46 protein-coding genes (2 of these 46 only partly in view) are annotated in these 57,671 nt (G+C 58.6%); 20 read left to right on the plus strand and 26 right to left on the minus strand.

Going from position 1 to position 57,671, the window contains the following annotated elements; genetic code table 11:
- Window positions 1-919, minus strand: partial view of an amidase gene (locus GSQ91_RS24200; RefSeq protein WP_158824301.1) — the 5' portion only. 896 nt of this gene lie to the left of the window's left edge; the window shows 919 of its 1,815 coding nt (coding positions 1-919); it begins with the start codon at window positions 917-919; its stop codon lies off the left edge, out of view.
- Between the two features lie 118 nt (window positions 920-1,037).
- Here GSQ91_RS24200 and guaB point away from each other — a divergent pair, with 118 nt between their 5' ends.
- On the plus strand, window positions 1,038-2,561 hold the full coding sequence (gene guaB, locus GSQ91_RS24205) for an IMP dehydrogenase (protein WP_158824302.1): 1,524 nt from the start codon (window positions 1,038-1,040) through the stop codon (window positions 2,559-2,561).
- Between the two features lie 50 nt (window positions 2,562-2,611).
- Here guaB and GSQ91_RS24210 read toward each other — a convergent pair whose 3' ends face one another.
- The 5 genes from GSQ91_RS24210 to GSQ91_RS24230 all read right to left on the minus strand — a co-directional run bounded on the left by GSQ91_RS24210 (window position 2,612) and on the right by GSQ91_RS24230 (window position 7,600).
- Window positions 2,612-3,619, minus strand: a complete 1,008-nt coding sequence (locus tag GSQ91_RS24210; RefSeq protein WP_158824303.1) for an N-acetyltransferase — start codon at window positions 3,617-3,619, stop codon at window positions 2,612-2,614.
- Between the two features lie 53 nt (window positions 3,620-3,672).
- Window positions 3,673-5,529: a glycosyltransferase family 39 protein gene (locus GSQ91_RS24215; protein WP_174240727.1), complete on the minus strand. Its 1,857-nt coding sequence runs from the start codon at window positions 5,527-5,529 to the stop codon at window positions 3,673-3,675.
- Between the two features lie 102 nt (window positions 5,530-5,631).
- Window positions 5,632-6,642 (minus strand): bifunctional oligoribonuclease/PAP phosphatase NrnA, encoded by a 1,011-nt coding sequence (locus GSQ91_RS24220; protein ID WP_158824304.1) that lies wholly within the window; start codon window positions 6,640-6,642, stop codon window positions 5,632-5,634.
- Between the two features lie 72 nt (window positions 6,643-6,714).
- Window positions 6,715-7,122 carry a 30S ribosome-binding factor RbfA gene (gene rbfA / locus GSQ91_RS24225; protein WP_158824305.1) on the minus strand — a complete coding sequence of 136 codons (408 nt, stop codon included), beginning with the start codon at window positions 7,120-7,122 and terminating at the stop codon, window positions 6,715-6,717.
- Between the two features lie 154 nt (window positions 7,123-7,276).
- Window positions 7,277-7,600 (minus strand): DUF503 domain-containing protein, encoded by a 324-nt coding sequence (locus GSQ91_RS24230; RefSeq protein ID WP_158824306.1) that lies wholly within the window; start codon window positions 7,598-7,600, stop codon window positions 7,277-7,279.
- A gap of 337 nt (window positions 7,601-7,937) precedes the next feature.
- Between GSQ91_RS24230 and rimP the strand changes: the two genes are divergently transcribed.
- The 4 genes from rimP (at window position 7,938) to GSQ91_RS24250 (ending at window position 15,386) form a co-directional block, all read left to right on the plus strand.
- Window positions 7,938-8,519 (plus strand): ribosome maturation factor RimP, encoded by a 582-nt coding sequence (gene rimP / locus GSQ91_RS24235; protein ID WP_158824307.1) that lies wholly within the window; start codon window positions 7,938-7,940, stop codon window positions 8,517-8,519.
- Window positions 8,520-8,629: 110 nt separating this feature from the next.
- The gene (gene nusA, locus GSQ91_RS24240) at window positions 8,630-10,264 is read left to right on the plus strand and encodes a transcription termination factor NusA (protein ID WP_158824308.1); all 1,635 of its coding nucleotides are present in this window, start codon (window positions 8,630-8,632) and stop codon (window positions 10,262-10,264) included.
- Between the two features lie 171 nt (window positions 10,265-10,435).
- On the plus strand, window positions 10,436-13,585 hold the full coding sequence (infB, locus tag GSQ91_RS24245) for a translation initiation factor IF-2 (RefSeq protein WP_158824309.1): 3,150 nt from the start codon (window positions 10,436-10,438) through the stop codon (window positions 13,583-13,585).
- Window positions 13,586-13,829: 244 nt separating this feature from the next.
- Window positions 13,830-15,386 (plus strand): MBL fold metallo-hydrolase, encoded by a 1,557-nt coding sequence (locus GSQ91_RS24250; RefSeq protein WP_158824310.1) that lies wholly within the window; start codon window positions 13,830-13,832, stop codon window positions 15,384-15,386.
- A 317-nt stretch (window positions 15,387-15,703) separates the two neighbouring features.
- Here the strand turns inward: GSQ91_RS24250 and GSQ91_RS24255 are convergent, their stop codons facing one another.
- Entirely contained in the window at window positions 15,704-16,072 is a 369-nt protein-coding gene (locus tag GSQ91_RS24255; RefSeq protein ID WP_158824311.1) for a hypothetical protein, read from the minus strand.
- A gap of 880 nt (window positions 16,073-16,952) precedes the next feature.
- Here GSQ91_RS24255 and GSQ91_RS24260 point away from each other — a divergent pair.
- A complete protein-coding gene (locus GSQ91_RS24260; protein ID WP_254064859.1) occupies window positions 16,953-19,433 on the plus strand; it encodes a cohesin domain-containing protein in 2,481 nt (826 codons plus the stop codon).
- 220 nt (window positions 19,434-19,653) lie between these two features.
- Here the strand turns inward: GSQ91_RS24260 and GSQ91_RS24265 are convergent, their stop codons facing one another.
- Window positions 19,654-21,291 (minus strand): protease pro-enzyme activation domain-containing protein, encoded by a 1,638-nt coding sequence (locus GSQ91_RS24265; RefSeq protein WP_158824313.1) that lies wholly within the window; start codon window positions 21,289-21,291, stop codon window positions 19,654-19,656.
- Window positions 21,292-21,887: 596 nt separating this feature from the next.
- Between GSQ91_RS24265 and GSQ91_RS24270 the strand changes: the two genes are divergently transcribed.
- Window positions 21,888-22,970, plus strand: coding sequence for a hypothetical protein (locus GSQ91_RS24270; protein ID WP_158824314.1), 1,083 nt, complete (start codon window positions 21,888-21,890; stop codon window positions 22,968-22,970).
- Window positions 22,971-23,180: 210 nt separating this feature from the next.
- A complete protein-coding gene (locus tag GSQ91_RS24275) occupies window positions 23,181-24,356 on the plus strand; it encodes a Xaa-Pro peptidase family protein (RefSeq protein ID WP_158824315.1) in 1,176 nt (391 codons plus the stop codon).
- A gap of 146 nt (window positions 24,357-24,502) precedes the next feature.
- Here GSQ91_RS24275 and GSQ91_RS24280 read toward each other — a convergent pair whose 3' ends face one another.
- Window positions 24,503-25,156 (minus strand): flavin reductase family protein, encoded by a 654-nt coding sequence (locus GSQ91_RS24280; RefSeq protein ID WP_158824316.1) that lies wholly within the window; start codon window positions 25,154-25,156, stop codon window positions 24,503-24,505.
- Between the two features lie 131 nt (window positions 25,157-25,287).
- Between GSQ91_RS24280 and GSQ91_RS24285 the strand changes: the two genes are divergently transcribed.
- Both GSQ91_RS24285 and GSQ91_RS25615 read left to right on the plus strand, forming a co-directional pair.
- A complete protein-coding gene (locus GSQ91_RS24285) occupies window positions 25,288-25,704 on the plus strand; it encodes a DUF6677 family protein (RefSeq protein WP_158824317.1) in 417 nt (138 codons plus the stop codon).
- Between the two features lie 5 nt (window positions 25,705-25,709).
- Window positions 25,710-25,883 (plus strand): hypothetical protein, encoded by a 174-nt coding sequence (locus GSQ91_RS25615; protein ID WP_174240728.1) that lies wholly within the window; start codon window positions 25,710-25,712, stop codon window positions 25,881-25,883.
- A gap of 89 nt (window positions 25,884-25,972) precedes the next feature.
- Here the strand turns inward: GSQ91_RS25615 and GSQ91_RS24290 are convergent, their stop codons facing one another.
- The 9 genes from GSQ91_RS24290 to GSQ91_RS24330 all read right to left on the minus strand — a co-directional run bounded on the left by GSQ91_RS24290 (window position 25,973) and on the right by GSQ91_RS24330 (window position 35,904).
- Complete coding sequence (locus GSQ91_RS24290) at window positions 25,973-26,950, minus strand: type II secretion system protein (RefSeq protein WP_158824318.1); 978 nt, start codon at window positions 26,948-26,950, stop codon at window positions 25,973-25,975.
- A gap of 196 nt (window positions 26,951-27,146) precedes the next feature.
- On the minus strand, window positions 27,147-27,830 hold the full coding sequence (locus GSQ91_RS24295) for a hypothetical protein (RefSeq protein WP_158824319.1): 684 nt from the start codon (window positions 27,828-27,830) through the stop codon (window positions 27,147-27,149).
- Window positions 27,827-28,546 (minus strand): hypothetical protein, encoded by a 720-nt coding sequence (locus tag GSQ91_RS24300; protein ID WP_216845405.1) that lies wholly within the window; start codon window positions 28,544-28,546, stop codon window positions 27,827-27,829. Before GSQ91_RS24300 ends, GSQ91_RS24295 begins: the two co-directional genes overlap by 4 nt.
- Window positions 28,543-29,343 (minus strand): fimbrial assembly protein, encoded by an 801-nt coding sequence (locus tag GSQ91_RS24305; RefSeq protein ID WP_216845407.1) that lies wholly within the window; start codon window positions 29,341-29,343, stop codon window positions 28,543-28,545. The genes GSQ91_RS24300 and GSQ91_RS24305 overlap by 4 nt, the downstream gene beginning before the upstream one ends.
- 3 nt (window positions 29,344-29,346) lie before the next feature.
- Window positions 29,347-30,471 carry a type IV pilus biogenesis protein PilM gene (gene pilM, locus GSQ91_RS24310; protein WP_158824320.1) on the minus strand — a complete coding sequence of 375 codons (1,125 nt, stop codon included), beginning with the start codon at window positions 30,469-30,471 and terminating at the stop codon, window positions 29,347-29,349.
- A 242-nt stretch (window positions 30,472-30,713) separates the two neighbouring features.
- Window positions 30,714-32,348, minus strand: a complete 1,635-nt coding sequence (locus tag GSQ91_RS24315; RefSeq protein WP_158824321.1) for a GspE/PulE family protein — start codon at window positions 32,346-32,348, stop codon at window positions 30,714-30,716.
- 50 nt (window positions 32,349-32,398) lie between these two features.
- Complete coding sequence (locus GSQ91_RS24320) at window positions 32,399-33,595, minus strand: type II secretion system F family protein (RefSeq protein WP_158824322.1); 1,197 nt, start codon at window positions 33,593-33,595, stop codon at window positions 32,399-32,401.
- A gap of 94 nt (window positions 33,596-33,689) precedes the next feature.
- Window positions 33,690-35,387, minus strand: coding sequence for a hypothetical protein (locus tag GSQ91_RS24325; RefSeq protein WP_158824323.1), 1,698 nt, complete (start codon window positions 35,385-35,387; stop codon window positions 33,690-33,692).
- Window positions 35,388-35,526: 139 nt separating this feature from the next.
- Window positions 35,527-35,904 (minus strand): iron-sulfur cluster assembly accessory protein, encoded by a 378-nt coding sequence (locus GSQ91_RS24330; RefSeq protein ID WP_158824324.1) that lies wholly within the window; start codon window positions 35,902-35,904, stop codon window positions 35,527-35,529.
- 198 nt (window positions 35,905-36,102) lie between these two features.
- On the opposite strand from GSQ91_RS24330, the gene GSQ91_RS24335 reads away from it, so the two are divergent.
- Window positions 36,103-36,273, plus strand: coding sequence for a hypothetical protein (locus GSQ91_RS24335; RefSeq protein ID WP_158824325.1), 171 nt, complete (start codon window positions 36,103-36,105; stop codon window positions 36,271-36,273).
- Between the two features lie 149 nt (window positions 36,274-36,422).
- A complete protein-coding gene (locus tag GSQ91_RS24340) occupies window positions 36,423-36,704 on the plus strand; it encodes a hypothetical protein (protein WP_158824326.1) in 282 nt (93 codons plus the stop codon).
- A gap of 66 nt (window positions 36,705-36,770) precedes the next feature.
- On the opposite strand, the gene gnd is transcribed toward GSQ91_RS24340, so the two are convergent.
- Window positions 36,771-38,231 (minus strand): decarboxylating NADP(+)-dependent phosphogluconate dehydrogenase, encoded by a 1,461-nt coding sequence (gene gnd, locus GSQ91_RS24345; protein WP_158824327.1) that lies wholly within the window; start codon window positions 38,229-38,231, stop codon window positions 36,771-36,773.
- A 500-nt stretch (window positions 38,232-38,731) separates the two neighbouring features.
- Between gnd and GSQ91_RS24350 the strand changes: the two genes are divergently transcribed.
- The 3 genes from GSQ91_RS24350 (at window position 38,732) to GSQ91_RS24360 (ending at window position 41,023) form a co-directional block, all read left to right on the plus strand.
- Entirely contained in the window at window positions 38,732-39,259 is a 528-nt protein-coding gene (locus GSQ91_RS24350; protein WP_254064860.1) for a GNAT family N-acetyltransferase, read from the plus strand.
- Between the two features lie 46 nt (window positions 39,260-39,305).
- The gene (locus GSQ91_RS24355) at window positions 39,306-40,451 is read left to right on the plus strand and encodes a hypothetical protein (protein WP_158824329.1); all 1,146 of its coding nucleotides are present in this window, start codon (window positions 39,306-39,308) and stop codon (window positions 40,449-40,451) included.
- Window positions 40,452-40,627: 176 nt separating this feature from the next.
- The gene (locus GSQ91_RS24360; RefSeq protein ID WP_158824330.1) at window positions 40,628-41,023 is read left to right on the plus strand and encodes a hypothetical protein; all 396 of its coding nucleotides are present in this window, start codon (window positions 40,628-40,630) and stop codon (window positions 41,021-41,023) included.
- Here GSQ91_RS24360 and GSQ91_RS24365 read toward each other — a convergent pair.
- Window positions 41,008-41,850 (minus strand): prephenate dehydratase domain-containing protein, encoded by an 843-nt coding sequence (locus GSQ91_RS24365; RefSeq protein ID WP_158824331.1) that lies wholly within the window; start codon window positions 41,848-41,850, stop codon window positions 41,008-41,010. The two genes, GSQ91_RS24360 and GSQ91_RS24365, sit on opposite strands and share 16 nt — an antisense overlap.
- Before the next feature lie 156 nt (window positions 41,851-42,006).
- Here GSQ91_RS24365 and GSQ91_RS24370 point away from each other — a divergent pair, with 156 nt between their 5' ends.
- Both GSQ91_RS24370 and GSQ91_RS24375 read left to right on the plus strand, forming a co-directional pair.
- Window positions 42,007-42,153: a lmo0937 family membrane protein gene (locus tag GSQ91_RS24370; protein WP_158824332.1), complete on the plus strand. Its 147-nt coding sequence runs from the start codon at window positions 42,007-42,009 to the stop codon at window positions 42,151-42,153.
- Between the two features lie 77 nt (window positions 42,154-42,230).
- Window positions 42,231-42,539 (plus strand): CsbD family protein, encoded by a 309-nt coding sequence (locus tag GSQ91_RS24375; RefSeq protein WP_158824333.1) that lies wholly within the window; start codon window positions 42,231-42,233, stop codon window positions 42,537-42,539.
- Between the two features lie 105 nt (window positions 42,540-42,644).
- Here GSQ91_RS24375 and GSQ91_RS24380 read toward each other — a convergent pair whose 3' ends face one another.
- The 5 genes from GSQ91_RS24380 to GSQ91_RS24400 form a co-directional block, all read right to left on the minus strand.
- Window positions 42,645-43,511, minus strand: a complete 867-nt coding sequence (locus GSQ91_RS24380) for a UbiA-like polyprenyltransferase (protein WP_158824334.1) — start codon at window positions 43,509-43,511, stop codon at window positions 42,645-42,647.
- Window positions 43,512-43,649: 138 nt separating this feature from the next.
- Window positions 43,650-44,420, minus strand: a complete 771-nt coding sequence (locus GSQ91_RS24385) for a BON domain-containing protein (RefSeq protein ID WP_158824335.1) — start codon at window positions 44,418-44,420, stop codon at window positions 43,650-43,652.
- A gap of 200 nt (window positions 44,421-44,620) precedes the next feature.
- Window positions 44,621-48,862, minus strand: a complete 4,242-nt coding sequence (locus GSQ91_RS24390) for a translocation/assembly module TamB domain-containing protein (protein WP_158824336.1) — start codon at window positions 48,860-48,862, stop codon at window positions 44,621-44,623.
- The gene (locus tag GSQ91_RS24395; protein WP_158824337.1) at window positions 48,859-49,650 is read right to left on the minus strand and encodes a peptidylprolyl isomerase; all 792 of its coding nucleotides are present in this window, start codon (window positions 49,648-49,650) and stop codon (window positions 48,859-48,861) included. Before GSQ91_RS24395 ends, GSQ91_RS24390 begins: the two co-directional genes overlap by 4 nt.
- Before the next feature lie 6 nt (window positions 49,651-49,656).
- Complete coding sequence (locus tag GSQ91_RS24400) at window positions 49,657-52,866, minus strand: outer membrane protein assembly factor (protein WP_254064861.1); 3,210 nt, start codon at window positions 52,864-52,866, stop codon at window positions 49,657-49,659.
- A 340-nt stretch (window positions 52,867-53,206) separates the two neighbouring features.
- Between GSQ91_RS24400 and GSQ91_RS24405 the strand changes: the two genes are divergently transcribed.
- The 3 genes from GSQ91_RS24405 (at window position 53,207) to GSQ91_RS24415 (ending at window position 55,403) form a co-directional block, all read left to right on the plus strand.
- Window positions 53,207-54,262, plus strand: a complete 1,056-nt coding sequence (locus GSQ91_RS24405) for a ThiF family adenylyltransferase (protein ID WP_158824338.1) — start codon at window positions 53,207-53,209, stop codon at window positions 54,260-54,262.
- 188 nt (window positions 54,263-54,450) lie between these two features.
- Window positions 54,451-55,089 (plus strand): RNA polymerase sigma factor, encoded by a 639-nt coding sequence (locus GSQ91_RS24410; protein ID WP_254064862.1) that lies wholly within the window; start codon window positions 54,451-54,453, stop codon window positions 55,087-55,089.
- A complete protein-coding gene (locus GSQ91_RS24415; protein ID WP_158824340.1) occupies window positions 55,086-55,403 on the plus strand; it encodes a hypothetical protein in 318 nt (105 codons plus the stop codon). Before GSQ91_RS24410 ends, GSQ91_RS24415 begins: the two co-directional genes overlap by 4 nt.
- A gap of 64 nt (window positions 55,404-55,467) precedes the next feature.
- Here the strand turns inward: GSQ91_RS24415 and GSQ91_RS24420 are convergent, their stop codons facing one another.
- Window positions 55,468-57,671, minus strand: partial view of a glycoside hydrolase family 76 protein gene (locus GSQ91_RS24420; RefSeq protein ID WP_158824341.1) — the 3' portion only. It continues 712 nt past the right edge of the window; the window shows 2,204 of its 2,916 coding nt (coding positions 713-2,916); the start codon falls outside the window, past its right edge — the gene reads right to left on this strand; it ends in the stop codon at window positions 55,468-55,470.

The following is a 57,671-nucleotide window of genomic DNA, read 5'->3' on the forward strand; positions in this document are numbered from 1 at the left end:
GCCCCGCCGCCACAGCCGCACCCGGCCCGGCACTCGAGCCGGAGGCCCCCTCTTCGAGCAGCCAGGGGTTCATCGTCTGCCCGCCAAACCAGATATCGTTCAGCGCCAGGGCTCCAAGGCTCAACTTGGCCACCAGCACCGCTCCGGCCTCATTTAACCGTTTGGTTACGGTCGCATCCTCGACCGGAATGCGGTCGCGATACGGCTCCGCGCCCCACGTCGTCCGAATCCCCGCCGTATCCAGAAGGTCTTTGGCTCCCCACGGAATCCCATGCAGCGGCCCGCGATAGTGGCCTGCCGCAATCTCCGCATCGGCCTTGCGGGCCTGATCCAGCGCATGATCCGCCGTCAGCGTGATCACGCAATTGAGCTGTTTGTTGTACTTCTCCAACCGTTCCAGATAGATCCTGGTCAGCCGTTCCGACGTAATCTCGCGCCCAGCGATCCAATACGACAATTGAATCGCTAATGCAAATGCAATATCTTCATCTCCTGCTGGGAGCGGTACACCTACTGCTTCTCCAAAATCAATCCTGTCATCCCCCGGGTTCAACGATTTCGCAGCTGATTGCTGAGGTTTCCAACAAGTAGCAGGGGCAATCCCCTCCTCAATCGCCACCCTGCGCGGGCCAACCCGCCGTTCGTACACCGCCGCCATCGACTGCTGCCAGTTCCCTGCCGCCTGAGCCTGATCGGCGGACGTCATCTCCACCTGCACCAGCTTTTCGGCCTCCGCGAAGGTCGCCGTCGACACCGCTGGACCGACCGGCGGGGCAGTGCCAAACGCCGGAGGCGCTCCCGGAGTCTGGGACACCGGAGTCTGCGGAACTTGATTGGCTTCTGCTGTTTGCGGGACGATAGCAGCGCCCAGCAGGCCCAGCGAGCTCTGCGTGAGGAACTCTCTACGGGATCGTGGCATGGTTCTCCTTAGACCGGCTTTCAGGGGTACTACTGCCAGATATATACCATCGATTCCGCACCTGCGGAACGATGGGCGTTAGCGCTATTTCACTGCAGCAATGCAACAATAGAGAATCATGATTCAGAACTCGATTCCCGAAGCGCTCACGTTCGATGACGTGCTGCTCGTCCCCGCTTACTCGGACGTCGTACCTGCCCAGGTGAGCACGCAGACTCGCCTCACAAAAAATATCACCCTGAACACACCCCTGATGTCCGCTGCCATGGACACCGTCACCGAGTCGCGGCTGGCCATCGCTATGGCCCAGCAGGGCGGCCTGGGCGTCGTCCACCGCAACCTCACCATTGAGCAGCAAGCTGGCGAGATCGACAAGGTCAAACGCTCTGAGAGCGGCATGATCGTCGACCCCGTCACCATTGAGCCGGAACGTCCCATCTCCGACGCACTCGAAGTCATGCGCCGCTTCAAGATCTCCGGCGTGCCGGTCACCAAGCGCGGCAAGCTGGTCGGTATCCTCACCAATCGCGACCTGCGCTTCGTCTCACGGACAGATATTCCTATCGCAGACGTGATGACCAAGACCAACCTCATCACAGTCCCCGTCGGAACCACCCTCGAAGAGGCCGAACACATCCTGCACCAGCATCGCGTAGAAAAACTGCTGGTCGTCAACGATGCCTACGAGCTCAAGGGCCTGATTACCGTCAAAGACATCCAGAAGAAGCTGAAGTACCCCCATGCCAGCAAGGACAGCCAGGGCCGGCTTCGCGTAGCTGGTGCTATCGGCGCCACGGGCGATTTCCTGGAGCGAGCCGCGGCACTGGTCGAGATGCGGGTCGACGCGCTCGCAGTCGACTCCGCACACGGACACTCCTCGCGCGTCCTGGAAGCCGTTGCCGAGGTCAAGAAACGCTTCCCGGACGTCGACCTTCTGGCCGGCAACATCGCAACCTACGACGGCACGATGGCCCTGATCGATGCTGGTGCCGATGCCGTAAAGGTTGGTATCGGTCCGGGTTCGATCTGCACTACGCGCATGGTCACAGGCGCGGGCATGCCCCAGATTACGGCCATCTCCGAGGCCTACCGCGCTGCCAGCCAGCGCGGCATCTCGGTGATCGCCGACGGCGGTATCAAGTACTCGGGTGACGTAACGAAGGCCATCGCGGCAGGCGCAAGCGTCTGCATGATGGGCTCGCTGTTTGCGGGCGTCGACGAGTCTCCCGGCGAGACCATTCTCTATCAGGGCCGCAGCTTCAAGGCGTATCGCGGTATGGGATCCCTCAGCGCGATGGCCCAGGGCTCGGGCGAGCGCTACTTCCAGGGCAAAGATGACATTCGGGACGGCAGCGAACGCGTCTCACTAACCGCCCGCGAGGCACCGAATGGAGGCAATCGCCTGGCCAAGTTCGTACCCGAAGGCATCGAAGGCCGCGTGCCACATCGCGGGCCGCTCGAAGCCATGGTCTACCAACTCGTCGGCGGTCTACGCTCCGGCATGGGCTATCTGGGCTGCGGAACGATCGAAGAGCTCCAGACCAAAGCGCAGTTCATCCGCATCTCCGGCGCTGGCCTGCGTGAAAGCCACGTGCACGATGTCGTGATTACACGCGAGGCGCCGAACTATCACGTTGAGTAGTAGTGAAGAGTGACAAGTGGTAAGCATTCACTTGTCACTCTTCACTCGCCCTACTCACTTCCTCCATCCCACACCATCGCCTCAAAGCGATGCAGGGTGTGGAAGCCGAGTTCGTCGTAGAGCCGCCGTGCCACCAGATTTTCCTCGGTGACGGTGAGAGAGAGCGACGTTCCGCCGCTGCGGGCCAGTTCACTTGCGCACTGCTGCATCAGGATTCGACCCAGACCAAAACCGCGCAGTTCCGGTGTGACGCAGAGCTGTGTCACGTGGCCCGTATCGGCTCGCACACGCGAGCTGAGCAGCATCGCCTGCAGACGGCCGGTGTGTTCATCGCGCAACACCCAGGAGTTCGTTGCATCGAAGACGCCGCAGCCCGGAAAGCGGACGATGTTATGCAGAAATCGCAGCGAGCCGTGGACGCTGCGATATTGATCGTTGATCTTGCTATCCATATGTCCTGCATAGGAACGATGGATCAGTTCGGCAGCGGTCTCGTAGAAGTCCGGCCGCCACGGCTGCAATCTCAACGACGCGGGTAACGCCGGCGGCGGGGGGACAATCGGCTCCGACTCTGAGAAGTCTCGCGCCATAAACAGCCGCGGAAAGTTGCGAAATCCTCTCGACAGATAGGGGCTGGACAACGCGCCCGCAGGAAACATCAGCAACTGCGCCTCGATGCGATCGACGCCGGGCGTCGCCTGCAGCATCTCGAGAAGGTGATGCAGCAACGTATCGCATACAGGATTGTTGAGGGTCCCGCTCTCGCCGAGGGCGTAGGTGTCGCCGATCACAGCCTTGGCCGCCTCGAAGACACAGAAGGTATAGCCGATAACGCGGCCACCATGCAGCGCAACGAAGCCCGGCAGCACACGGCCATCGAGGTACTGCAGCAGCAGTTCCGTGGAGTTCGAGTAGTCCCAGCGCAGCCTGCGCTCCCAGCGATCAGCCTCGTCCAGCAACAGCGGCCGCAGTTGCGCTGCTGAAAAATGGCGCAGGTCCAGGACCTCGATCTGAGAACCGAAGGTGGGAGCGCCGAAGATCTGAGCGCTAGAGGTCATGGCAGGGCAATCGTCTCATACTGTCTGCCTGTGTGTCCGCACAAACCAACGAGTCAACTGCGCGGATAGACCTTATAGACCGAGAGACCCTGCGTTTCATACAGAAAAAGTTGCTGATACACACGACCTTGCAGCAGTGTGGGAACCCGGTCAGCATCGCGCGTGGGGATCACCAGCACGTGCTCCTCGTCCGGGACACCTACATCGTCCAAACCGACAGAGGCTTCGCGATCGGCCACATAATGAACAATATTCTGATTGCGATAGAACGCGAGCCCATAGTCGAGGTCGCGACGCACATGGTACACAGCCACTATCTGAACGTCCGGGGCGGCCTTCTGTATCTCTCGCGCCAGCGGCCGGGCCGAATAGTTCAGATCGAGCAATGGGCCATTCAGCTTCATCAGGAAGAAGAGCAGACCGGCCAACGGAATGAGCGTCGCCGTGCGAACGTGGCGGACGCCATAACGCCGGACCACAAAGACAATCAACAGCGCCGCCAGAACTCCCAGCACGGCGGTCCAGGCAAAGGTCTTTGCCGCAGGAACAATGCGCTGATACACCATGTACTGCGGGCACAGCAGCAACACAAACGTGACAAGGCCGGTCAGTCCCGCGTGCAGGTACAGCAGCCACGAAGGCATACCTGCCCGGCGGATGCGGAAGAGATAATCGCCGGTAAGAATCGCCAGCGGTGGAATCGAAGGCAGGATGTAGCCGGGCAGCTTCGACCCCGAGAATGAAAAGAATACAACGGGAAAGAGCGCCCAGAGGACGAGGAACTCCGGAAACGCATCGCCAGCGCGGGTGTGTCCGAGATAGCGCCGCGGGTTATGCCGAACCTTCCACTCCGCAATAGAAATCTGGATCGCGTCGACCAGCGCGCGAAAGGCAATCGCCGTCCACGGCATAAGCCCAAGTATCAACACGACCAGGTAGAAGTAGATCGGCTGATGGTGCTGGTAGCGGTTGGTGGCGAAGCGCTCGAGATTATGTTCCAGGAAGAACTGCCGGAAGAAGCTCGGATTGCGCCGCTGGACCGCGATGTACCAAGGCAATACCATTGCCAAATACAACAGGATGCCAGGGAACCAGATGGTGCGTCGCAGCGCCGACCACTCGCGACGCAGACCGCAGAACAGCAGCAGGATCCCAAGCATCATGAACGGCGCGATCGGACCTTTGGCAAGCGTCGCCGCAGCGCCAAAGAAGTACAGATCGAAGAGCCAGAACTTTTTGCCCGTCTCGTACCATCCATACCAGCCGAGCATCCCAATACAGAACGGCGCTGCAAGCTGCATGTCCGTGGAAGCCCCTCGGGCAAACGCCACGATCGCCACGCACGAGACCATGATGAGCGCCGCATCGAGATGGCCTCCCGGCCTAAATCGTCGCAGATGCAGAAATGCCAGGATAATCAGCGCACCGGCGCCACTAGCCGAAGGCAACCGCGCAGACCAGTCGGAGACGCCGAACTCCTTAAAGAAACTCATCGCGCGCCAGTAGTAGAGAGCGGGTTTCTCCAACCAGGGCTTGCCGTAGAGAATGGGCGTCACCGTTCCGCCCATCAGGCAGACGTAGGAGGCATGAATGTCGGTGGGCCGCAGGCTGTGGGGTGTAATCCGGGCATGAACCTCGTGGCAATCCGCGGAATGAGCGGCGAGCATCTCACGCGCGATCTGTGCATAGCGTGGCTCATCGGCGCCGACGAGCCCCAACTGGTCACCGCCGATGTACGGTACCAGCCCAAAGAATAGAAAGTAGGCGGACACGCCCAGCAGGACGGCAAGCTCCCAAAGGGAACATCCCCAGTGCGTATGGGCGAGCTCGCGCAGCCATCGCGGTCCAAAACGAGAGGTGAATCCCTTGCTGCGAGGGGTCGATGTTCCGAGTTGGGGAGTGTCCGTCAAAATTCCGTCAAAGTACCATTGAATCTCTTGGAAGATTCACCAACGTGTGCCGCCCTGAGCCAAGTTCCGGGAACGAGATTTAGGCTACCAGACTTCCCTGTCTTACTGGGCAAGTCGTTGCACAGACCGCACACGGTCCGGTTGAAGTTCCGCGACGATACGGGTGACAGCCTCGTCCAAAGAGCCATCAAGCGTACATCCACTGGCACTGCGATGCCCACCACCACCAAACCGCTCAGCCACCTTCGCAACATCGACTTCGCCCTTGCTCCGCAGACTTAAACGGAACTCCGTTCGCGATGGAAGCTCGCGCAAAAATACAGCCGCCTCCACGCCTGCCATACCGATCAGATAGTTCACGATGCCCTCGCAGTCCTCGACCGCGGCATCGGCGCGGCTCATCTCCTCCTGCGTAATCCAGCTCCAGGCGACAGTACCCTGTATCTCCATATTGCCGAGAGCCGCCCCCAGCAGCCGTATCTTACTGGGAGGATTGGAGAAATACACCGCTTGCGCAATTTTGTTGGCATCCGCGCCACTCTCTACCAGGTGCTCGGCTAGAGCAAATGTGGCGGCGACGGTGCTGGGATAGGTAAACGATCCCGTGTCGGTCAGTACCGCCGTATAGAGACACGTTGCCATGTCCGCCGTGATCTTGGCACCGGAGGCGACGGCGAGGTCATAGATCATCGCGCCTACGGCACACGCCTCAGGGTCGATCCAGTTGAAGCTGGCGAACGTCTTCCCGCTGAGGTGGTGGTCGATATTGATCGTCAGCCCGGCACCCATATGATCGAACGCAATGCGCCCAAAGCCGGTTCGCTCGAAACCGTCGCACTCGAGCAGAACTGCGACATCCGGCGCGAGCATGGACGACGCCGCTGTGGGCAGGGCGGCCTGAATGCGTTCAACGCCTGGCAGACTGCGGTAGATGACCGGAATAGGGTCGGCGAAGGCGACAGTGACGCGTTTGCCCATGCCGTCCAGCAGGTGCATTAGCCCCAACGCCGACCCGATAGCGTCACCGTCAGGCCGTGCGTGCGAGGTCACGACAAAGCTCTCCTGTTCGCGAAGCAGGGACAGAAGATCGTCGATGTAGGTTGCGTTCTGCATGATGGCGGTTGTCAGCTGCCCAGTATCCCTCTCCCAGTGTTTTCGCTGAAATGGAGAACGGACAACAGAGAACTATTTTTGCTTGGTCTCCGCGAGAGTAGTCTTTTTAGCCTGTTTGGCCCGGCGTTTCTCCATGCGTCCCAGCAGTTCATCCATACGGGCGTTGATCTTTTCGGAGCGGTCGATAGCAAACGTTATCTCCGGAACGTGGCGTACTCCCATGCGGTCGCGAATCTCGGTACGAATGAAGCCTCGCGCGGTCATAAGACCGGCAAGGGTGTCGGCCTCTTCTTTCTCATTGCCTGTAACGGCGATGAAGACCCGGCAGCTTTTGCCGCCCGGCGCGAGGACAACCTCCGTGACGTGACAGGGGGCGATTCGCGGATCGCTCAACTCGCCTTCCAGCATGGCCGTAATCTCTTCGGCGAAGGTATTGACGACACGACCGCGGTGATAATCTCTTGCTCTTTGTTCAGGCATGACTAGCCAAGCAGAATAGCACTTTTCGAAGGGATTTCCGCATTGTGCCGCGAGAGGTACTCGTCATTTCCACCCCTAACGCTGTCCTCTCGACCAGAAACGCGTTTTTGCCCCGTAGCGGAAAGATCGGCGATCTGGTTGATTCCAGAGAGAATCATTCCATTTCACCCTCTAAGGTATCCAGCACAACATCGCTCTCGATAAAGCTATCCACGATCTCGCAACCCAACCCTACGGCAAGCCGCCGGGTTGCCGCCTCAACCTCCCGAAGCTGCCCAGCCAGATAGGCCGACGAACCCGAGATTGCGACAATACCGAGCGTTGCGCGGTTCCAGACAACCGCCTCGTCCAGCTCGGCAACCGAGATATTGAAGCCGTGGCGGAGCTTATCTTTCAGCGAACGCACCACCTGCCGGCGATCTTTCAGGGAGTGCGCGTGTTCAATGGCGAGTTCTAGCGTGAGAGTGGCGATAGGCATGGCTATTGGGACACAGGGCTATAAGTTGGCGCCTGCTTTGGTGAGTGGGCTTCAACCCGCCGCTGAAAGTCGCTCACAGGCAGTGACTTTAGCCTCGGAGAGGACGATGCCAGTGTAAGCCCACAATTCTCTGCATGGCACTGCCCTTGAATTTTCCATGATTCCGGCCTATGCTCTTTAAAGCAGACGAATTTGTTCTGCCGCAGATAGTAGCCGTGAGCAAACCGGCAAGTGGCGGAAGAGAGGAGTGGGCGAGAGCCCACTTTTTGTTTGCTCTAAAGACGGTTTCGCGGAGAGGTGACAGCATCCGCAAAATCCAAGCACCACAAGACGACTTATGGCCTTGCAGCTAGAGACAATTCGCGCCACTGCCGACCGCGTTGCGGCCTCCCACAGCCTCGAGGTCGTGGACCTTGAGTTCACCGGCGGAGCCAAGCATCGCTCGCTCCGGGTATTTCTCGAAAAAGATGCAGAGGCGCGTGCCCGATTCGCCGAGGAAGCCGCCTCCAACGAGGAAGCCGGGCTGCCCAAGGGAGTTCCGGTAGAGACGCTCTCAGGCGTAACCCACGAAGACTGCGCACACTTTGCCCGTGACTTTGGCACGGTACTCGACGTGGAGGATCTCATCCCCGGCGCGGAGTACACGCTCGAAGTCAGTTCACCGGGCCTGGAACGCAAGTTGCTGAAGGCCGCCGATTACGAGCGGTTCAAGGGCAGCCTGGTGAAGGTGCAGACGTTTTCGCCGGTCGACAACAACCGGCACTTCACAGGACGGCTGACGGCCTTCGAGGGCACCGACCTGACACTCGATCTGGCCGCCGTAAAACAGAAGGGCAAAGCAAAAAAAGCCCTGACGACGCAGATCGTCGAGATTTCGCTGGCAAACGTAGAAAAAGCAAACCTGGTAGCAGAGATTTAGCAAGAGCGTTCTCAGTGGTCCATTGGCAGTTCTCAGGAGATCCGGATTCGGCTTTCCCCTGAGAACTGAGAACTGGGAACGAAACATGGAAGAGAAACGAGAAGACCAAAATGGCAAGTCCCCTGTATCAGTCAATTGAGTTGTTGAGCCACGAGAAGGGTATCGACCCGGAGATCGTGGTAGGCGCCGTGGAAGACGCGATTGCTCTGGCGACGCGCAAGTACTACAAGACCGTCGAAAACATGCGCGGCGAGATGGACCGCGAAACCGGCGAGATTCGCGCCTACGTCTTCAAGACCGTTGTGGAGTCGCCCGAGCTCGTCGAGGATGCCGACAACCAGCTTGCCCTGGAGCAGGCCCGCGAACTCGCACCCGAAGTCGAAGTCGGCGGCGAACTGCGCTTCTACAAGGACACCACCCCGCTGGGCCGCATCGCCGCCCAGATGGCCAAGCAGGTCATCTTTCAGAAGGTTCGCGAGGCCGAACGCGATACCGTGTTCAACGAGTACGCCCACCGCGCCGGCGAGATCCTGACCGCAACCGTCAAGCGGCTGGAGCCGATGGACGTGATCTTCGATCTCGGCAAGGCCGAGGCCCGTATGCCCAAGCGCGAGCAGTCGCGGCTGGAGCAGTTTTCTGTCGGTGAGCGTGTTCGCGTCGTCCTGCTGCGCGTGGATCGCGCCGCCAAGGGCCCACAGGTCATCGTCTCCCGCGCTGCACCGGCGCTGGTGCAGTCGCTCTTTCAGAGCGAAGTACCTGAGATCTACGACGGCACGGTCAGCATCCGCGCCATCGCCCGCGAGGCCGGCGAGCGCACCAAGATCGCCGTCGTCTCCCGCGACAAGGACGTCGACCCAGTCGGCGCCTGCGTCGGCATGAAGGGTATGCGCGTGCAATCGATCATCCGCGAGTTGCGCGGCGAAAAGATCGACATCATCGAGTACTCCGAGGAGATCACGACCTTCGCTGAAAAGGCATTGCAGCCCGCCAAGGTCTCCCGTGTCTCGATCACCGACCTGGCGGAGAAACAGCTCGAAGTTATCGTCGACGACACGCAGCTCTCGCTGGCCATCGGCAAGAAGGGCCAGAATGTCCGGCTTGCGGCCAAGTTACTGCAATGGAAGATCGATATCAAGAGCGAAGAGGAGAAGCGCCAGGAGGTCGAGCAGCAGATGCAGGCCATGACCGGCGGCCCCTCGACGCCGATCGAACAGGTTACCGAGCTCGGCGAGTCGGTGATGGAGAAGTTGATCGCGGCAGGCATTACGACGGTCGAATCTTTGGCCGACATGACCGCCGAAGAGCTGGGCGAGGTCCCGGGCATCGGCGACAAGACTGTCGAGAAGATCGCAGTCGCCGTTCGCCACTACTTCGGCCAGTACGAAGAGGGCGAGGAGCGTCCGGTTCCGACTCCAACCGAGCCAACTTTGGCCAAGGGCGAGGAAGCTATTGCCGCGGCTGCTGCATCCGATGAAGCAGGCGACGAGGTACATTCCATGACCGAAACACCGGAAGAGATTCTTGCAGCACAAGCCTCCGATAGCGGCGAGGCCGAAGAAGTCAACGATTTTTCAACCGAGGACATTGCAGCCGTTGAGGATGCAATCTCCGACAGCGACGCAAACGATGCTAACGACGCTCGCGAAGAAGGCATCGAACTGGACAACGACACCGTAGACGAACTGGTGGATCAGGCCCAGGAGTTTTCCGACGAAGGCATCGACGAGGGACGCGATCGTGGCTAAGAGCTGCGGTTCGTACCTACAAAGCCCAACCCGCGACGGTTTTCACAGAGAAACGTTTCGGGTTGGGACTACAAATTTGAAATTTCAAGGGATAATAGCCTTGAACCAACAACTACTCCGACATGAGGCTGATATGAACAGCTAAGCGCGCAGTGGAACGAAAAGGGACGGATGAGCAAAGTTCGAATCAACGATCTTGCACGGGAACTGGAAGTAAAAAGCAAACCTATTCTCGATGCCCTGATAGCGGTGGGCGTCACCGAAAAAAAGACGCATTCAAGCTCCATCGAAGAAGATGAAGCCGAGAAAGTTCGTGCGTACTTCAACCGCGGCGCACGCTCCGCAGCAACGGCAAAGCCTATGGCTGAGACCAAGCCTGCCTTCAATCTCGCGAACGTTTCCAAGCCCGGCGATGCGCTGAAGGCTATCCTCGAGCGCAAGCAGGCTGAGGCCGCCGCTAAGGCTGCACCACCCCGGCCTACGGTCGCAGTAACTGCGCCGCCAGTCGTGGCACGCCCTGCAGTAGCTGCCGCTCCACCAGCCGCTCCAAGCCCTGCGCCCACTCCTGCAGCAGCGGTTCCGACCGCCCCGGCTCCCCGGCGAATCGTTCCCTTGCCACGCCCCGCAGCTCCGGTCATTGTGGCTCCGCCAGCGATTGCAAACCGTCCGCCAACAGCCGGCGCCGTTGTCGCCAGGCCGCCCATCGTGGCGGCCCCTGCTGCCGTGGCCACTACGCCCCCAGCAGCTCCGGTTGTCGTGAAACCCGCCGCAGTTCCTGCGCCGCCACCAACACCAGTAGCTGCCCCTGCGCCCCCCGCTGCACCGACACCAACCCCTGCGCCTGAACCGGCACCGGTTGTCGAGACCGTCGAAGCAGCAGCTCCTGTGCCAGAAGCAGCCCCGGCAGCGCCTGCGGCTCCCGCAGTGCCGGTACGCCGTGTGGTGATGCCGCAAACCGGCCCTCGCCCCAGCTATACGGCTCCTGCTGTAGTTCCTGGCGCCGTTCGCCGTCCTATCTTCGAGCGTCCTCGCCCCGGTAGCGGTCCTGCTGGATCCGGCGGTCCGGGTGGTCCCGGCTCACGTCCGATGGCACCTGGCGCACGTCGTCCGATGCACCCCACCCGCACCTTCCCAGGCGGTCCCGGAGGAGGTCCTGGTGGCCCCGGTGGGCGCCCCGGCTTTGCCGGTGGTCCTGGCGGTCCCGGAGCTCGTCCTGGTTTTGGGGCGCGTCCTGGCTTCGGAGCACGTCCCGGCGGCCCGGGCAGCATGCTGCCGCCGGCCGAAGGAGCTCCAGCTCCAGGCCGTCCAGCTCGTCCCGGTCAGCGCGGACGCGGTGGTCCACGCTACGAGAAGAACAAGGAAGTTGCGCTCAAGGGTTATAACCCGCGCTTTGGTGCTCCTCAAATCCCGATGGGCGAGGTGCCGATTACCAAGAGCATCACGGTCACCGAGGGTATCTCCGTAAAGGATCTCGCTGAGAAGCTGGACATTCGTGGCAAGGACCTCATCGCTACCCTGCTGATGAAGGGTGTCATGGTTACCGTCAACCAGTCGCTCGACGGCGAGCTGGTCAAGGAGGTCTCGCGTCAGTTCGGCGCGGACGCCACGATCATCACGGTCGAAGAGCAGCTGGAGAACGAGGCCATCGAGGGCTTCCTGGAAGACACCTCGAACATGGTCGAAGTCGTTCGCGCCCCGGTGGTTACCATCATGGGCCACGTCGATCACGGTAAGACTTCGCTGCTCGACGCTATCCGCTCCACCGACGTTGCAGCCGGTGAAGCCGGCGGCATCACCCAGCACATCGGTGCGTACAAGGTGCACGTCACCAAGCCCGATTCTCCGGCCTTCGGCCGCGAGATCGTCTTCCTCGATACCCCTGGTCACGAGGCCTTTACCCGCATGCGTGCTCGCGGCGCCAAGATCACCGACATTGTCGTGGTCGTGGTCGCGGCCGACGACGGCGTGATGCCCCAGACCCTGGAGGCGATCGATCACGCCAACGCGGCGAAGGTGCCGATCATCGTTGCGGTGAACAAGATCGACAAGCCTGAAGCGGACCCGAGCAAGGTGATGCAGCAGCTTGCGGCTCGCGGCATCCAGGCCAAGTCCATGGGTGGCGACACCGAGTTCGTCGAAGTCTCCGCGAAGAAGCGCCTCCACCTCGACGATCTCGAGGAGATGATCTGCTTCGTCGCGGACAGCAACGAACAGAAGGCTCAGCCGGAGCGTCCAGCGGTCGGCACGGTCATCGAAGCCAAGCTCGATCGCGGCCGTGGTGCGGTCGCCTCCATCCTGGTGCAGAACGGCACCCTGAAGATTGGCGACAGCTACATCGTCGGCAACACCTTCGGTAAGGTCCGCGCCATGTTCAACGATCGTGGTCAGGCCATCACCGAAGCCGGTCCCTCGACTCCGGTCGAGATCCTCGGTCTCGAGTCGATTCCCGATGCGGGCGATACATTCCTCGTCATGGCGGACCGCGACAAGGCCAAGGGCATTGCGCAGTACCGCAAGATGAAGGAGCGCGAGGCGCAGCTTGCCAAGAGCTCGCGCGTGTCTCTCGAAGGCCTTGCCGAACAGATCAAGCAGGCAGGCGTCAAGGACCTCAACCTCATCCTCAAGGGCGATGTGCAGGGTTCGGTCGAAGTGCTGGCCGACTCGATGCAGCGCATGTCGACCGAGAAGGTGCGGGTCAAGGTGCTGCACTCGGGCGTCGGTGCTATCACCGAGTCGGATGTGCTGCTGGCCTCCGCGTCGAACGCCGTCATCATCGGCTTCAACGTACGGCCCGACCGCAAGTCGTCCGAGGTCGCCGAGCGCGAGAACGTCGAGATTCGTCTGCACTCGATCATCTACGAGTTGCAGGACGAGATCACCAAGGCGATGTTTGGCCTGCTCGAACCGGTCTACAAGGAGAACTACGCTGGCCGCGCCGAGGTGCTGCAGGTCTTCAAGATCACCAAGGTCGGCCAGATCGCCGGCTGCGTGGTCCGCGACGGCATCATCAAACGCGATGCTCAGGTCCGCGTGCTGCGCAACGGAGAAGAGGTCTGGAAGGGCAAGATCTCCTCGCTCAAGCGCGTCAAGGACGATGTCAGCGAAGTCCGTCAGGGTGTCGAGTGCGGTATCGATCTCGCCGGCTACAAGGACATCAAGGCAGGCGACATCATCGAGGCCTTCACCACGGAGAAGCTGGCTGCAGAACTCGGCCAGAACTCCGCGGAAGCCAAGAAGGAACGCGATATCGCTGCGCTGAAGGAAGCCAAGGATCGCGAGAACGAAGTTGCTCGCGCCGAGGCTGAGACCACCAACGCCTAATCCGCTACAAGCAAATAAAAGGCCGGGAGAAATCCCGGCCTTTTGTTTTTGCCGGCCGTTCGATGGGGTGCGATTTACATATTTCTGCAGTCAGCGTGGCCTCAAAACACTTGCGCGAATATCGCACAAGTGTTATTCCTCATGGCGTCGTTTGGGTTTGCTACCTTTTCATGGATCTTTAACGTCGAACTACAGTTCTCAACAAACATCTCTAGTCTTTTGCGGTTGGTTTCCTGGAGGAAAGATGAACAAGATCAAGCTCTGTCTGCTTGCGACTGCTTCTCTGTGCCTGACTGCGGGCGCTCAGGCGAAGAAGAGTTCTGCCGGAAGCGCGGGAGCACCTGGCTGCGCTACTCAAACTGCCCAACAGTGCGTGGAGCTGGCACTCGACGCGATGGGGGGACGGGAGCGCTTGCTCGCGGTTAAGAATGTTCGTCTCACCGTCACCGGGCACACCTTGCTGACGGAGCAGTCCTATCGGCAGGCACCGTTTATTACCTCCTATGAGCGTGACCTGACGACGCTGGATCTCACCGATCAACGGTTACGCACGGAGGCCAAGATGACCTGGCCGGAGTCCGATCCGAATCAGTCGGAGGCGGAGGCGACGTTGATCGTGGGTCCCGGCGGAGGGGTGAACTACTCCAAAGACGGCGGCAAGGACAACTACTCGCTCTGCGGACTCGGCGATCTAGATGCCTCGCGCCAGATGCTGGCTCTCGGCCCGCTACGCGTGCTGCTTACCGCCTCGGCGGCGGGAGACCTGCACTTCGAAGCGCCGGAAACACTGCGGTCGACCTCCCATGCGGTGGTCGCGTTTACCTGGCATAAGGTTCCGGTGCGAGTGGCGCTCAATGGCTTCAACCATCTGCCGGATGCGGTGGAAACGACTCAGCAGTTCAGAGACTTCTGGTACTACTGGGGCGATGTGCAGCAGAGGATTTACTTCGACAACTTCCTGCGGATCCATGGCATTAGCTATCCCACCAATCTGGTTGAAGAGCGCAACGGAATCATCTGGAGTTCGGCTCAGGCTATCAATGTCGAGTTCAATGTTCCTGTCGAGCCCCATACGTTTGATATGGACGACAAGGTGGCCCAATCGAGTGAGGCCTCCGTGGGATGGAATCGTCCCTTCGTGGTGAAGACGGATAAGCAGTTGGCACCGGGCATCGATCTGTTTCCAGGGTCGTGGAATACGACGGTGATCCGGCAATCCGATGGGATCGTCATCCTCGAGTCACCGATCTCGGGCACCTACGTAAAAGGGGTCTTCGACGAGGCCAAGAAGCGCTATCCAGGCGTGCCGATTAAGGCTGTCCTCTCCACTTCGGACTCCTGGCCGCATGTTGGTGGCGTGCGTGAGGCTGTAGCTGAGAAGCTTCCGGTTTATATTCTCGACCTGAACCGTCCACTGCTCGATCGAATGGTTGAGTCTCCGCATTCGCTATCTCCTGACGCGCTGGCTAAAGCAGAACATCCCAAGAGGCCGGACTGGAAGATCGTCTCAGAAAAGACCGTGGTTGGCAGTGGCGACAATCGTATGGAGCTTTACCCTCTGCGTGGCGCTTCCACGGAACGGCAGTACATGGTGTACTTCCCTGCCCACCATCTGCTGTATGCCAGCGACACGCTGGTGCTGGGCGGCGATGACCATCTGTACGCTCCTGAACTCACGTACGAGGTGGTGCAGGCAGTGAATCGGGAGCACCTTGCGGTCGATACCGTTTATGCCATGCATCAACAACCGGTGCCGTGGAGTCAGGTTATTTCTTTAATAGAGAAATTAGAGCGTTCTTGAGGGGTTCGACTTTTGAACGCTGTCTAACAACTGCGCATTCGCAGTTGCTATTGTTTCTGAGATAGGCCCGGGCTTTAGGTAGTGCCTGAAGAATGGGACGACGATTATTTATGTCAGTGCATTTCGGAGTAGCCGCGGCATAAAGGCCGCGGCTGCTCCGGAAAGACAAGAGCAAAAGCAGATTTCCTGGCGGGAATGACAGAAAGAAAAACAAAAGCAGATTCGCGCCACCCCGAAAAGAGTTTAGGAGTGGCGCTTTCCTGGGGGGAGCGCCACTCCTAATGATTGCCTCTGGTATCCCTAATAGGGATTCTGCGCTAGGGTCTTCCGGCAAGACCATGCATGAGGTGCTCAACTCCAACCTGATAGCCGCGCTGGAAGGCTGCGCGGTAGGCATCCCGGTCGTGGCGCGGAACAGAGGGATGCCGATACTCGTCACGGTTTTCTACGCTGGGCGGACGATGGTTTTCATAATCCTTACGCGCACCTTCGATGCCTTCATGGAAGCCTTTCCGCTCCACTCCTTGTAGCTCCGGCGGCGGTTCGGACCAGGGTTCCGAACCATATCCCTGATAAGGAGGCGGTGGTGGGGGAGGTCCCTGCTGAGCGTGCATGGAGGTTGACGGAATCGCGAAGAGTACCGCAGCAAATACCAGCGAAGTCAGAATATTCTTGCTTGCTCTCATAAGATTGATCCTTTTACAGCTTTCTTGGCACTGTTAAAAAACGAGTGGAAGAGCTCTGTCCTTGAGATGGTGGAATTTAAGCGAGTGTTGCTTCCAAGCGGTCGCAGCATTACGCCCTCTGCAGGGCAATCGCATTTGAAATCTACCGGTGGTGGTACCAATAAGTAGCCTCTTCAGGGCTCTGTACTCTAATTGGGCTCGTGACCCAGGCTGGCCACCCCTTTGGGGCTAAGCAACAACAGATTGCAGCCCAGGACATCGTCGCGACTCCACTCATGACGATGAAACCTGTTCAGTCTCCAGACATCCTTTACACTTTTGGCCCTCTGAGAGACGGAGGGAAGAAGGTATTCCAGCAGATAGATTTTCTGACACGATAGGCATCATTCCCTCAGCGGCTGAAGCCGCTTTTATGGCGATGTCTTAACGGCGGGGCTGAAGCTCCGCAGCTTCAAAGCAAAAGCCTGGGACGAAGTTTAGTGACACGTCCAGAAATCTTCTCGGGCGCGACTGAGAGGAAGTTCTATTCCTTAATACAAATACACGTAACTATTATTTATTCCCACGGCACCCAGCATTTAATTTCCGCCTAAAGCATAAAAATACCTGCAATCCGATAGCGTCGTAAACCGTTTCTATTTTCCCGCGTCAAACGGGAAGCAGAAGTTACCTAGTTCCTGACCCTGCAACGGGTTCGGAGTCGCTGGTGTCGCTGCACACAACTTCGAAATAACTACGACTTCGACTTTGTCGAGACAACGATGTTTTCTGTCTTGCGCGCACCCGTGCGCGCAAGCGGGGACGACTACGCATGGGCCACTGTGAGATAGCGATCAGCCATCCACGGATGACACGTGAGCACCACCATTCAGGAGAACCAGTGAACACAATATCCGCACCAGCTATCCGCGCCACGCAGTGGCTCGACCCAACAGGGCAGCCTTCTAAACGACCAGGCAGAGCTAAGCTATGTTTCTGTTTCGTTCTAGTGCTGGTGTGTGGATGCACGCTTGTTACTGCGCATGCACAATCGGCTAAGAAGTGGGAGAAGCGCGGTGAGGCGGCGGAGGCTCGACAGGATTTCGACGAAGCCTTCGAAGCCTATCGGCAAGCGCACCTGAAAAAGCCCGCCGACGTTGCCTACCAGGCACACTTTGAGCGAATGCGCTTTGAGGCTGCCAATGCGCATGTTGATCGAGGCAGGGTTCTTCGGCAATCGGGTGACAGCGATGGAGCGATGTCTGAGTTCACTCGCGCGCTGCACATCGACAATTCCAATCAAGCTGCAGCACAAGAGTTGTTGCGTACGGAGATGAAAGCCACTTCCGCCTCCAAGTCAGCCGCGCAGGCGCTGGGCGGCACCGGAATCCTGCAAGGCATTGAAACACAACTGAAGAAGCAAGGGGCCGGCATGCATACTATCGACTTGCTGGATGCCCCTGTCGAACTGCAGCCAGGTTCCAATGTTCCACTCACTCTTCATATGGAGCAAGACAGCAAGGTCATCTACCAGGCGATCGGCAAGGCTGCTGGGTTGAATGTCATTTTCGATGCTGACTACGTCTCGAAACGCATTCCGGTTGATCTGACGAGCGTCACCCTCTCCGATGCCCTTCGCATTGTAGGAAGGGTATCGGGAACATTTTCGTCGCCCGTAACAAGCAACACAATCTTCGTGGCCCAGAACAACAGAGCGAAGCATAACGATATTGACGACCTTGCCGTAGAGACGTTCTATCTGACGAATGTATCGCAGCAGAACGATGCCAATGAAGTGCTGGTTGCGCTGCGCAATGTTCTGGTAGACCCAGATCTAAAGATTTACCTCGTAGCCAGCCAGAATGCGATTATTTTACGAGCGACGCCTGATGAACTGGCTTTGGCGGATAAGCTCATCCACGATTTAGACCGTACCCGCCCGGAGGTAGTGGTCGATATTGCGGTACTCGAAGTTAGTCGAACATTAGAGCGCAACTTAGGAATTACGTTACCTACCAGCTTCGGATTAACGCCACAAGCCAGCAACCAGAATATTAATAATTCGAGCAGTAGCAGTTCTTCCAGCAGCAGCAGTAGTAGCAGTAATCCGGTTTCCAGCCTCACTCTAAATACACTAGGCAATCTAAATGCGACTAACTTTGCGGTCTCTGTCTCCGGCGGCCAGCTCAATGCGCTGTTGTCGGATGATGGCACTCGCATTCTGCAGAACCCGCGTGTCCGTGCAACGGATGGACAGCCGGCGACTCTGAAGATTGGTGAAAAAGTTCCTATTGCTACGGGATCTTATAACGCCGGAGCAGCCACCGGCCTTGGCAGCATAGGCGTGCAGACACAGTTCACGTACCAGGATGTAGGCGTGAACATCGATATGACTCCTACTGTCCATAACGATGACGAGGTTTCTCTAAAACTAAAGATCGACGTCTCAACAGAGGAAGCCCCGCAATCAGTTGGAGGCATCTCCCAGCCCGTATTTGGGCAAAGGATTGTTCAGCAAGTGATTCAGTTGAAGGACGGAGAACCCTCCCTCCTCGCGGGTCTGGTGCAGCAGCAAGACACGAATAACATCACAGGAACACCAGGACTTGGAGAGCTGCCTTTTTTTAAATATTTCTTTAGTAGTCATGACAAGACTCAGACGACCGATGAGATTGTCTTCTTGTTGATTCCCCATATTGTGCGCGAATCCATTGTGACCGATGACAATACCCGCATCATCGACACAGGCACATCGCAGCAGATCGAACTGAGACATGGAAGCCGGGACAAAGCCCCCCTAGTTGAGAAAAGTACCGTGGGGGGTGATGGTCTTAACAACGGTCCCGTAAACTCGTCATCCACTTCGGCGGCTAACGCTGCTTCAGCCATAATCACGCAGATGGCCGCGCAATCTCGTCCCGTTGCGCCGGATAATATTGCCGCGGCAGCAGGTTCTCTGCAAAGTTCTTCATCAATCGACTTCGAGATGGTTCCACAAGTTCTGAGGCAAAGTGTAGGCTCAACGTTCCAGGTTGCGGTCAGTGCCAGCAATGCTCACGACCTCTTCACGGTTCCTTTGCAGCTCAAATTCGATCCCAGGATTCTGTCGTTGGTCGATGTGGATTCAGGAGAGCTGCTTAACCGGGATGGCCAGGCGGTTGCCGTGGTTCATCGTGATGAGGGCAGTGGCTTAGTGGCGATCTCCGCATCCCGGCCTCCGAAGACGGCTGGCGTCAACGGACAGGGTACAGTCTTCACCATCACGTTCAAAGCGCTCGCCCCGGGAGATTCTCCTCTGTCTCTCGTCAAGGTAGGCGCTCAGGATAGCAAGCAGGTCAGCTTGCCTGCGTTCTCCATCCCAGGCTTGGTGCATGTGAAGTGATGGAGCGTGGTGGTCCGCATCTACGCTGAGCCACTTGGTGCCGTTTGCGGTGCGCTCTGAATCAAGAGACCCCTGTATTTTGCCTAGAGCAGCAATGCAACTTCGAGCAAAATACAGGGGGTCTCTCCGCTACGGCAGCAAAATACGCCGCCTTCGGTCGAGATGACAGGATAGAAGTGGTTCTGAATGTCCGCGCTAAAACACGGAACAGGCAGCCGAATCACTTCGTCTTCTTGCCACTCTTGGGTTTCTTGCCGCTGGTGCTCGTCGGCTTCTTACCGCTGGTGCTGGTAGTTGTGGGGGCAACGGCTTGAATTATGAGATTGCCTATCGGGCTGCCGAGACCTGTGCAGGCGTCCCAGCCAGGCCCTGCGGAGAAGGCGCCGTTGTTGCCCTGGGTGATGTCGTGGAAGGCCTTCTTCGCACTGGCGGCGTAGAGTGCTGGATTCACGAATCCGGCCGACACTTTGTTCTGGGCATTCGCCAGTGCGATCAGCCCGGCCCATAGCGGGGCTACGGCGCTGGTTCCACCGATCACTGTCGTCTCGCTATCTACGCGAATGACATAGCCCGTCGAGGGGTCAGCATCGCCGGAGACATCGGGGACGCCGCGACCGCCGGTGCTGGTTGAGGACGCAGGGACGTTGGCGTTCTTCTGCCATGTGGGCAGTGCGAAGACTGTGCTGACACCGCCGCCGGTTGCGCCTTCGTCGCTGGAGGTCTCGTTCCAGACCACTTCGCTCGTAATCGTAGAGCCCGATCCAACCAACTTCGTTCCGCCACAGGCGAGCACATGCGGAGACGACGCTGGAAAGTCGACGTTGTTCCCGGTTGCGCCGTCCGATGAGCCGTTATCCCCAGCCGCCACGGTGATCGTGACGCCGACCGCCGCGGCAGCCTGGCAGGCTGCATCGAGTGCGGTCATCGACTGCGCTGCCCAGCTCGATTCAGGGCTGCCCCAACTGATCGAGATCACACTCGGCTTGTTCACCGAATCGTTTACGGCCGTCGTGATGGCGTCTATAAACCCCTGGTCGGTGTTGGTGGTGAAGTACACCACGACCTTCGCGCCCGGCGCTACGGATGCCGAGACTTCGATGTCCAACATCACTTCGCCGTCCGCGCCGTTGGCGTTGCCCGGCGTGTTCTTCCCCTTGTCGACCGATACCGCTGTTACTTTCGGCGCAGGCTGACCGAGCGTCTTGAAGTAGGCGGTGAGATCGGCTGTGCGGAAGCCGCCGCCGAGTTCGATGATGCCGATCGTCTGGCCTGTGGCTGTCGCTCCGGCAGGAAAGCCGTACATCTGCGCTACCTGCACGGGTGTGTACGAGACGTTGGTCGCACGCGGCTTGGCGATGCGAAAGTGAGGCTTCGCCTGCGGACGGTTGTCCAGGCCGAGCACGGCAAGGACGTGGCCCTGTAACTCTTCCGGCAAGTAGATTCCGCCCTCACGTACACGGAACTTGCCTTCCTCCGTTGTGTGCTGTGCGAGTGAGACGCCAAACGCCTTCTGCAGAGCAGCGGAGGTTCCGACGAGGTGCAGCGTGCAGCGTCCGGGGTGCGTGACGGGTTCAACGGTGAGACCGAACTCTTTCGCAAATGCCTTCACCAGCTTGACCGACGCCGGGTCTGCACCATGCCGCGCCGCAAACTGTGCACGAGTGAGACGGGCGTCTGGTTTACCAAGACGCTTCGTATCCAGCGGCTGTTTGGGAGGAACGATGACCGAGACCTGGATGCGCCCACCAACAGGAGCGGCCTGTTTTGCCTTTGGGTCTATAGCTGGGGCGAATGGCTTTTTTTCGCTTCCTGGGAGAAGTACTCGACGTTGCGATGCAAAGCGTAGTGCAGTTGCCATAGATGTGCCTCCGAACAGCTGTTAGGGGATTGGATGCGCTCGTCAGCAAATTGTAAGCGCGGCTTTTTGCAAACTCTCTATGCATACGATGCACAAAGACTAAGTGGTCGTTTGGGTTGAGACGGCTTTGTCAGGATGCGGGGCTACGCTCGGTGAATCTGCGGCTGTGAAGTTTAAGTGGATATTTATAAGGCAGAGGGACATAGGGGTAAAGCCCCTGAAACAGTTGTGCTGTTTCTGTGGCGTAAAGGTCATGCCCTAAACAAAAATATGGTTTTTAGCATCGCTGGAGGCCACATTCATCGGTGGCCCACCTAATAGGTCGCACTTTCAGCGCTCTGCATCCTATTGGTTGGCTTTCGTAAACCTAAGCAAGAACAACAGCAAAAGCAAGAACAACGACAAAAGCAACAGCAGATTCCCTACGGGAATGACAGAAAGAAAAACAAGGACAGAACGAGAACGAGGACGAGAACAGTCACACGTTTTTAAACAGGTTTTCAGAACGAAGCGAAATAGAATGGACGCGTTACAGGTCTGGCAGTGCGGGGAATCTTCCGATTCCCTCCTACATTCTTTCCTCCGGAGAATTGAAGATGACCCAATACAAGCCGGCACGACTGTTTACCTCAGCCAGTCAGAAGAGTTTCTCCCCTACGATCAAGAACACGCCCCCGCTGCCGATCATCGATTGGAGCCTGGTCGGTCAGACTGCGCCTAAGCTGATCAGCAGCTCTGGAAGCAGTTTGCCGGTGGCCGATGCAGTCGTCATCACCTGGGCTGAGGCCGAGTGGGCTGCGATGGAGCATGTCTTCTGCACGAGCGCTAGCACGATGTCCTATGCGTCTCGGAACACCAGCTCGTGGAGTGGATGGACGAAGTACTCCGAGGGTTTGCCTTCGGGCGCTCCCTCAGACTGGACATACTGGGGCGAGTGGAGGCTGGTTCAGATCGGCGGCAGCACTGTATTGCTGTTCAAGTCCAATACCCACCTCGACTGGCCAGGACAGCCTTATCTCTCCGACCTGATTAAGCTGCTGATCAAAGACGTGAAGCCTGGGCTCATTCTCTCTATCGGCACGGCAGGCGGCGCTGAGACCGCAGACCATGTAGGCACGGTGCGCGCGGTCAGCGCCGGGACGCTCTATGAACAGAACGTTACTCCGAGCAGCTGGCCCGACTACAAAAACAGCTGGAAGGCAACCGATACGGTGCTGGATAACGCGAACTTCAGCAAGCTGCTGTTTCCCATTCCGACCACGGCAAGCGATCTGGAGTCGCTGTGCACCCAGTTCAACGCGTACTACAAGACGGATTATTCGCTCTCCGATCTCGATCCGGATGACCTCAACAGTGGTGATCCTTTGCCGAAGGTCAGCGACCAGACGGGTGGAGGAACATCTCTCCTGACGACACCGACCTTCGTCGTAGGCACAACCTCAGGGCAGTACCAGAGCTACGTGTGTATCGAGATGGATGATGCCATCATCGGCGAGGTATGCGAGGCAGCAGGCGTAGCCTTCGGCTTTGTGCGCAACATCTCGGACCCCGTGCAGAACGCTTCCCTGCCTTCCACGGTGCAGGGCAACTGGGGAAGCACGATTTATGACACCTACGGCATATACACCAGCTACAACGGTGCTTTGGCGGCATGGGCCATGCTGGCCGCGAAGGTCTGAGATCGCTTCCGTATAGCGCCGTGTGGATGCGAGCATCGCGGAATACACGGGTCTCTTGATGCAGAGCGCGCCGCAAACGTTTGTATCGCGCTTTGCGTCAAGGGGTCTCGCCACTACGCCTGACATAAAACCGTCATGCTTCGGTCGAGATAACAGCTTTCGAAGGAGCAGACGAGAAAAGCACACCGCTCTGCGAATAAGATTGCATCCATGAACCTCGATGCCATCCAATCTGCTTTGCGTGACCAGCACCTCGACGGCTGGCTCTTCTACGACCATCATCACCGCGACCCCATCGCGTATCGCATTCTCGGGCTCGACACGCAAATGTTCGTGTCGCGGCGCTGGTATTACTTCGTCCCGGCGAACGGTGAGCCACAGAAGCTGGTGCATCGTATCGAGGCGGGCAAGCTCGATGCTGTGCCCGGCGCGAAGCATGAGTATTCGTCATGGCAGGAGTTGGAGCGCGAACTAGCAGCGATGCTTGGTAATGCGAAGAAGATTGCCATGCAGTACTCGCCGCGCAACGCCATCATGTATGTGTCGATGGTCGATGCGGGGACAGTGGAACTGCTGCGCGCGATGGGCAGGGAGATCGTCAGCTCCGCCGATATGGTCAGCCAGTTTGAGGCCGTGCTCACCGAGGAACAGATTGACACACACTATGCTGCAAAACAAAAACTCGATGATGTGCTTCGCGCCGGATGGGAGCATATCGGCGAAGCCGTTCGCGCTGGCCGTGGCACGGACGAGTTTTCCGTTGTCGCCTTCCTCAACGAAGCGATGGAGCGTGAAGGGCTGTGGACCGACCACGGCCCTAACTGCAGCGTTGGGCCCAACTCCGCCGATTCGCACTACGAGCCTACGCGGGAGAGCTCGCGAGCGATTCGCAGCGGCGACTTCGTGCTGATCGATATCTGGGCCAAGCTGGCCGGCAGGCCTGACGCTATCTGGTACGACATTACCTGGACCGGCGTGGTGGACCGCGAGCCTACGGGCCGGGAGCAACTCATCTTTGCCACGGTTCGCGAGGCCCGCGATGCCGCCGTTCACGCCATCCAGCAGGCTTACCACGACCGCCGCGCCATCGCCGGGTGGGAGGCCGACGATGCGGCCCGCAACCTCATCCGCAATGCCGGCTTTGGCGAATGGTTCACGCACCGCACCGGACACAATATCGCCATCGAACTGCATGGCAATGGGGCGCATCTCGACAATTTAGAGACGCATGACGAACGCTTGATTCTGCCCAATACGTGTTTTTCCGTTGAGCCAGGAATTTACTTCCCTGGCGAGTTTGGTGTGCGCAGTGAGGTGAATATGATTACGCGGCCAGGCAGCGCGATGGTTACCGGACCGATGCAACGCGAGCTGGTCAGGATTTGAGGTTTAGATCAGCTTCGGGAGTTCAGGTTCAAAAATAATGTTTTTTTAGGGAAAGTCCACCCACAAATCTGTCATGGTGAGTCAAAAAAGCAAAACAGAAGTCAGTCGAGAGAACAGCGTACCCTCCATCTATTTATGAGACCGCCCTACCGCTCCATGTGCGCGACTGGGCGGTAGCTCTCCTCGGGGATCTCGGCAAGCGTTGAGTGCTGTAGTTTTCCGCCGAGGCCGTAGAACTGGCAGAAGCTCATGATGAGCGGACGCCAGAGGTCCGGATCGATGTGGTTTGGTGCGGTGGTATCCAGCAGCGTCTCGTCCACGTGTGCTCGGACGATCCGCATCTCGAACGCCAGCGCCGTGCTTGCCTTGTCCGGCCGATGTCCAAAGGGATGCACGGTTTCGAGCACCGCCTCCAGTTGAATCGGGCATTGGTCGATGCGAGGAGCTCTTACGCGCTCGGAAGGGCTCACCGTCATGCCCGCGACGCCCAGCTTGTCCTTCTCGTGCCGATAGCCCTTCGCCAGCTTGTGGGGTGGCACAGGATCAGAACCCGTGAGCAGGGCCAGTTGATTGACGGCCTCCACATTGGAGGCGGCGGGCAGGTTCAGAACGCACTCGCGCTCACGCAGAAGGTTCTGCGCCGTATGTCCCGTGGCGCCCAGGCCCAGCATGCAGTTCCAGCCCAGCCACCAGACCGACGACATGGGAGCGACATTGACGGTTCCGTCCTCATTCATACTGCTGAGGAGGGCAACGGGGGTACCGAAGTACAGGATCGAGGGTTCAACATTGATATGCATAGGTCTATCCTGCGCAAGGCCACGCCTCGCAACACTCCGTTGCTTGCAGTCAAAGTAATATTCCTTTCGCCGAAGACGGCGAGCGTGCGATCCGCCCCCCAGAACAGCTCCTGTTGATACAATCAACACCGATGGCAACTGACACACAGCGGATCACGCAGCGAATTCCCGGCGAGCGCTCCAGCGCTCCCGCACTGGCATTAGTCCTCGGCTGGCTCATTCCCGGCGCAGGACATGTGCTGCAAGGCAAGTGGGTGCGCGGGCTTCTGATCTTCGTGTCAGTCCTCGGCATGTTTCTCGTCGGACTCGGCTTGCAGGGCAAGATCTACACGCCCAATACTGGCGACGTCCTCGACATCCTCGGCTTTATCGGGCAGCTTGGACTGGGCCTGCTGTATGCGCTGACGCGGGTGTTTGGATGGGGCGCGAGCTCGGTCACGATTACCCTGGGCGACTATGGAACGAAGTTCCTCGTTGTGGGTGGCCTGCTGAATATCATCGCCGCAGTCGATGCGCACTCGCTGGCTAACGGAAGAAAGGCGTCGTAGAAAAGATGCTCACACACTTTAGCGCTGTTCTCCTGTTCGCTCTCTTCGCCTCGGTCGTCTTCGGCATCACGCAGCGCTCGGAACCCAAGATGATGGTGCGCTTTGGCGCCTACTGCTTTGTGCTCTTCGTCGGTTCGGTCATCGTCGCCAGCTGGTTGATGTGGGCTGTCAAGCACTAAGAATCTTGCAGGCTTAGACGAAGAACAACCAACGGCAAAAGCCTTGACGCAGAGGAAAGACGCGAAGGCTTCTGTGGTGAAACTGGGATCTATGGGAATGTGCTGCTGCTTGAACCTGGACCACTGGTTGAGCCTGTACCGCTCGTCGGGGTCGTACCTGAGCCTGAGTTCGGCTGACCGCTGGTAGCGCTCTGACCGAAGCTGCTGGCGGATTGCGAGCCCATGCCGCCGCCTCCCATCGGTTGAGCCATCGCATAGAGCTTTTCGATGCGCGGGTCATACCAAAACTCCCAGGTCTCGTAGGTCGTCTGCTGGTTGGGATTCAGGATGGACGTGCCGGAGCGCGACGTGCCAACGCCATAGATCACGCCACCGCTGCTATCGCCAAACATACCCGTGTCGCTGGAAGAGCCGCTACTGCTGCCGGGGGTGCCCGAGCTGCTGCCCGCACCTGTCCCACTACTGCTCGAGCTGCTGCCAAAACTTGAGCTGCCAAAGCTTGAGCTGCCAGGGCCTGAGCTTGAACCAAAACTTGATCCGCCAGGGCTTGAGCCTGAACCTGATCCACTACTGGACGAGTCGCCGAAGCCGGCACCAAGCGCCGGAGTCGCCCCCCCCGACGAGCTGCCGCCGCCACCCGGTGTGCCAACACCAGACGACATGCCTGCCGCCGAACCCAAGCCTCCCCCGGCGATGCCGGAGAGCTCCTGCCCGAACGGGATCTTGATGGTCGTCTTGGGCTGATGAATGAGCCGCCAGTCGGATTTCCCAGTCAACGGGTCAACGTACTTCTGGCGCAGGAAACGCATGGTCGTGCCCTTTTCGAGAGCATCCATCGAGGGAGGATAGGACGTACATTTGCATCCATCCTTCTGGTAGAGACGAATAGCCCGAACATACTGCTCGGCGCGATGGACGCTTTCGACTTCTTTGTCGCGACGCAGATCACGCGCCACAACCGGCGCAGCGACCGCCAGCGCGAGCAGCACCAGCGCCACCATTACGATGACGGCCAGAAGCATGAAGCCGGCTTCACCGTTGTGTGTGCGTTGTTCTGGAGTCCTCATACGTTGGCCCATGGTTTTAGCCCTTGAGTGCATCTTCGTTTCGGGGAGAGACGGTCGATCCTGAACATTCCCTCAGCGGCTAAAGCCGCCCTGATCTCTGCTGTCTTTACGTGCGGCCTGAAGGCCGTACCCTTCAAAGAGTCAGAAACAAAACCTCAAAACGGCAATATCTCAATCTCAGCTCAAAAGCTATATCTCAGTTCGCCTGTAACGTCAGCGTCTGCGTATTGCTGTTCTGCAAGTCGGTAACCTGGATGTTGGTCGCCGCGATGCTGACAATTTTATACTTGCGCGCGACGATATCGCCCTGCGATGCGAGATAGACATCCTCACCCTGCAGCAGGAAGGCCTGCATCTGGCCGTTGACGCGCTTCGCCGTGCCGAAGAACTTCAGGTTAATCGGCGGGCAGGTTGGAGGGCAGGTCGGCGGAGGGGGTGGAGGAGGCGGGGGCAGCACCGGCCCCTTAGGCCGAGCAGAGGGCATATTGGTCGGAATCGGCGGTGGAGGCGGCACATAGATCGCCGAGAAGATGTTGCGGCCCGTGCCGGAGTACTCCAGGCTCTCAGTGCGCAGCATAGCTGTCTCATCCAGCGTGGGGTCGAGGCTCGAGGATGTGGTCGCCATCTTCGTCGCGGCGACTCCTGGAGCGTTGCCACCCGATATAGTAGCCTTCACGCTGGTGTTTCGAGTGGTGCTGGAGTTCTCCGCCGGAGTCGCGGCTGCAGGCTCTGCTGTCGTGCTGGCGGGAGCGGTGACCGGAGCGGGAGAACTCGGCCCGCCAAAGAGCGTGTTGTAGCCGTAGATGACGCAGATGAGCGCGACCACGCCCAGTGCTGCCGCGGTGAGGGTCTTTTTACGATTGTCCGCGACGGGCTTCATCGTTTGCCTCCTCTGGGCGCGGCGCTCTTTGCGCTCCCAGTATCGGCTACAGGCTTGTTGGCATCGGACCCCGGCAGCTCCGCAGTCATCTCCTCGACAGTCGGCTGGCGCAGATAGGTGGTCAGGCGGATGCGCAGGTTCACCTGCCCGGTCTGCTGGCCGCTTAGCTGGATGCCGTTAATGACGAAGAACATCTTGTCGCGTTCGATCGAGTTAATGAACTGCATGATCGGGCGATAGTCGCCGGAGACGCTGGCGTCGATGTGCACTTCGGTGAGCGCGTCTGCACCTGCAAGTACAGGGACCTCCGGGTATTGCGCACGGGACCAGCGAACTCCCTCGCGCTTGTACAACACACCAAGTTCGGTCAACACCTGTGAGAACGCATAAGGAAGCCGTTTCGCGTAGAACGCATCCGCATCTTTGGTCGAATCGACCAGCTTTGTGTCCAGACCCCGCAGCGGCTTGGCGGCGACTTCGGCAGACTTGAGCACAACGCCCTGCTGATCGAGCGCGTCCGCGTTACGCGCCTTCAGCGCCTGTCCGACGAAGATAAGGTGGGCGATCAGGTAGAGATCCAGCACTACCAGCACGGCGACTCCGGCGTAGTGCAGGTTCATCGCTGTGAGCAACGCTCGAGCACGCGCCGTGAGCTGGGGAACATGGCGTAGCAACGACGAATCCTTCGAAGAAGGAACGATAGCGGTAGAACTCATCGCGCACCTCCCTGCTGGGTAGGTGGAGGCAGGGGGCGCATCGCCGAGGGTTTCGCAGCCGAAGGCCGAGGAGCAACATAAGGCTTCAGGACGATGCCGTCGTGTGGGCCGGGCTTCACGCCGTGCGGCCTGGGCTGCGCAGTGATTCCACCGGCGCTCTCCTTCACAGCTTTGGGCTTGGCATAGGACTCACCCTCGGGCAGAGGATTGTAGTTGGCTAGAATCTCAAACTCGACACCCGCCGGCGCGCCCGAAGCAAAAGAAGCGTTATTGGTATTGCCCTCTTTGTTGTTCTGCGAGTTTTCGCTGTTGAGACGCGGCGCAAGAAAGCGTTTTGAGCGCTCCAGATTACGCACCAGTAGCACCGCCTTGTCGCGGTCTCCCGAGACGCGCATGCGGATGATGACATCGCCCTCTGCCGTGGGTTGCGGCTCAATAGACGTGACCTCCACGCCGATCGGAAGCACGGTTTCGAGATCCATCATGACTGCCGTCCAGGAGAAGCTCTTCCGTAAAAAGACCGCGTTGAGGAAATGCGAGCGATCGAGCACCGCGGCGTTCGCCGGCTGATGCATACGCTGCTCGTTATGCAGCTTTTCCTGCTGGAAGGCGGTAGTTTTATGAACCAATTGGTCCATCTGCGCCTGGGCGCGATTCAACTGGATTTGCTCGGAGTGCGTCCAGACGATGATCGCTACCGCGAGGACCGCGAGGCCCCCCATGAGGAGGCGCAGGCGTAGAAAGAAGGGTCGAAGTTCGACGAAGGGCCGTGAAGCAAGATTGAGGGAGATGCGCATGATTTAGCCTCGCAGCGCCCCCGTGACACCCGCCAGCCAGCCACGCGGGACCGAAGCCGTGACCGCTTCGGACAATAAAGCGGCGGGCTCGACCAACTCGCGCACGCGCAGACCTTCCGATTGTGCCAGGCCATGATCCTCGAGGATACGGGTGAGTGCGTCTCCCCCCAGGGGCCCGGCGCTCAAGATGCTCGAGGGCATCGAGGCCAGCGTGTCTTCAAAGTAGGCAACCGCTACACTGACTGCCTGGGCGACCTCTTCGCCGAGCACGATAGGCGCATGATGGCCATTCACAGCAGGCGGCTCCGGCAAGGGAAGTTCGGTGGCGTACGGATTGCGGCCATGCTCCGGCAAAGCCTCCTGCGCCGCCCATTCGCCGGCGGTTTCATGGAGGTCCACTAACGGAAGTGTGGGCGAGGCTGACTCAAAGAGTTCCGGAGAGAAGTTTGCGGGCGTGCCCGCTGCCGGCTCCTGCAGGTCGACGCTGCGATGCAGCATCAGGATTCCGCCGCGCACGATCGCTGCCGTTACACCGAACTTGTTGGCGTTAACCAGGAGAACAGGACTGTCGTCTTCGATGGCTGCCAGCGCTGCCAGCGTGCTCGGAAGCACGGCGCCCGGCTCGAAACCGGCTTCGCGAACGGCGGTCTCGTACTCACTGAGCACATCGCGTGGAATCGCTACGGCCAGCACGCGCACGATGGTCTTGCTGGTGCTCATGATCTGATAGGCCACCATAGCGTCGTCGGAGTCAAAGGGCAACAACTTCTTCAGGCGAAAGCGCACGATGGGCAGCGCATCGGACTCACGCGCGGGCAGGGTGTCGAACTCCAGCAGCAGCACGCGAACGGCGGCATCGGGGATGACCAGCGTGATATTGCCATCGCGGGAGTTGGCGCGTTCGCCAATGCCTTCGAGCGCGCGGCGAACAGCCTCTGCTACTGCAACGCGGTCGGCGATGTTGCCGGGCTTGAGACTCGGAGTGATCGCGCCGCCGGCAAGCTCCACGCGAGCCACCGCCGAGAGCGGGCCGACAGCCTCGACCGAGATGGCAGCAACGACGCCTTGTGCGGCGATCTCACAGGCCACACGCGGACGGGCTCCAGAAGCTTTGGGAAAGAGATTCATTGATGCTCTAACTAGAGTACCTTGTGGCGCGGATTTCGTAATAACGCTATGGGTGTTGGACGTACGGGAAGAGGCAGCGTTTCGTGAAAATCCCGCTTCCGGCAATCAAATTGAAGCATTGGAACAAAGAACAAGCAACCGCAAAATTTGACGCACCTTTCGCAAAGGAAAGAGCCAAGTCCCGCCACGATGCCCGTGGCCAAACCTGGCTCCCCTGGCGAACTTTGTGTCAAGGTGCTGCTTTACCGTCCGGCCTCGATAAACGTGACCTTGTTGATCTCTTTCAGCGTGGTAATGCCGTCACGCACACGCTCCAGAGCTGAATCGCGCAGGAACGCCATGCCTTTTGCTTTTGCTTTTTTGCGAATCTCCGAGCCGGGACGCTTTTCGAGCAGCATCTCGCGAATCTCGTCGTCGAGTTCCAGAAGTTCGTGGATAGCCGAGCGTCCACGATAGCCCGTTCCGCCGCACTCGATGCAGCCAGGCCCCTCTTTGAAGACAACGTCGCGCCATTCCTCGGGCCTGAGCCCGTTCTCTTCGAGCTGGGCATCCGTGTAATGAACGTCCTGGACGCAGAACTCGCAGACCTGGCGCACCAGCCGCTGCGCTAGAATGCAGTTCAGCGCGGAGACGAAGTTGTAGGGCTCGACGCCCATGTTCAGGAAGCGGCCCAGAACGTCGACCACGTTGTTGGCGTGAACCGTCGTAAACACCAGGTGGCCCGTGAGCGCAGAGTTGATGGCGATCTGTGCCGTCTCGGCGTCGCGGATCTCACCGACCAGAATCTTGTCCGGGTCGTGGCGCAGAATCGAACGCAGACCGCGCGCAAAGGTGAGGCCCTTCTTTTCGTTAACCGGGATCTGCGTGATGCCGCGGATCTGGTACTCGACCGGGTCCTCAATGGTGATGATCTTGTCTTCTTCCGACTTGATCTCGTTGAGCGCGGCGTAGAGCGTGGTCGTCTTGCCGGAGCCGGTCGGCCCGGTGACAAGCACCATGCCGTAGGGCTCTTTGATATAGCGGCGGAAGCGTGTGAGGTCTTTCTCCGCAAAGCCGACGACATCGAGCGAGAGCTTGGTGAACTTCTCCGACATCGACTCTTTATCGAGAACGCGGAGCACGGCGTTCTCACCGTGCACGGTGGGCATGATGCTGACGCGGAAGTCGATCAGCCGGCCTTTATAGCGCACGCGGAAACGGCCGTCCTGCGGTACGCGGCGCTCGGCGATGTCGAGCTCGCTCATGATCTTGATGCGCGACAGGATGGTCTGGTGATGTTCGCGCGCGATCGGAGCCATGGCCTGCTGCAGTACGCCATCGATGCGGTACTTGACCAGCAGCGAGTCGTCGAAGGTCTCAAGATGGATATCCGAGGCTCGCCGTTCGAGCGCGGTGAAGATCGTGGTATCCACCAGACGGATGATCGGTGAGATGTCGTCATCGGCCGTCAGCTTTTCGATCGAGATGTTCTCGTCGGAGTTTTCTTCGCTGGAGACGACGTCGAAGGCCAGGCCTTCGGTCGCCTCATCGAGCACGCGCTGCGACTGCTCTGTCTTCTTGAGCAGGTCGGTGATCTGGCTGAGCGTCGCAACCCGGGTGACGATCCTCGTCCCGAGCAGGCCGGATATCTCATCGATCACCATCAGCTTGGAGGGGTCGGAGACGGCGATGGCCAGACGGCCTTCACTCTGCTCCAGCGGCACAAAGCTGTAGCGGAACATCAGGTCCACGGGCACGGACTTGAAGAGTTCATGCTGAATCTTGAAGTTCTTCAGGTCGACGAACTCAGCATGGTAGCGGCGCGCAAGCATCTGCGCGCGCTCCGCCTCGGAGAGCGCATCGTTGCTGTAAGGAACCGCGACAGGGATGGTGGCCATAAGGGTTGGACTCGTTGAATCGAATTTCGTGCGGGTGTTTCGTTTATAGACTACCCGCCGGTGCCGTTCAGGCTGAAGATCGGCTCGTACAGCGCAATCATGATGATGACGACGACCACACCCATCACGATGAGGATGACCGGCTCGATCATGCTCATAATAGCGGCTAGGCTGGTCTGGACGTCTTCCTCGAAGAATTCGGCGACGGAGTTCAGCATCTGGGGCAGCGCGCCGGTGCTCTCGCCGACCTCGATCATTTCGATCGCAAGCTCGGGGAAGACGCCTGTTTTCTGCAAGCTGGAGGAAAGTCCCTTGCCCTCGCGGACAGTCTCAACCGAGGTGTAGACAGCCTTGGCGATCTGCCGGGAGTCGATGGACCGGGCCGCCGTTTCGAGGCTTGGCACCAGGGGCAGGCCGCCGGTCAGCAGCGTTGAGAGCGTGCGCGCAAACAGGCCGACCTGGTACTTCAGCCAGACTTTGCCGAAGATGGGCGAGGCGACACGGATCTTGTCGATGGTCGTGGCGCCGGATTCCGTCTTCGCCCAGCGAACCACCAGATAGATGATAAGCGCCACTGTCGGAGCGATATAGAGGCCGTAGTGTTGCGCATCCTGCCCCAGCGAAAGCATGAAAAGCGTGAGTCCAGGGAGCTTTGTACCCAGCTGGTCGTAAAGCTGCGCAAACCGCGGAACAACGAATGTAATCAGGAAGATAAAGAGCGCGATCACCATGACGACGAGAAACGCCGGGTAGATCAGCGACGCCTTCAGCTTCTTGCGGAAGCTCAGCGACACGCGCTGGAAGTCGAGAAAGCGCTGCAGCACCTCTTCGAGGTTGCCGGAGCGCTCGCCGGCCAGCAGCGTCGTGGTGTAGACCAGCGGAAAGCTGCCCTGCGCCTCAAAGGCCGATGAGATGGACTCGCCGGTCTTGATGCGGGCGGCCACGTCTTCGAGCTGGCCGCGGAAGTTATCGTCTTTCTGCCGCTTCGCCAGCAGATCAAGCGAGCTCAGGATGGGCAGACCCGCACGAATCAGCGTGAGGAACTGCTGGTTGAAGACCAGAAAGATATCGAGCTTGATCTTCTTTTTCTTGCTCCCGCCAGTAAGCGCCGAACGCGCTTTGACGGAATACACCAGAAAACCGGCCTGCGTGAACCGCGCACGCAACTCTTCGGCGGTGGCAGCGGCGTGTGTCTGCTCCTGGATGCGGCCACGGTCGTCGGCGAGTCTTACAGTGAATTCGGTCATTGCAGGTCGATACCCGGAGACAAGCACCATGAATTCCAGATGCTGCCATAACTGGGGTTCTCTTCATCTTAGACGGAACAACACAATAAATGCCTCATCGGACCTCGCTTGTGAACTGTCGTTTCCATTCATGACCTCGTAATCGAAATTCGTCCTTCGGCAGAGTTGAGGCTCCTAATGGGCTCACTTCGTCCACATCCAATCGCATCGCGACGCCGCCAGCGCTCGATCTCCCGATAATACGACGCGGCACCTCAACACCTTGAAACACCTGGGGTGCAGCATAGCTAAAGGCAAGCTTACTAACATACGCCTGGAGCATATGTCCGCCCGAATCAAACCAGTATGCGTTAACCTCCTTCGGATCGAGATTGCCATTCGGGCCTTCATCTCCGCGCAGCACGCGAAGGGTTGGATTGCCGTCTACCGTGTCGCGTTTGAGCCGCCAGTCCGATTCCGTAAAAGTATCGATTGCAGGAATCGGCTCGACAACCTGCAAAACTATTCTGGCAACACGAGCTTGCGGCCCTTCGATTAGCAGATACTGCTGGTCGCCATCGAGGCTACGGACAGCGCGACTGTCGCCAAGTGTTGCTTCGCGGCGCCAGTGATTAGCGTCAACCCATGTATCCACATACGTTCCCTGAGCGATTCCCGAGCTTAGTCCAACAGAAAATCTCGCCCTCAGCACATACGGCGTAGAGGCAGCAGCAGAAATAGTGCTGGCGAGCCTGCCGTGCTCGAATGCCTGGCGCGCAGTTCCCAGATCTTCAACACCCGCTGGCCGGTGCAGCTCAAACGTAAGCACGACGCGACGCACAACCTGTACAGGAACTCCATCACGCAGGGTTGGTCTGAACTGCAAATTCGAGAAGTATGCTCGCGCAGCCTCTACTACGGCCGGGTTGTCGGCGGTAACGAAGAGCGGCTCGCGAATTCGACCCTTACGATCCAATACAAGATCCGTCGAGACGACACCCGTAAGTGGCGTGTTCGTCACCTCGGGCCAAACGGGTAGGCTAAAGGGGCCAGAGATATCTGCCGCGAGGTCTGTGCTGTCTATTGCCACAGTCTTTATCTCCGGATCGCTACCTTGCACTGTAGAATCGAACCATCCCGAAGCTACGTCCGGCAAGTCTTCTAGCAACAATACTTTAGCCGTTACCTCCGGAATGCCTGTGGTCAGAGTCCGCGCTACATTGCGTCCGTGAAAACTGGCGTAATCTTTGAACAACGCTCCCCACCCGAGTCCTCCGTCATAGAACAACAGCCCGGTGCTATCTGTTAGTGCAACGTCCTCCTTTGCGGGCTGCGAGTTGAGTGGCAGCGGCAGTTCCCAATTCAGATAGGTGTTCCCAGGGAGCGTCTTTACCTCATCCGGGATGAGCCCCTTCCGCGCCGCTGATACAGGTGGCAATGGCTGGATCAGCGCTTCTGCCATCTCACGCAGCCAATCGGGAAAATAATCGCCGTCATTCTTCTGCCAAACACGCCCGCCACTCACGATTTCTATCTGATGAAAACCAGAGGAACGAACCTCACGGCGATATTGGCCTGGGGCCTGCCACCAGATCTCTACTTCCCCGATACGACCTGAGTCCTTGTCGCGTCCGGGGGACGGAACAAGCGACGCACGCAGATGAAATGGATGCGTTCCAGGCTGGTCCAAGGTACTGCGCTCAACCGCTTTGCGAACGCGCGCGAGCATATCCTCCGCTTGCGCGGAATGAAAGACCAGCAAAAACGAAATTGCCACGAAACAACGGCGGCCAAACGAAGAAGTAGGTGCCATGGCGGCACTCTACATCATCGAAAGGCACAGTTGAAAACTCTGTCCCATCAGAAACCGCTCCTGACGAGCGAGATTTGCACCTCAAAACGCGAAAGCCTCGCTATAGCGAGGCTTTCTTAGCTTTCGGTGTAGACAGCACTTACACGCTGAAGCTCGAACCGCAGCCGCATGTGCTCTTTACCTGGGGGTTCTCGAACTTGAAGCCGGCAGCCTCGAGGGTCTCTACGTAGTCCACCGTGCAGCCGTTCAGGTACATCGCGCTGGTCGCGTCGACGAAGACCTTGAGATCGTCGAAACGAACGACCTTGTCCATCATGCCGGAGGCATTCTCAAAGGACATGGAGTACTGGAAACCGGAACATCCGCCACCCACCACACCGATGCGCAGACCGGCAGGGATCGGATCCTGTGTGGCCATGATCTCTTTCACCTTTACGATGGCGGAAGGGGTCAGGACGACGGGGGTCGAAGGGGCGGGAGCGTTGACGACCTCGGGGGTTACGGTAGCAGTAGCCATGGCTTTTTAGTCTCCTTACAGGGCATGCGCGGGTAAGAACCCTGCTTCCACATGCGAAGTCCAATTTCTAGTGTATCGGTCATCCCGCGCTCGGGCAAGCATCCACACCACTATCGGATTAGATGCTGGATGGGCCGGGAGGATTCCCCCCTTCCATCTGCTCCCAGGGAATTGAGCCTCCCGGCGTAGAATCGGGCCATGCGGCTGCTGGAAGCACTGGCTTCGGCCTTCATTAACACCTTTGGAATCACTCAACCAAGCGAGCAGACCCGGCAGCGTGCCTCGTGGTTCATTCTGGGACTGCTGGTGGTCGCCCTTCTGATTGTGGCCGGCATCGCTGTGGTGCTGTACCGCACTATGCACACATAAGCGGCCAACTGCTTTAAATTTTCAGCTACTGCTATTTTTTAGGCGTATAGTTTTTGGTCAAGCCCTGCCTACCCTCCGGCTGCGCGCCCTAAGCGGAGCCGCCCGGTATCCCGGACCAGATGTCTGATGCACACTCTGGGGGAAATGCCATGAACGCGCTTCAAATCATGATCGCAGTCTGGACCTTTCTAGTCGTCGGCTTCATTGCCTTAATGATCTACCGCGGCCACCTTACACAGCACGAAACCGATCAACTCTTCCTCAACGAGGAGAGCGGTCCCTCCTCCGTTCATCAGGAGCATGACGAGATCGTTCGCCGCGTCAACTTTATTCAGCCGATTTGCAAAGGCGTTGGTGGAGTCGCCGTGCTGATGACTTTGCTGATCGTCGGCGTTTACATCGTGCAAGAGCTGCCGAACATGCACTTCTAGAACGGCACTGCTGGCTGGCACGAATAGGAAGGGCACGGTTGACCGTGCCCTTCCGCACATGCGCTTTTACGCGTTATAGGTAGACGACGAGACGCGGCCGCCGCGGCCTGTCCAATTGGTGTGGAAGAACTCGCCGCGCGGCTTGTCGATGCGCTCGTAGGTATGCGCACCGAAGAAGTCGCGTTGCGCCTGGAGCAGGTTCGCCGGCAACCGGGCTGTGCGGTAGCCGTCGTAGAACGCCAGCGCAGTTGAGAACGCGGGCGTCGGCACGCCGAGTTCGATGGCCGCCACCAGCGCCTTGCGCCAGCTCTCCTGGTACTTGTTCAATACGCCGGAGAAGAAGTCATCCATCAGCAGGTTTTCGAGCTTTGGGTTCTTGTCGTAGGCGTCCTTGATCTTGCCGAGGAACTGCGAGCGGATGATGCAGCCGCCGCGCCACATCAGCGCTACGCCGCCCATATTCAGAGTCCAGCCCTGCTCCTTCTCAGCCGCGCGCAACAGCATGTAGCCCTGCGCATAGCTGATCATCTTCGAGCAGTAGAGCGCGCGGCGCACGTTCTCGATGAACTCCTTCTGGTCGCCGGTGAACTTGCCGCCTTTGGGGCCGGTAAGGATCTTCGACGCCTCCACGCGCTCGTTCTTCAAGGCCGACAGGCAGCGCGCAAAGACGCTCTCCCCGATCAGCGTGACGGGCATGCCGAGGTCGAGCGCGGAGATTGCCGTCCACTTGCCGGTGCCCTTCTGCCCGGCCGTGTCGAGAATCTTATCGACCAGCGGCTGGCCGTCTTCGTCCTTCTTGCCAAAAATGATCGCGGAGATCTCAATCAGGAAGCTATCGAGCTCGCCCTTGTTCCATTCGGTAAAGATCTCGGCGAACTGGTCGGGCGTGAGGCCCAGGCCGTCCTTCAGCAACTGGTAGGCCTCGCCGATCAACTGCATGTCGCCATACTCGATACCGTTATGCACCATCTTCACGTAGTGGCCTGCCCCGCCCTGGCCTACCCAATCGCAGCAGGGCGTTCCGTCCTCTACTTTGGCGGCGATGGCCTGGAAGATCTCCTTTACCGCGGGCCACGCTGCCGGGTCGCCACCGGGCATGATCGAGGGGCCGAAGCGCGCGCCCTCTTCGCCACCGGAGACGCCGGTACCGATGTAATGAATGCCCTTGGCCCCGAGATCGGCCGTACGACGGTTCGAATCAGTGAACAACGAGTTGCCGCCGTCGATGATGATGTCGCCCTTTTCGAGGTGCGGCAGGATGCTATCGATCGTCTTATCCACCACATCGCCGGCCTTCACCATAATCATGACGCGGCGGGGCGACTTGAGCTTGCTGCACAGCTCTTCGATCGAGTGAGCACCCTCTACCTGCGTGCCCTTTGCCTCATCGGCCAGAAACTCATCGACCTTCGACGTGGTGCGATTGAAGACCGCCACCTTGTAGCCGTGGTCGTTCATGTTCAGGACGAGGTTCTGCCCCATCACCGCCAGGCCGATCAGGCCAATGTCACAGTTTGCGCTTGCCATCAGTTTCTCCCCTGCCCGTCTGCCTGAGCGGCCGGGCTGCTGCATTCGGTTGGTGTAAGTACGTGCTTTTTCAAAGCTATCGAAAAGAAGTGATACTTTATCTATTTCCGCAAGACACTGTCGAACTGATATTCAATCGGTTTTATAGAAGGTTCAGATCAGAATAATGCGGCGCTGCATGAATTTTTCTCAATGAAAACACACTGCACGATCTTTTGTGAAGCCCCCACACTCGGACTGTGAAACCGCTCTACCGTACCTTTTCCGAATAACGAATGTAAAGGTGTGGGTGCGGAAGCACCTCTAGCTCAATCGATGGCTGAAGCAGAATCCGGGATGTCATCCATAGGGCTTACGCAAAATCCATTACGTGGCACTGAACCCAGCCCCAAAGGGGCGGCATATCCCAGCCTCTAAAGCCTTGAGTAAGTCTCAATCCACAAAACCTGTCTTTTCCGCCAACTATACTTTTGCCTATGCAATTTCAGATAAGAGTTGCCGTGGACGCCGATATACCGGCAATTCGAGAGGTGATTCAGGCCTCAGTGCGAGTCCTGCAGGCGGGCGATTACACTCAGGCGCAGATCGAGGGAGCGCTGGTTACGGTGTTTACAGTCGATAGCCGTTTGATCGCGGATGGCACCTATCTGCTGGCCCTGTGTGAAGACAAGGTGGCGGGTTGTGGCGGGTGGAGCTACCGGAAGACGCTCTATGGTGGAGACCGGCAGCTCGAAACGATCGAAAGCAGCGTTCTGAATCCCGCTACCGAGGCGGCGAAGATTCGCGCGATCTTTGTGCATCCGGACTATACCCGAATGGGGCTGGGAAGCCTGATCTTAAAGGCCGCCGAAGATGCTGCTGTAGCGGCGGGATTCAGACGCCTTGAGATGGGCAGCACGCTGACCGGGGTACCGCTGTATAGCCTGAGGGGCTATCGCGAGAGAGAACGGATCGCTGTCCCGGTTGGTTCTGGCGAAGAGATTGAGGTTGTCCGGATGACGAAAGAGATCGAATCCACTTCAAACTGACTCGCGCTGGAATCGTGCCGTAGCAGCCACGCGTTACACTTGCGCCATGATGCGGAGACCTGCGGGTGTAGTCTTTTCGGCGATTGTGCTTGGTCTGGCGGCGGCGATGCTGTGCCTGTTAGCCGGCTTCTCAGTATTGGGAGCTATCATCATGCGGCACACGCCCATGACGATAGAGGCTCCCGGGGTGCCTCAGTCTTCGAGCTTCATGCTGGGCGTCATGGCCTTCTCCGTGCTGCTCTATCTTGCGCTGGCAGTATGGGCGATCACTACGGTTGTCGGCCTGTTCCGTATGAGGAACTGGGCGCGCATCTCGATCATGGTCATCGGCGGAGGGATTGCGCTGATCGGCCTTTTCTCCATGCTGGTGTGCGCGGCTATGCCGGCGATGATGAAGTCCTTGCCCATGCCGCCGAATACAAATCCTGCCGTGCTGCGCGGCACCTTCCTCTTCATGGCGATCGTGTGGCTGGTCATAGCCTCTATCGGCATATGGTGGCTGGTGTACTTTGCACTGCGGCGCACGCGAGAAGCCTTTGCCCAGGCTGCTCTGCAGCGGGGACTACCGTTGTCAGGCACCGGCAGGATCCCAGCCTACCCGGCAACATCTTCTCCGATGACCGACTTCACTGTCGCGCGGCCGATGGTCTACGAACCTCCACCCCTTCCAGTGGAAACCTACTTGCCACCGATCGCCGCTACCCAACCTGCAGCACCGGCGAGGCCTGTTTCGATCACGATCATCGCCGTGCTGATGCTTCTCGGTACAGCTACAACCGTGTTCATGATGCTGCTGCCGATTCCCGCGTTTTTCTTTGGTGTGGTGTTGCCGGGCTGGACCGGTCACGTTCTCTATCTGGTGTTCGCCTGCCTGTCGGGAGTTGCCGGCGTTGGCCTGCTCAAGCTGCAGAAACCTGCGTGGGTACTGAGCTTTGCGTTATACGGCCTCGGACTCCTGAGTGTTCTGTCGATGGCGCTGCCAGGCATTCGCCATCGACTGCTCGACTACCAGCAGAATCTGTCACACACGATGGGCATGGGCATGCCGGCACCTGTCTTCAATACGAGCATCATGAATTTTTTTCTTCTCTATGGCATGGCTTTCGATGTGCTCGTCTTCGTTTTTCTGATGGTGCTGCTGTGGCGAGCGCGCTGGGCCTTTGAGAGCCGTTCCCCTGCTCAGGGAATCTAAAAGCCGTACCGCCGAATGAAAAGAGCGTTTCTACCTTTACATCTTCTTTGTACACTTGTGCCATGATAAAGCGACCTGTGGGCGTGGTGATTTCGGCGACTACGCTTGGCCTGGTTGTGTTGCTTGGCGTATTCGCACTCCATGTAGTTCATCACATAGAATCCGCGTCCTGGGCCATGACAACCCAATTGTTCCAGCTCGCACTGGCCGCCTGGGCGATCAGTACGATTGTCGGGCTTTTTCGCATGCGGAGCTGGGCGCGCACTTCGATGATGGTCATTGGCGGCTGCCTCGCGGGAAGCTGCCTCTTCGGCGCCATGAGGGTGGTCATCGTACCGCTCCTGTTAAGAACTACCCCGGGGCCGTTGGTGGAAGGTCCTTTGTGGTTCGAGCATCAGTTGCATACTGCGTTTTCCATCGTAGCCACGATGTTTCTTTTCATAGCAGCGGTATTTCTTTTCGTAGCAGCCATCGGTGTGTGGTGGTTGGTGTATTTTTCACTGCGACGCACGCGAGAAGCCTTCGCGCAGGCCGCGTCATCCGGTAACGTAACGGATCAGGCGGCGGCGTAGCGGCCAAGTTCCTTCACCATGCTGCATTCGCGCTTCAGGGCCAGCAATGCAGCGTCTGCGCTGGCGGCGTCTGCAAAGCGGAAGTCGACGTAGAAGACATACTCCCACGGCTTACCCGGCACCGGGCGCGATTCGATCTTGGTGAGGTCGACGCCGGCCTCAGCCAGCTGCTGTAGTGCGGCTACCAGGGTCCCGGGACGATGCTGGATGGCGAACGCAACACTGAGTTTATCGGGCGGCGCCAGCCCTTCGGGTCTGGGAGCGTCAGCTCGATGCAACAGATGGAAGCGCGTGTAGTTCTCGACGTGGTCTTCGATACCCGCAACCAGGATCTCCGCGCCATACACCTTTGCGGCAAGCGCTGGAGCAACGCCGGCCGTATCGCGCAGGCCTTCTGCCATGATGTGTTTCACGCTGCCCGCCGTATCGTAGAATGGCAGCGCATGAGCACCCTCCAGTGCCGCGAGATAACGACGACACTGCGACAGGGCGACAGGGTGCGAGAGCACGGAGCGAACCTCTTCGAGCCGAACTCCTGGCACAACCATCAAATTATGCCGAATACGCAGCAGGCTCTCACGGTCGATGCGGATGGGGTTTTCGAGCAGCAGGTCGTAGTGCTCGGCGACCGAACCGTGCAGACTGTTTTCTATCGGCAGCACGGCACCGTCCACTTCGCCATGGAGCACGGCGCGCACCACTTCGGCCGATACGCTGCACGGCACAATCTCTACTTCACCGAGCATCTCCAACACAGCCATGTGGCTGTTGGAGCCGCGCTCCCCTTGAATTGCTATGGCACGAACACTGCGGTTGGACGATGGCATATATACCCTTAGGGTTGCTCCCCACCCCAAGGATATATATCCCTGCGAAATGGCAACCTCATCTCTCTCTGCCGCACCATACCATACACAACGCCTGACGAACGGCGACGGCCTACGGCACACGATTGCCGAGGTATTGGCTAGGAGAACAGCATTATGCTTTGGACAATCATCGTCATTCTTTTTATCTTGTGGCTTCTCGGCTTCACTTTACACGTTGGCGGCGCACTGATTCACCTGCTTCTGGTGGTCGCGGTCGTCGTACTTATCTTCAATCTCATCACAGGCCGACGGGGCCTCTAAGCACTATAAGGGAGCACGTTCAGACGGATTTGGATCCGTTGTCCCAACTTGGCGTATAGCCACAAAGGAGCACAGCTATGAGTACCACTACCAGCGAAAGCACTCTCAAGGGTAAGGTCAACGAAGTTGCCGGCAAGATCAAGCAAGGTGCGGGCGAAGCACTCAACAACCAGAAGCTGGCCAACTCGGGCGCTGCGCAACAGGTCAAAGGACACGCGCAACAAGCCTGGGGAGCGGTACAGGAAGCCGCCCATGACACCGAAGAACGCAACCGGCCTGGATTTGAGAAGACTGCGCATGACGTACGCGAGAAGCTGACCTCGTCTGCGGAGCATCTGAAAGAAAGCATCAAGCACGAGGCCGATAGCTACAAAAATCGCGGCTAGGCAAGCTAAAAGCTGTTCTACTATCCTCCACAAGCACAGGCACCTAGGCTGGAGCACGATGATTTATCGTGCTCCGGCCAGATGCTATGCCTATGGATGAATCTGCTACCGGCGATGTAATACATCTGCAGCGACAAAAGCGAAGAACACCACAGAGATCACACCATTGAGCGTAAAGAAAGCAGCATTCATCCGTCGCAGATCATGCGGCGAGATGATGACGTGCTCATAGGCCAGCAGTACGATCACGAGAATGATGCCGGCCAGCGCGATCATGCCCAAACCAAACGCGTGTAGCAGGACAAACAGCAAAGCCACCATACTCAGGTGCATTAAGCGAGCAATCCAGAAGGCGCCTTCCAGACCAAACGCCTGCGGAACGCTGTTTAATCCCACCTTGCGGTCATGGTCAAAGTCCTGGCAGGCGTAGAGCACATCGAAACCGCCAACCCAAAGAATGACGATACCCGTCAGCAGCAGCACGCGTGGCGAGAGTGTGCCGCGAACGGCGATCCATGCAGCCGAGGGCGCGATGCCCAGCGCCAACCCCAACACAAGATGCGACCAGCGCGTGATGCGCTTCATGTAGCTGTATGCCAGTACGACGGCCAGCGCAACGGGCGCGAGCTCCAGCGTCAGCCGGTTGAGCATGGCTGCGCCAAGAAAGAACACACCTGACGCCAGGATCGTGAAGCAAAGCACGAAAGACTTCGACAGGTCGCCCTTCGGCAACGCCCTGGTTGCGGTGCGAGGATTCGCAGCATCGAGCTCGCTATCAGCCAGGCGATTGAAGGCCATCGCTGCACTGCGAGCTCCGACCATGCAGACGACGATCCAGCAGAGGACACGCACTGAAGGCCAGCCATCTGCCGCGAGAACCGCGCCCGTCAAGGCAAACGGGAGGGCAAAGATCGAGTGCTCCCACTTGATCATTTCGAGCGTGACGCGCGTACTGCGAAGAACATTTTCCATCTGCTTCTATCGTAATCGTTCTTGAGGATCAACCTAAAATTGCCACCTCGACCGAAGACGGCAATAACGCTGCCTTCGGTCGAGATGACAAAGTGGTGGAAGGTTCGAAAATGACTTCACATCAACACTGAAATCTTTTTAGTGCTCCGGTTGCTGCCCGGCAATCTGCAGATGGTTCTCGACCGAAAAGACTCCGGGGACGCCATTGGCACGGATGCCTGCGGTGTCACGATCGGCCTTGCTATCCACAACGCCGTTCAGCGTGACATGCCCGTTGACGACGGTAATCCGGATCGTCTTTGCCGGATCCAGAGCATATCGATTCAGCGAGGGATAGCCGTAGATGGCTCTCGCTTCCGCAATGCGAATGCGGTCATCCATGGGCGATACCGGGGCCACTTCCAGGTTGTCGACGATGTCGCGCACACCTGGCGTATTAGCCACGAGGCTAATCGCCGAGTCCTTGTCCATGGGCCCATACACCGTACCGCCCAGCGTTACCACGCCATGATCGACGCCCAGCGTGATGTTGTTGTACACCGTCGTTCCATAGCCCACGCGGTCATAGACCAGCGCCTTACCCAGCTTGTCGTGCAAGGCAGCATCGCTGATACCTTCGGGTACTGCAACCTCGATCCGGTTATTGATCGCGGTCGCGTTCTTGGCATGATGCGCTTTGCGCTCTGCATCTTCCTTATCGCTAAACCGCTGTACCTGGCCGTTGAGTTTGACGACGCCGTCATTAACGGTCACCTGCACATCGCTGAATCGCTTGTTGCTAAGTTCCTTCTGGACATCGGCACGAATCTGCGCATCGGAAGGAGCCTGCGCGTGGATCGCGGTGGGGGCTGCGAGCATAAGGCTCAATACAGGGGAGAGGATGAATCCAAGCCGAGACGTAAGTCGCATAAAAGACACTCCGAAGAGCCGCGAGAAGCTGGCGGGCATCTAACTGCTACTACAGCAGCTTAGACGCACCAGAGGATCTTGGGGATAATAAATTTTGCGAGTGTCGTCAGCGGTGTCGCGACCCAACACAGTATCTTTTTGCCACTTCAATCTGCTTTTGAAAATTAGACCAGGGTTCGCTAATCCACTGGTCTCCACACCTACCGATAGCGCTTGCGGATCTTATAGACGATCGAGAACACGTTCGATTCGTCGCGGGTTGCGACTATCGATTTGTTCTCGTCGATCTGATACTGCACCTGGATGAGTTCCTGCGCGGTCTGGTTCACATTGGTGGCGAAGAGCAGCGTCAGTTGCTTGGAGAGAGGCTCCTGCACCGTGATGCGCGCTGCCGAGTTGCCCAGCGTCCCTACAAAGGACGGATCGATCTTGACCGAACCGGCGCCGAACAGCTTGCCCACGCGGCTCGAAACGGTTGCGTTGAGCGCGCCGCCGAGCAACGCGCTGGTGGTGGGATCGGTGCCCGCCTGCACCTGCTGCTCCTGGTAAAGCTGCGCCTCTTCCTGCGTGCGCCCGAGGGCGAGCAGGTTGAAGATGTCGGCTTCGGCGAGCGGCGGCTCAGAACGATAGGTGGTTTTCAGGTTCGACGTCGTGCCATGCACGCCGATGGTGAGATCGTAGCTCTCCACGCGCGCGGTGGCATCGAGGTCGATCGTCGGGTCGATGCGCACGGGATTGCTGAAGTAGATATTCCCGCGCTCGAGCTCATACTTCGTTCCTGCAAAGGTCGCGCTGCCGTCGATAATCTGGATACGTCCCAGCACGCTGGGTATCGCAAGTGTGCCGCGAATGGTGAGATCGACATTGCCCGCGAGCTTTGCGTAGGAGTTCTGGAAGTCGAGCTGCGGCGAACTCGTAACATGAACGTCAAGATGAATCTTGTTCGTCGCCGAGTTCGGATCGGAGACCGATTCTACCCCGCCCGACCCAGCAAAGGCAGCGAAGTCCACATCTGGACCAACACCAAAACGCGTAATCAACACAGTGCCGGAGAGCAATAGAGACTGCTGCGTGCCCTGCAGACGGAAGTTTGCGTTCGCCGTTGAGCTCAGGCCATAGAGCCGTACGCGCACGTTCTCGCCGGTCGCAGTCAAGTCAGAGAACAACCCTTTCTGATAACTGATCGACCCGCCCAGCTTAAGCTGGCCGCCGCCGGTCGTCGCAGTCAGGTTCTGCACGGTCAGACGGTTCTCGTTGAAGACCATCGTTCCGTTCAGGTTGCTAAGGCCATTGGGAATACCGTCCATCGCTATGTTCACGTTCTGAAACTGCACATTGCCGGTCAGCGAAGGCTGCATCAATCGCCCGTCGGCCGCTACCTTGAACGTGACTTTGCCCGAAGTATTGAGGTCGGGATCGAAGGTATGCGCGATCATCATGCTGATGTTGCCGTTCGCACTCAATTTGATCTCGCCCCCCTGAGGATTGCTGTTGCCGAGGACTTGCAACGTTCCCCCGGCATGGAGGTCGGTATCCTGCCCAGTAATGTGCATCTGCTCAACTGAGACTATGCCGTTACGCAGACTCGCACGCAATGGCTCAGCTGTCTTCAACTCGACTCCCTGGAGCTTGAAGTCGAAGGTACCAAACTCAGCGGTCCCGGCTAGCTGCATCGGCTTGGCTGCAGGGCCGCTGACGGTGACAGTGCCGTCGATGATAGAGCTGGTCTGGACCAGTCCCGGGGAGAACAGAGCAATGGGCTTGGAGACATCGAAGCCGGAGAACAAGAGCTTTGCCTGCGTCTGATAGTCGCCCAGCAGCGACGTCTGGCCGTTGGCCGACACCTGCGCTCCGACCATATTCGAATGCAGGTCGTAGAAGACGGTCGAACCAGTGCTGTTGGCCGTTGCGCTGAACTCGCCAAGCGGCTTGCCATCGACCGTAATGTTCGTCACTCCAAGCTTTGCGTGCAGGTTCGGCTGCTGCGCGGTGCCATCGACCGTCGCATCTAACGAGAGCACACCATCGGCATCTGAATTCGCTTTGCGAACGACATCGAGCTTGGAGAGTTGCAGGTTGTCCCCCAGCACGTGAGCGGTGATGCGTTTGCTTACAAGGTTGTAGCCACCGTTGCCTGTAACCGACATTCCATGTGCCCGCACGAGGAAGTGTGACGCATTGATCTGCTGGCCCTGCATGGTCGCATCGACCGAGACAGTCTGGTAGTTCTCTCCGTAAGCCGCACCGTTGGTCAGCGTGATGTTTCCACTGCCGTTCAGATTTTTGGCCGTACCGGCTACATGAGCGTTGATGTTGGCCGTGCCGGTGACAGGAACCTTACTCTGCTGCCCGATGATCTGCAGCATGTCGGCAACCTGAGCGTTGGCCAGCTTCACAGTCGTGTTGATGCCCAGATCCCCGTCCCATACATAATCGACAGCGCCGCGACGGGAGACGACCTTCCGCGGCTCAAAGGTTCCTGTTACGTTGAGCAACGCCGTCCCACGCTTGATGGTGGAGCTGGCGATGGCGATGCCGCTGTTGGGCGAGTACTCGGCATCGGCAACGAGGGAGTCCATCTGAAAGTCTGCCGCAGTCCCCAATTTGGCTTCGATGTTCTCAGCCGTAACGTGGCCCTTCACATCGAGATTGCGTATAGCCCCCTTCGCAGAGCCGCTGAACACCAGCGCACCATGCAGCACGACGGGGATCGCTGCAGTTCCCTTCTTGCCATTGGCTTCCAGGCCAAGCGTCTGCAGCAACTGGTCGAACTCACCAAGATCATGCGCTTGCAGATTGACCTGCAGCGCCGTGAGCGGGTCGCCGTTGTTGACGCCGAGTATCCCGTTGACCTGCAGCACGCTGGCGGGCGTCTGCACTGCCAGGCGTGTAATGTTTACGGACTGCGTTCGGCCGTCATAGTGTGCCAACGTCTGGCCGGTCACAGGAATATTCGAGAGAGCGCGGCTGCGCGCGACACCCGTCGGCACAAGCTGCAGGTCGCCATCTACCTGCACAGTCTTCGAGACATCGTTGCCTGGCCCTCCCCATTCCACCTTCACCGGTCCCGTCACCGCAGTATCGAAACCGAGATCGCCGTAGTCTTCGGGAGCCGTGACATCCATGATCGTGCGCAGCGGAATGCGATTGACCGTTGCCACAATGTACCCGTGCGAGCCTCCGGGCGCTGAACCGAGCCAGTTTTCGATGCGCAGATCGCCCTGCACAGTACCACCGCCGGACAACTGCGTGACGAGCGAAGGCAGCAGTATCTGCGTCGGCGTGATGTGCAACTGGCTGCTGCCGTTGACGTCGCGCACTCGCACATCCTCATCGCGATAGCCCACGTTATGCAGCTTGAGCCCGCCCGTAATCAGATATCCTGACTTGCACGCGGGGTCGGGCTGCGGCTGAAGGGCCGGAGCTTGCGTCTTGCTGTGCCGCAGCCAGAAGTGTTTCTGCGGCACGGGCTGCGGCCCAGTCACGCAGTTGTGGCCATGCGCATCAAGATCAACCAGGCCACCTGCCAGGCCGTCAACTCCGGCAAGAAGACCAAGCTGTTTAACCTCTATCGAACCCTTGGCCGCAACCTGCCAATCAGGCTTCGCAAAGTGCTCCAGCAGGGCGTTTGCCGTAAGGTGCGTTGCCGTGCCGGTACGAAAATCGAGGCTCTGCAACTGCAGCACGTCGCGGCCGAGTTCGGCGGTCAGGTGCAGCTTCGATTGAACCTCGGGCTGTTTTGCCATCTTTGTGCGCAGGTCCGCAAGATCGATGGTCGCGCCATAGCGATCCGACGACGCGATGTAGTGCACCTCGGCGTTGAGATCCTGCGCAGCGAGATCGAAAGGAATCGCGCGGTCGTTTAAGACAGCAAGACCATTCGCCAACTCGACTTTACCCGCCTGAAAATCAAGCAGCATGTCCTGCACGGGAGTCGTGCTGGTGCTCTTGTGTTTCGGCACGGGCTGGTTGGTCCTGCCATCCTTGTCGATGAGGAGGTGTACATGCGGCTGCTCGACGCGCAGGTAGTCCACTCCGATATGCGACTGTGGCCCCTCACCCGCGATATGCGTGATGAACGTATTGATGAGCAGACGCACAAAGATCTTGTCCGCGGAGAGATAGGGCGCTTCTCCGGGACCTTCTGTGCCGTGGATCACGAGCCCGTCAGCCTCAATCGCAAGATGCCAGAGACTGAAGGAGATATGACCCAGTTCGACACGTCCGCCGGTCGCGTCTTCGAGTACCTTGACGACCTCGGCGCCGACGCGACGCTGAAAATCCGCCGTCGTCGTGTAGTACCAAACGCCTGCCATCAACAGCACAAAAGACAGCAGCAGTGAGCCGAAGACCCACGCAAACATACGGCCCGTGCGGCTGCGTTTGGGAGTGGGAGAAGAGGAGACTTCGTCCGTGGAGGGCTTGCTGGAAGACTCGCTCATGGCGCCCCCTCTCCTGGATGCAATACCACCACGCTGCCCTGCGCGCGCAGGCTCTTCAGCCAGTCGTTGAGCAGGCTGGAGACTCGCTGCTGCAACAGCACCTCCTGAATACGGCTGGAGATAGAGTCCAGGCTCGGCGGCGTGGCCTTCTGCTTCGCGTACTCGGGCAACAGGTCCTTATCGTAGTAGTCCTTGATGTCCGCGGGCAGGATCTTCATGCCCATGCGGAAGCGCTCCTCGATGAAGGCCAGCACCTCCATACGCAGACGCCAGCGATTGATCAACGTCGCCTCAGTAAATCCATTGGCCGCAAGGAACTTTTCCCATCCAGCTTGCGTCTCGCAGTCGTACGGCTTGCATGCCGGGATGTTCTTGCGCAGGCTGTCGAGGTCTTTCCTGACATCGTCGTCCGTAATGGGATCTTCCGGCTGAATCTTCAACTGCTGCAGGATGAGGTCGCGATTGATCAGGCGTTCGATGGCACGCTCACGCGAGTTATCTGCGTTCGGATTGCGATAGGGCTGAAAGGCCTGCAGGCGTGTTTCTTCGTTGACATCGCTGTCGAGGATGAGATCGCCGTTTACGATCGCGACCACGCGATCAAGCTCCGTGCCCTGCGTCGTGGGCATCTGCGGCGCGGCAACTTGCAGCTCCGGTGCAGTCTGCGGAACGGAGTTCTTCTGCGCAGCGCTCTGGGCCCAGAGCTCGCCCGGCGCAACACACACAGCCACCAGCAGCAGCGCAAAAGCGCTGTGGCGAAGGGTGTCGAGAGTGTGTGTGCGGTTCATGTTGGTCTAGAAGCTTTGTCCGATGCTGAAGAAGAAGTTGAAGTGACTCGCCTGTCCCACATAGGGGAGAGCTCCGGTGTAGTCGTCAAAGACGGGATATATCGGAGGATTGAGGTTATAGCTGAAGTCCACGCGGATCGGACCGACGGGAGTCTTGTAGCGGACTCCGAGACCTACCGCGTGCGAATAGTAGTTGAAGTTGCAGGTCCCCACGGCATTTGCCTGTTGTTCCACCTCTGTGGCACCCGGAGTGCCGGCAGGAATAGTTACGTTCCTGCAAGTCTGTTGATTCGGCTGGTGGAAGTGCTTGATGCTCTTGAACATGTCTCCGGGATATTCAAAGACGTTCCCCATGTCGTGAAAGATGACGAAGGAGATGTTATCTCCAACCAGCGGAAGTGTCGGCGGAGGAAGGCGCAACTCAAAGGTATTGACGACTACCCCCGATCCGCCAACCGGATACCCAGTCGTAAGATCGCGTGGTCCTGCATCGTTGATTCCAAAACCACGATGTGACGTTGCGCCTCCGGCGTACAGTCTTTCGGGTAGTGGAACGGCGTTGCACGTTGCATTCGTCTGCAGCAGGGTGCCTGCGCATGCCGTATTGCTTACGTCGATCTGTCCGGATGCATTGGTCGCATTCGGATTTACGCCGAAGTCGTTCTCAAAGCCCACCCGAGTGTTGCGTGCGAAGACATACTTCCGCTTGCCGAAGGTGTAATACGTCGACTGCGAGATATCGACCTTATTGAAATCCGTATCCGAGCCAAACTTCGACGAGGCGATGAACTCCTGAATGGAGAAGTACGTGCCTTTACCGGCATTGAGCGGGGTGGGGTCACGCGTGTCGTGGACATACGTGATGGCAGGTCCGCCAACGCGCACTGGTTCCGACAACAGCGGAATGAGATTGGGTGTAATCTCCAGGCTGTCTGCATTGACTGATACCCGACGGTACTGAAAGTCATAGATGAAGGTATCGGCCTTCCTGAACTTCTGCGAGATGCGGAAGTCTCCCTGCAACGTGGAAGACTGGAACGTGGTGATGTCCTGCACGTTGGAGTAACCGCCGGAGAGCGTCGCGGTGTATTTGGGCTTGCCTAAAAACTGAGGGGTGTTGAGGCTCAACGTCGCAACTTTTTCCAGCAGGCCGTACGTAGTGTGCAATGTGAGCGACTGCGTTGTTCCGCGAAGATTGATGCGCGAGATATCCAGGGTGACGCGCGGACTGACACCTGCTTCCCCATTCTGCGCGGCGGTGCTTCCCTGCGTTGCCCCGGTATTCACATCGGGCGTGCCGGTCTGGGCCTCGAACCCGAAGCCGTAGGTCACGTCCCACCGCCGTGCCTCGGTCAACTGCACCAGGACGTTCTTCATCGGCGCGTCACCCGTGGGGTTCTGCACATCGGCGTTGACTTCGTTGAACAGCGCGAGGTTATAGAGCTTGCGTTGCGTCTCGAGCAACGCGGACTGATCGAGCGGGCCGCCCGCATGGACGGTAAGTTGCTTCTGCACGACCGACGGCTTCGTGTGCCCAAGGCCGGAGAGCAGTACCTGGTCGATGAAGACCTGCTGGCCCTCGGTCACGTTCAGGGCAACGTTCGTTCTGGTCTTGTCGGCATCTTCGATGTTCTGCACGATCTCGACCCTGGCGTGGTCAAAGCCATGCGAGATGTAGTAGCCCAGCACCGCATCGCGGTCACCCGATAGCGTAATCAACGAGAACGGCTGGCCTTTCTGAGCATTCAGTAACGATTGAACGTCTTTCTGGCGCGCCGGATCGATGCCGGTGAGCTGTACCGTGCCAAACTTCTGCTGCGCGCCTTCAAAGATGTTGAACGTCACCCGGATCTGCGCAATCTTGGAGTTCTGTCCCTTTTCGATGTCCTTGACCTCAGGGGTCACCATCGCCGCATTGAAACCATTGGCGCGATACAGCGAAACGATCGAGTTGGTATCGGCCTTAACTAATTGCGTGCTGTAGCTGCCGTTGCGCAGATAGGCATCGGCTTTCTTGACCCGCAAGCGCTCCTCGATCAGGTCGGTCCCGAAGTACTTGGTGCCTTTCAGGGTTACGGCCGTTACCTTGTGCCGCTCTCCCGGTTTCACGTCATACTGCACGGACACATTGCTGGTGCCTGCGCCAAGAAGCTGTACCGTAGCTTGCGCGTCAAAGTAGCCCTGCTGCTGCAGGTAATCACGAATGTTGGACGCACCTTCATTGAGCAGGTCGTTATCGACCGCACCCTCCTCAAAGACCGGAACCAGTAAGTGCATCCGCGACTTCGACAGCTTGACGCCATTCACAACTACCTTGACCAGCGGTCCCTGCTCGGCATTGAAGTCGTAGTTCAGCCGCTTGGTGGGCGCGACGTAGGTCTGGCCCTGAAGGCTGACCGTAGCTTCAAGACGGTCCTGCTTCTGGTAGTACGACCGCACATCCGAAAGAGCGTTACTGGTAGTCTCACGCCCAACCTTGGGACGGCAGCTCTTGTTGAACTTCGCCGCGATGCGCGAGCAGTTGAGATGCCCCTTCTTGCGGAACTCGTCGACCGTAATCCCCGGATCCTTGCCTCCGACAGCAACATCCCCTACGCGGGCCTGCGGCCCGGTCTCAACCGTAAATATCGCATTGATCTGGTGGCCATCATTGTCCGTGGTTGTGGCGACTTTGACCGTGGGCTGGTAGAAGCCATTCTGGGCGAGCGTCTGCTTCACGCCTTCGACCGCGGCTGGAATCTGGGCCTCGGTATAGGGAGATCCGGGGTCAAGCTTCGTCGCAAACTCCAGCAGCGAGGTCAGTCGCTCCTGATTGACGCCGTGAATCTCAACCCGGCCGACATAATAGCGCGCCGTTCCCGCATAGATAAGGGTGAGACCGCCGCCGGTCGTAACTCCGCTTACACCGACGTCACGGTATCGGCCGCTGGCGAACAGGCGCCGTAGATCCGCTCGAACCTTTTCCGGATCGAGCGGCTGCCCAGCCTTCTGCGTCAGCTCCGAGAGGATGGCATCTTTCGCACTGAAGGTCACGCCATCGAAGCGGATAGCCTCCACAGGAACACCGCTCTTCTCCCAGACGCTTGTCGTCAATGCCGGAAGCGTGTTGTTCACACTCGTACCGGCCTGGGGGGCTGTTGTTGTGGGCGCAGCCGGATTTACGGGGTCTGTTGAAGTCTGCGCATGCGCCCCAGCCAGCAGGGACACCGACGCCACGGCAATAAGGCAAGATCCTCGCAGGGCTCTCACGCAAGCCGCCCCACGTGGAGTGAGCCGACCGTCACCGCTCACGACACCAAACCCTGAACCTGCCACTGCCGGCTTCCCCTTGAAAAAGTTCTGTACTTCTATCGCCGCAGAGTAAGGCGTCACGCTGAGCCAGACTTGTCCAGAGATGTACTACGCGCGAACAGACCGCGATACATCTGAGCTTCATTTTACAGATGCAAGAAACAGTACAGGAGTTCGCTTGCAGCATGTTCTCACTGTCCTACGGCGTCCGAGCCAATTATCTGCCGGGTGCATCACCCAATCCCATCCTCGTATACTGCGAGGGATGCAGGTTTTGGCAAGCGAAGCCGATACTACGCCAACGATCGAGGATGCCGAGCGCTACTCGCGTCAGGTGCTCTTTCGCGGTATAGGCGCGAAAGGCCAGCAAAAACTCCGGCAGGGCCACGCTGCGGTCATTGGCGTAGGTGCCACCGGCGCGGCGACGGCTGGCTTGCTCGCCCGTGCCGGGGTCGGCCGTCTCACTCTGGTCGATCGTGACTTCGTCGAGCCCTCCAACCTGCAGCGCCAGGTGCTGTTCGACGAGGAAGACGCTCTAGCGGCGCTGCCCAAAGCCGAGGCCGCCCGGCGGCATATCGCCCGCGTCAACTCCGGCATTCAGGTCGACGCCCAGATCGCCGACCTCGTCCCCGCAAATATCGCGACTCTGCTGGAAGGTGCGGACATCGTTCTGGACTGTACCGACAACTTCGAGACGCGGTATCTGCTGAACGACTTCTGCGTGCGCGAGAACAAGCCGTGGATCTATGCGGCCGCCGTAGGCTCCTACGCCGCCACGATGAACATTCTTCCGCACGCGACTGCCTGCCTGGCGTGCATCTTCCCCGCAGCGCCCTCCGGCAACGTCGAAACCTGCGATACAGCCGGGATCCTTTCTACAGCGGTCAATCTTGCCGCCTCGCTCCAAACCACCGAGGCGCTGAAGTTTCTCACCGGCCAACCCGAGCTCATGCGCAGGACACTGCTCTCCTTCGACCTCTGGACCGGCGAGCGTTCTGAGATCTCCGCCGCACATCCGCGCAAAGACTGCGAAGTTTGCGGAAACAGCACATTTCGCTACCTTGCAGGCGAAGGACGGCCGCACATCACCCTGTGCGGGCGAAACTCGGTGCAGATTCACGAACATCATCGGCCAGTCGACCTGCTTGCGCTGCGTGACCGCCTATCTCCGCTCGGCAACGTGCGCTCGAACGGCATGTTGCTGCGTTTCGAGCGCCCACCGCATTCGATTACCGTATTTCCCGATGGCCGCGCCCTGATTCAAGGCACCACCGATATCGGCCTGGCGCGCGCTCTCTACGCGCGTTTTATCGGGGTATAGGCTTGTTATTGCTGGCTTTAGTGGAGTATCGAAGCCGGTGGTACAACCTGCTCCATCAGTGAAGCAGTCCAACTGCCTGACGCTCGGGACACGCTCGCTTGCGGTAGGCTGGAAGAAGGCGAGTGTTCCGGCGTAGATCGAGTGCAAGGACCGGACACTTACTCATGGGAACTCAAGGCGTTATAACGATGCAGCCAAAACCGAACTCGGGTTTGTTCAAACGAAACCCACCTATCGCCGGCGAGGCCGATGCCATCGAGCGCGCCAAGAACGGCGATCCTGATGCATTTTCCAAGCTTTATGCGCTTCATAAGCGCCGTGTTTATACCCTCTGCCTGCGTATGTTGGGCAACGTCTCCGAGGCCGAGGACATGACCCAGGAGGCCTTTCTCCACCTCTTCCGGAAACTGGGGAGCTTTCGTGGTGAAAGCGCGTTTTCTACATGGCTACACCGTCTTACGGTGAATCTGGTACTGATGCACCTGCGCAAGAAGGGTCTGCAACTGGTTTCGCTCGAGGAGACGATCAACCCCTCCGAAGAGGACGCGCCAAAGCGCGACTTCGGCTCTCGCGATCCTCAGCTGGCGGGTTCGGTGGACCGTGTGACACTGGAGCGCGCCGTCGCTTCCCTGCCTCCCGGCTACCGCATGGTCTTTGTACTGCACGATGTTGAAGGCTTCGAGCACAACGAGATCGCAACCATGCTGGAGTGCTCGACCGGCAATAGCAAGTCTCAACTCCACAAAGCAAGGCTGAAGTTGCGCGAGCTGCTTCGCCAGCCCGAGAAGCTTCAGCCCGTTGAAGGCCTGAAAGAGGTGGCACTGTGAGCGACCTCACGAACATCAATTTCGACACCATGACCACAGCAGAATTCGAAACCTATCTCCCCGACCTCTTCGCAACAGGAGGAGGCAAGGTCAGCGAGGATCCGCGCTTTGCAAAGTTCCTCGCCGCCAACCCCGACTGTGCCGCACTGGTAAGCGATCTGGAAACGATCGCGGAATACGCCCAGAGCATGTTCGAAGAACCGGTCCACGAGCCGAGCGACACTGTCTGGTCGAACATCGCCAGCAAGCTGAAAGAAGGCGTCGGGGGCGAAGAAGACGGACTCAACGGCACCGAAAACTTAGCTACCGAATAAGCCGCGCTAAGACCTTCGGCACCCCACATCTCAGATGCGAGATGTGGGGTGCCCGTTTTTGTTCCTATTTAGATCCAGGCCACCCTCCCTCCGGCAACCAAGGCTCGCTATCGCCGCGTTCGTCGAAGGAATCGTTAGCCAGCGTGACTCCCAGGACCACCACGTCGCGGTTGGCGGGCAGGGTCAGGCTTTTGACTGTCTTTCCAGCATCCAGAGGCAGCGTGTACTGGTAGAGGTTGAACGTCTGCGACTGCTCTGTACCGGCGGCAAGGAGACGGTAGGGCATCGCTTGCGCTATGAATTCGCGAGGATAGTGCTGCGGGCTGAACCAGTCGCTGAAGTTCTGCTTGAAGGTGCTGCCGGTGCCGTCCGTGTATTCGACCGTGATGGTTTGCGAGGTCTGGTCGCCTTCAATGCCACTGCCCAGAATTCGCAGTGAACTGAAGTGCCCATGTGGCAGCTCGATCGGCTGACCGGTGCCATACACCACGTTATTGACATTCGGCGCGCCGAGATTGAAGTTGAGGTTATCGACAACAATGTTCGACGCACCGGCCTGATTGCCGAGAAGATTTGCAGAATAGGCAGTGCCGCCGCCATCAATACCCGCGTTGGCCGCGAATGCCGTTCCATTGGTGTAGATGCCCGCAAGGTCGAAGGCAGAAGACAGATTGACCTGATCGCCAAGGTACTGGCGAGTGAGCGTTGCGGCCAGAATCACTACGTTTGAGTTGTCGGGGAGCGTGAGGCTCTGCACTGTCTTATCGCTGCGCAGGACGAAGGTATAGCCGTACAGCGTAAATGGCGCGCCGTCCTCCGTGCCGCCGCCGTAGTTGCGGTAGGGCATGACAACGGCGTCGGTTTCGTTCGCATTGCTCGCAGGAGTAAACCAGTCGCTGAAGCTCTGCGTAAACTGCGAGGTTGTGCCGTCGGTGTACGTCACAACCACTGGCTGCGCGGTCGCGCCGCCGCTGATGCCTGTAGCCAGCAACTGCAGGGTGGTGAAGTTGCCGGGAGGGAGCGGAATTTGCTGACCGGTGCCGTGAACGATGTCGGAACTGCCGGCTGGACCGAATTTGAACAGCGCATTGCTGAGGACGCGCGCGCTGGTCAATAGATTGGCAGAGTAGGAGTAGCCGTCGCCGTCGAGCCCTGCGCTGGTGGAGTAGGTTGCGCCGTTCGGATAAATTCCTGTTCCGTTGAACGCAGCGGAGAGATCGACCGGGACACCTGCGCCGCGATCGCCAATAGCAGCATTGACAGTAAGCGTAGCGGATACAGTTTGGGTGAGTGCGCTGGAGGTCGCGGTGATCGACAACGGCATATTGATGCCAACGGCCGCATCGCTGCGCGTCTCCAGTTCCAGTGTGGTTCCAGTGCTGGCGTTTTCAGGCCGGAACCGCGCAACGACGCCTGGAGGCAAGCCAACCGGCCGCGAGAACTGCACTTTGCCGTTGAAGCCATTTTGCGGAAGGATGGTGATGGCGCTGGTCGCTCGTCCACTCTGATCGAGAGCGATGCTGGATGAGTTGATGGACAGGTTGAAAAAAGGCAGAGCGAGCTGCACGAAGACGGTGTGTGCGACACTTCCGCTGGCTCCGGTGATAGCAATGAGATAGTTGGCGCCCGGCGTAGCGGAGGTTGTCGATACGAGCAGCGTGGCGACGCCCGATCCCGTGATGGTGCTCTGACTTAATGCCACACTCACTCCAACTGGAGATCCGATCGCAGTAGCGGAAAGATTGACGGTGCCATTGAAGCCGTTGGACGGCGCAACGCTGAGGGTCGCGGTTCCATTGCTTCCAGGCGTGAGGTTAATCACCGCCGAAGAGGCTGTTAGAGAAAAGTCTGCGGCACTGGAAGTGGTCGGTATATCCAGCAAGCCGGCGACAGTATTACTGCAGTCCCAGCTATAGAGTGCCGTGCCGTTTGGGGTCGACGCCAGCCAGTTGTTCCACGAGAGACCCGACGAGTTGCGTTGCGCCCATCCAAGTCCGACGTTCGTCTGCGCCCATGAGAGCACATTGCGGTTACTGATAGCGCCGTGCGTATAGACGTACCCGATCCAGCGGAGTGTGATGCTGTTGAACCCGCCACCGTCCGTGCCGCCCTGGCCATAGTTCGGCATGACGTTATAGCCGCCGATAGTGCCACTGGACAGATTATTAATAAGGTACGTCGCGATATTGCTGGTGTCGCTCCAGCGGTTCTCAAAGTAGCTGGCGCCTACAGCAACGCCGTAGTTGTAGGAGTATTGCCCGTCTTGAA

This window comes from Granulicella sp. S156 (assembly GCF_009766105.1).
In the GTDB taxonomy this organism is placed as follows: Bacteria; Acidobacteriota; Terriglobia; order Terriglobales; family Acidobacteriaceae; genus Granulicella.

Bases quoted from the DNA above. Each gene is read 5' to 3' on its own strand.
- guaB (WP_158824302.1), top strand. From the start codon at position 1,038: ATGATTCAGAACTCGATTCCCGAAGCGCTCACGTTCGATGACGTGCTG.
- GSQ91_RS24210 (WP_158824303.1), bottom strand. From the start codon at position 3,619: ATGACCTCTAGCGCTCAGATCTTCGGCGCTCCCACCTTCGGTTCTCAG.
- GSQ91_RS24220 (WP_158824304.1), bottom strand. From the start codon at position 6,642: ATGCAGAACGCAACCTACATCGACGATCTTCTGTCCCTGCTTCGCGAA.
- rbfA (WP_158824305.1), bottom strand. From the start codon at position 7,122: ATGCCTGAACAAAGAGCAAGAGATTATCACCGCGGTCGTGTCGTCAAT.
- GSQ91_RS24230 (WP_158824306.1), bottom strand. From the start codon at position 7,600: ATGCCTATCGCCACTCTCACGCTAGAACTCGCCATTGAACACGCGCAC.
- rimP (WP_158824307.1), top strand. From the start codon at position 7,938: ATGGCCTTGCAGCTAGAGACAATTCGCGCCACTGCCGACCGCGTTGCG.
- nusA (WP_158824308.1), top strand. From the start codon at position 8,630: ATGGCAAGTCCCCTGTATCAGTCAATTGAGTTGTTGAGCCACGAGAAG.
- infB (WP_158824309.1), top strand. From the start codon at position 10,436: ATGAGCAAAGTTCGAATCAACGATCTTGCACGGGAACTGGAAGTAAAA.
- GSQ91_RS24250 (WP_158824310.1), top strand. From the start codon at position 13,830: ATGAACAAGATCAAGCTCTGTCTGCTTGCGACTGCTTCTCTGTGCCTG.
- GSQ91_RS24255 (WP_158824311.1), bottom strand. From the start codon at position 16,072: ATGAGAGCAAGCAAGAATATTCTGACTTCGCTGGTATTTGCTGCGGTA.
- GSQ91_RS24265 (WP_158824313.1), bottom strand. From the start codon at position 21,291: ATGGCAACTGCACTACGCTTTGCATCGCAACGTCGAGTACTTCTCCCA.
- GSQ91_RS24270 (WP_158824314.1), top strand. From the start codon at position 21,888: ATGACCCAATACAAGCCGGCACGACTGTTTACCTCAGCCAGTCAGAAG.
- GSQ91_RS24275 (WP_158824315.1), top strand. From the start codon at position 23,181: ATGAACCTCGATGCCATCCAATCTGCTTTGCGTGACCAGCACCTCGAC.
- GSQ91_RS24280 (WP_158824316.1), bottom strand. From the start codon at position 25,156: ATGCATATCAATGTTGAACCCTCGATCCTGTACTTCGGTACCCCCGTT.
- GSQ91_RS24285 (WP_158824317.1), top strand. From the start codon at position 25,288: ATGGCAACTGACACACAGCGGATCACGCAGCGAATTCCCGGCGAGCGC.
- GSQ91_RS25615 (WP_174240728.1), top strand. From the start codon at position 25,710: ATGCTCACACACTTTAGCGCTGTTCTCCTGTTCGCTCTCTTCGCCTCG.
- GSQ91_RS24290 (WP_158824318.1), bottom strand. From the start codon at position 26,950: ATGAGGACTCCAGAACAACGCACACACAACGGTGAAGCCGGCTTCATG.
- GSQ91_RS24295 (WP_158824319.1), bottom strand. From the start codon at position 27,830: ATGAAGCCCGTCGCGGACAATCGTAAAAAGACCCTCACCGCGGCAGCA.
- GSQ91_RS24300 (WP_216845405.1), bottom strand. From the start codon at position 28,546: ATGAGTTCTACCGCTATCGTTCCTTCTTCGAAGGATTCGTCGTTGCTA.
- GSQ91_RS24305 (WP_216845407.1), bottom strand. From the start codon at position 29,343: ATGCGCATCTCCCTCAATCTTGCTTCACGGCCCTTCGTCGAACTTCGA.
- pilM (WP_158824320.1), bottom strand. From the start codon at position 30,471: ATGAATCTCTTTCCCAAAGCTTCTGGAGCCCGTCCGCGTGTGGCCTGT.
- GSQ91_RS24315 (WP_158824321.1), bottom strand. From the start codon at position 32,348: ATGGCCACCATCCCTGTCGCGGTTCCTTACAGCAACGATGCGCTCTCC.
- GSQ91_RS24320 (WP_158824322.1), bottom strand. From the start codon at position 33,595: ATGACCGAATTCACTGTAAGACTCGCCGACGACCGTGGCCGCATCCAG.
- GSQ91_RS24325 (WP_158824323.1), bottom strand. From the start codon at position 35,387: ATGGCACCTACTTCTTCGTTTGGCCGCCGTTGTTTCGTGGCAATTTCG.
- GSQ91_RS24330 (WP_158824324.1), bottom strand. From the start codon at position 35,904: ATGGCTACTGCTACCGTAACCCCCGAGGTCGTCAACGCTCCCGCCCCT.
- GSQ91_RS24335 (WP_158824325.1), top strand. From the start codon at position 36,103: ATGCGGCTGCTGGAAGCACTGGCTTCGGCCTTCATTAACACCTTTGGA.
- GSQ91_RS24340 (WP_158824326.1), top strand. From the start codon at position 36,423: ATGAACGCGCTTCAAATCATGATCGCAGTCTGGACCTTTCTAGTCGTC.
- gnd (WP_158824327.1), bottom strand. From the start codon at position 38,231: ATGGCAAGCGCAAACTGTGACATTGGCCTGATCGGCCTGGCGGTGATG.
- GSQ91_RS24355 (WP_158824329.1), top strand. From the start codon at position 39,306: ATGATGCGGAGACCTGCGGGTGTAGTCTTTTCGGCGATTGTGCTTGGT.
- GSQ91_RS24360 (WP_158824330.1), top strand. From the start codon at position 40,628: ATGACAACCCAATTGTTCCAGCTCGCACTGGCCGCCTGGGCGATCAGT.
- GSQ91_RS24365 (WP_158824331.1), bottom strand. From the start codon at position 41,850: ATGCCATCGTCCAACCGCAGTGTTCGTGCCATAGCAATTCAAGGGGAG.
- GSQ91_RS24370 (WP_158824332.1), top strand. From the start codon at position 42,007: ATGCTTTGGACAATCATCGTCATTCTTTTTATCTTGTGGCTTCTCGGC.
- GSQ91_RS24375 (WP_158824333.1), top strand. From the start codon at position 42,231: ATGAGTACCACTACCAGCGAAAGCACTCTCAAGGGTAAGGTCAACGAA.
- GSQ91_RS24380 (WP_158824334.1), bottom strand. From the start codon at position 43,511: ATGGAAAATGTTCTTCGCAGTACGCGCGTCACGCTCGAAATGATCAAG.
- GSQ91_RS24385 (WP_158824335.1), bottom strand. From the start codon at position 44,420: ATGCGACTTACGTCTCGGCTTGGATTCATCCTCTCCCCTGTATTGAGC.
- GSQ91_RS24390 (WP_158824336.1), bottom strand. From the start codon at position 48,862: ATGAGCGAGTCTTCCAGCAAGCCCTCCACGGACGAAGTCTCCTCTTCT.
- GSQ91_RS24395 (WP_158824337.1), bottom strand. From the start codon at position 49,650: ATGAACCGCACACACACTCTCGACACCCTTCGCCACAGCGCTTTTGCG.
- GSQ91_RS24405 (WP_158824338.1), top strand. From the start codon at position 53,207: ATGCAGGTTTTGGCAAGCGAAGCCGATACTACGCCAACGATCGAGGAT.
- GSQ91_RS24410 (WP_254064862.1), top strand. From the start codon at position 54,451: ATGCAGCCAAAACCGAACTCGGGTTTGTTCAAACGAAACCCACCTATC.